Raw genomic sequence first — 55,116 nt, 5'->3', positions numbered from 1 at the left:
GTGCAAGCTTTTGCTTGCCGGCGACCGCCTTGATCGCGCCGATGAAGCAGGCAGAGTAGCCTGCGGCAAACAGCTGCTCGGGGTTGGTGCCCTGGCCGCTGGTACCGGGCGAGGACAGTTGCACGTCCAGGCGGCCATCATTGGTGCGCGATGCGCCGTCGCGGCCGCCGGTGGTGTGTGCGTGGGCGGTGTACAGAACTTTTTCGAGAGTAGCCATGGTGAACTCCTGGTCAACGGTGGGACAAAAAAACTGCTTCTTCAAGAAGCGGCGGGCAGCGGCGCGGCCAATCGGCTGCGCAGCTGTTGGATCTGTTGGGTCAAGGCCTGCAACTCCTGCAAACTGCATTGGCTGCGCTCCAGCACACAGGCGGGAACGGCGGCTGCTTGCTCGCGCAGTTGCCGGCCGGCATCGGTCAGGTGCACACGCACGCGGCGCTCATCGTCGCTGTCGCGCTGGCGCTGCAGCCAACCGGCAGTCTGCATGCGCTTGAGCAGCGGCGTCAACGTACCCGAATCCAGGTACAGGCGCTCGCCCAGCTCGGAGACCATGCAGCCATCGCCTTCCCACAGTACCAAGAGCACCAGGTACTGCGGGTAGGTCAAACCCAATGGTTCGAGCAGGGGCTTGTACAGCTTGGTCATTGCCAGTGAGCTGGAGTACAGCGCAAAACACAGCTGCTGGTCGAGCAGCAGCGCGTTGTGGGCAGTGGCAGGGTTGGCGTTAGGCATGATTTGAATTATAGTGCTCAATTAAATTGTGCGCAACTTAATTGGGGAAACACCTGCAGCCAACAGGGTGTTTGCCCAGGGCCGGTGCATGGCCCTGGCTTCGTCTGAAAGGCAGGCAACCCGCGCCGCAGAGGGCGGCTCGGTTGCGCCCCGTCCATTCAATATGCGGTCTGCACCACCTGGCCGCTGCTGTCCTTGAATTTGGCAGCCACCGCATCGGCAGCGGTGCGCAGCAGGATCAGGTCCATCGAGACGGCGACAAACTGTGCGCCCAGTGCCAGGCATTCGCGGGCGCGGGCTTCGTCCACCATCAGGATGCCGGGGGCCTTGCCGGCAGCGCGGATGCGGGTGATGGCGTCATTGATCGCGGCATTGACCACCGGGTGGCGCGGCTGGCCGGGGTAGCCCATGCTGGCCGACAGATCGGCCGGCCCGATGAAGATGCCGTCCACCCCATCGACGGCGGCGATGGCCTCGATCTGGTCCAGCGCCTGCGCGGTTTCCACCTGCACCAGCAGGCACAGCTCCTTGTCGGCATCGTCCACATACTGCATGTCGCGGCCAAAGTTGCTGGCGCGCATCGAGCCGCCCATGCCGCGAATGCCCTTGGGCGCATAGCGCATGGCCTGCACGGCGGCGCGGGCCTCGTCGGCGTTCTGCACAAAGGGGATCAGCAGCGTTTGGGCGCCAATGTCCAGGTAGCGCTTGATGAGGACCGGGTCATTCCAGGCCGGGCGCACGACGGCGCTGGTGGGACGGGGCTGCAGCGCAGCTTCTACCGCCTGCAGCTGCTGGAGTACCTGGGGCACATCGTTGGGCGAATGCTCGGTGTCGAGCATGATCCAGTCATAGCCGCTGCCGGCCAGCAGCTCGGTGATATAGGGCGAAGGAAAGGCCGACCACAGGCCGATCTGTGCCTGGCCGGCGGCCATGGCTTTTTTGAAGAGGTTCGGAGTGGGCATGCTTGTCTCGGTGGTGGGGTGTTGTCTGTGTGGTGGGGTCAGGGCAGGAGGTGGATCTCGTCGTTGCTCAGCGGCCAGCGGCAGCTGCCTGCCAGGGTGTGCCATTCGCTGGCGCCCAGGTCCAGCGCCTGCTGGTCTGCCATGGCCGTGACACTGCGGCAGATGGGCTTGAAATGCCTGGCGGCCACCGTGTCGCGCCCGTAGCGCTGGTAGTAGCGCTTCAAGTGCAGATCGGCAGCCGGCACCCGGGCGGCGACATAGGCCAGGTAGTCGCGGTAGAGCGCATCGACCGGCGCATCTTCGAGCTGCTGCTTCCAGATGCGAAAGCCGGCCAGGCAGGCCACCAGGGCCAGCACCAGCGCGGCCACAGGCAGGGCCTTTTTCCAGATCGGGGTGCTGCGTGGCGCGGGCATGGGGCAGGGGTCGCTGGGCAGCGCAGGCGCCCGCGCTCAGGCGTAGCTGTAGACGCCCTTGCCGGTCTTGCGGCCCAGCTGGCCGGCGGCGACCATTTCCTTGAGCAGCGGGCAGGGGCGGTATTTGCTGTCGCCAAAGTCTTTCAGGTAGACCTCCATCACGGCCAGGCAGACATCCAGACCAATCATGTCGGCCAGCGCCAGCGGGCCAATCGGGTGGCTGCAGCCCAGCTTCATGCCGTCATCAATGTCCTGGGCAGAGGCAATGCCTTCGGCCAGCACATAGAAGGCCTCGTTGATCATCGGCACCAGAATACGGTTGACGACAAAGCCGGGCGAGTTCTTCACGCTGATCGGTGACTTGCCCAGGCTCTCGGCCAGTGCCTTGACGGCGTCATGCGTGGCGTCGCTGGTCTGCAGGCCACGGATCACTTCGACCAGCGCCATCATCGGCACCGGGTTGAAGAAGTGCATGCCGATGAACTTGTCGGCGCGCTTGGTGGCAGCAGCCAGCTGGGTGATCGAGATCGACGAGGTGTTCGATGCCAGCAGCACGGACGGGTCGAGCAGCGCATCGACCTGCTGCAGGATCTTGAGCTTGAGCTCGTAGTTCTCGGTGGCCGCCTCGATCACCAGCTGGGCCTTCTGCAGGTCTTCATAGCGGGTGCTGCCCTGGATGCGGCCCAGTGCGGCGGCCTTGTCGGCTTCGCTGATCTTTTCCTTCTTGATCAGGCGGTCCAGGCTGCTGCCCACCGTCGCCAAGCCCTTTTGCACGGCGGCGTCCGAAATGTCCACCATCACCACATTCAGCCCGGCCACTGCGCAGGTCTGCGCAATGCCGTTGCCCATGGTGCCTGCACCAATTACGCCTACGGTCTGGATCGTCATCTGTCTTCCTTGGGTCCTGTTGCTGGGAGAGGGGCTGGCCTGCATCCGCCCTGCAGCGCCTATCGGCAAGCCCGGTGGCAAGATCATAGCGGCAGGTGTTGCACTGCGGCACAAACTGGGCGACAGAGCAGCGGCCTGGCGAGCGGTCTGCGTCGTTGGAGCGCTTGCCAATAGCGAACTATTGGCTGCGCACTCCGCAGCTAGGCGCCCCCTAGCATCCCATCTCGCCAGGCCACTGCTCAAGGTTCCTGAAGACACTCTAAAATCCCGTCCATCGCTGCGCCGCAGCCCCTTTGTAGACACGACCTGATATGACCACCTTCGGCACCCCGCTCACCAAGAACGCAACCAAAGTCATGCTGCTGGGCAGCGGCGAGCTGGGCAAGGAAGTGCTGATTGCCTTGCAGCGCCTGGGCGTGGAGACGGTGGCGGTGGACCGCTATGACCATGCGCCCGGCCAGCAGGTGGCGCACCATGCCCGCACGATCACGATGAGCGACCCGGCCCAGCTGACGGCGCTGATCGAGGCAGAAAAGCCCGACATGGTGGTGCCCGAGATCGAAGCCATTGCGACGCCCGCGCTGCAGGCGCTGGAGGCCGCAGGCACCGTGCGCGTGGTGCCCACCGCCCGCGCCACCCGTTTGACGATGGACCGCGAAGGCATCCGCCGCCTGGCGGCCGAGACCCTGGGCCTGCCCACCAGCCCCTACCAGTTCTGCGACAGCCTGGCCGAGCTGCAGGCGGCCATCGATGGCGGCATTGGCTACCCCTGCGTGGTCAAGCCGGTGATGAGCAGCTCGGGCAAGGGCCAGAGCAAGATCGACGGCCCGGCCGATGTGGAAAAGGCCTGGAACTATGCGATGGAAGGCGGCCGGGTGCAGGGCGGCCGCATCATCGTCGAAGGCTTTATCGATTTTGACTACGAAATCACCCTGCTGACGGTGCGCGCCAAGAATGCCGCCGGCCAGATCGAAACCCATTTCTGCGAGCCCATCGGCCATGTGCAGGTGCAGGGCGACTATGTGGAGAGCTGGCAGCCGGCCCGCATGGCGCCCGGCGCGCTGACCCTGGCGCAGGACATTGCCCGCGCCATCACCAGCGACCTGGGCACCGGCCTGAACGGCGAGCCCGCCGGCCTGGGCCTGTTTGGCGTGGAGCTGTTCGTCAAGGGCGACCAGGTCTGGTTCAGCGAAGTGAGCCCCCGCCCGCATGACACCGGCATGGTGACCATGATCACCCAGTGGCAAAACGAGTTCGAGCTGCATGCCCGCGCCATTCTGGGCCTGCCGGTGGACACCAGCCTCAAGGCCGCTGGCGCCAGCGCCGTGATCTACGGTGGTGTCGATGCCCAGGGCATTGTGTTTGATGGTGTCGATGCCGCCCTGCAGATCCCCGGCACCGAAGTCCGCCTGTTTGGCAAGCCCGAGAGCTTTAGCCGCCGCCGCATGGGCGTGGCACTGGCCCGCGCGGCCGATACCGATGCCGCACGCGACAACGCCAAAAAGGCGGCGGCGCTGGTCAAGCCCCGCGTGGCGGCGTAAGCGGCTGGGGCGCAGCGCTCCCTAGACGGCGCCATGGTAAAAGCTGCTGGCTGCCCTTGCAGGGCGTCCAGCAGCTTTTGTTTGGGGCGTGCTTGGTGCGGTGGTTTTTAGTTGGACTGGCAGCTGTAGCTGTCAGCCACGTTCACATCCCCACTGCCCTTGTAGCGTGGCCACGTCGGGTACTCGCACAGCGGCCGGGTGCGGCCAGGCACACCCGCGGTGTCGCTGACCACCTGGGCACCAGGCGCGGTGCCAGCGGTCACCCATTGGTCCAGCGCCTTGAGCGAATCCCAGTTGGCATTGAAGGCGGTGCTGGCCGCATGGCCGTAACCGGGTACCTCGTAGTAACGGGCAAAGCTCTTGACGGCAGGGGCGCCCATGGTCTGCTCCAGGCGCTGCCAGTACTGCGCGGTGGCGCGGGTGCTGACGAGCACATCGGCCGTGCCATGCGCCATCAGCAGCTTGCCGCCGCGCTTGTTGAAGGCCGACAGGTCGGTGCTGTTGATGTCCTGCAGCTTGGTGAGCTGGTGGATGCGGTCGGTCCAGGCGCCAGGGTTTTGCGGATCGAGCGACAGCGCATCAAAGTTGGCATCGCGGGTCACAAAGTAGCGCACCCACTGGTCCCAGAACACTGCCCAGTACGGAGCGGTGAGCGGTGCAGGGCTGGCCGGGGCGGTGGTGTTCATCGCCAGCAGGTTGACGGTGGGCTGCAGCGGGCTGCTGCCTTCCTCACCCAGTTCCGAGCCCCAGACGTTGAAGCCGGGGTACTGCGTCTCGCCACTGCCCAGCGGGGTGCTGAAACGGATTTCGCTGTTATAGGTCTTGAGCGCGCTGATCATCGCATCGGACAGGCAGCCTTCCTGGCTGGCGCCACCGGCGCAGCGCAGCGGCTGGCCATTGAGCGTAGCGGTGGCCGGGTCAAACTGGCTGTTGCAGGCGGCAACATTGCTGACCACGCCGTCCTGCACGCCGTCGAGCGCATCGCACTTTTCCAGCGCCGCCTGGCGCAGCAGCTTGCGCTGGCCCAGGCTGGGGTAGGCGCCCGGCTGGGCAAAGGCGCGGCTGATGCGGCCAAACTGCAGATCCAGGCTGGCCGCATTCCAGGCGGGGTACCAGGCGACGACGCCATCCCAGTCGGACGGCCATTTCTGGGCCACGGCCAGTGCTTCGCGCCCGCCGGTGGAGCCGCCGATGAAGTAACGCTTGTCCGGCTTTCTGCCGTAAAAGCGCGTCACCAGCACCTCGGCCACGTCGCTGACTTTCTTCAGCGCAGCGCCGGAGAAGTTGGCGACCGCTTCGTCATTCGTGCCAAAGCTGCCATCGCGGCTGCCGGCTGCACCGGCCTGGTGGCCGGAGTCGCTGCCAAACACCGCATAGCCCTGGTTGAGCAGCGGGTAGGCGCCCTGGCTGGCGGGGGCGGCCGGGTAGGTGTAGAGGCTGGGCATCACGCCGTTGTAGCCGCCGCCGCCCACCATCACCACCTTGCCGTTCCAGTCCTTGGGCAGCAGCAGGCCCATCTTGATGGCCGGGGCGCCAGGGTCGACCGGCGCAATCGAGATATTGGCCCGGACCGATGCCGGCGGCTGCGCGCCGGTGGCGGCGCTTGGCGTTTCGGTCGAGGTCACCGTGGCGCCGCTGGTGGGCAGACCGATCTGGCTGGCTGCCACCTGCTGCTTGGCCAGCGCCAGGCTGGCCTCGTCAAAATTGAAGCTGTGCGAACCGCCGCTGCCGCAGGCGGACAGCGCAAGGACCGCGCTGGCGACGGCCGTCAGAGGGATAAGGCGCCGCAGGGGTGGGAGGATGGTTGTGGTCACTGTGTCTCCTGGTTGTTATGGTGCGGGCGCAAAGGCTTCTTCACGGCCCGCCGACCATTGTGGAAGTGAGGCGCACAGTTATCCACAGGGTTTGCAGTTAGGTAGTTCCCCATAAGTAAAAAAGCCAGCACGCTGGTGCTGGCATTGGAGTAAGGGAGCGGTGCAAAGCGCCGCTGGGGAGCGCAACTTATTGGAAGGCCACCTCGGCAAAGCTGCGCAGCTTGCGGCTGTGCAGCCGGTCCACACCGCCTTCGCGCAGGATGTTGACCGCCCGCATGCCGATGCGCAGATGCTGGTCCACCCGCTCGCGGTAGAAGTGGTTGGCCATGCCCGGCAGCTTGATCTCGCCGTGCAGCGGCTTGTCGCTGACGCACAGCAAGGTGCCGTAGGGCACGCGGAAGCGGAAGCCATTGGCGGCAATGGTGGCGCTCTCCATGTCCAGCGCCACGGCCCGGCTCTGGCTGAAGCGGCGCTGGGGCGTGTTGTCGGGCAGCAGTTCCCAGTTGCGGTTGTCGGTGCTGGCCACGGTGCCTGTGCGCATGAAGCGCTTGAGGTCGTCCTCGGGCACCTGGGTCACATCGGCCACCGCCTGCTGCAGCGCGACCTGGATCTCGGCCAGCGCAGGGATGGGCACCCACAGCGGCAGCTCTTCGTCCAGCACATGGTCCTCGCGCACATAGGCATGGGCCAGCACATAGTCGCCCAGCTGCTGGCTGTTGCGCAGGCCGGCGCAGTGGCCCAGCATCATCCAGGCGTGGGGGCGCAGCACGGCGATGTGGTCGGTGATGGTCTTGGCATTGGCCGGGCCCACACCGATGTTGACCATCGTGGTGCCCGACTGGTCGGCGCGCACCAGGTGGTAGGCGGGCATCTGCGGCAGGCGCGGCGGCGGGCTGCCCAGCGCATCCACGGCCTCGGGCGCCAGGCCCTGGCGGCGGGTGACGACATTGCCCGGCTCGATAAAGGCGATGTATTCGCTGTCGGGGTTGGCCATTTCGGCGCGGCCCAGGCGGATGAACTCGTCGATATAGAACTGGTAGTTGGTGAACAGCACAAAGTTCTGGAACCACTCGGGCAGGGTGCCGGTGTAGTGGCGCAGGCGCTGGAGCGAGTAATCCATGCGCGGCGCGGTGAACAGCGACAGCGGCTGCGGCTCGCCCGGCTTGGGCTCCCAGGTGCCGTTGGCGATGCCGTCGTCCATCGCATGCAGGTCGGGCAGGTCGAAGACGTCGCGCATCAGCATGCGGCGCTCGGCACTCAGCTGGCCTTCAATGTGGTCGTTGTCGGCAAACGAGAAATGGATCGGAATCGGCTGGCTGCTGGTGCCCACTTCCAGCTCCACATTGTGGTTCTCGATCAGCAGCCGGAACTGCTCGGCATAGTAGTTGGCAAACAGGTCGGGGCGGGTCAGCGTGGTTTCGTAGTGGCCGGGGCCCTCGACAAAGCCATAAGCGAGCTTGCTGTCGGCCCGCGCCACGGTGCGCGTGTGCAGGCGCACAAAGGGGTAGCAGGCGCGGTACGGGGCCGCCGGGGTCTCGCCCGCCACAAAGCGTTGCATGGCCTGGCGCAGGAATCCGATCTGTTCGGCATAGATGGCCTGCACCTGCGCCAGCGCGGATTGAGCCGTGCGGTGGCTGGTCGGTGCGGTAAAGGCAGGTTTGGTATAGGTCATGCACCATTGTGCCTCTGCTTTGGGGCGGCGGCATGACAAATCGCCTGCCTGCAGCGCTGTGGACGACGGCGGATTTCAGGGCTTCCCGCCCGGTGGTTGGCGGCCCCTGGCCCGGGCGCGGGATAATCGCGGCATGAACGCAACCAACACCCCCGCCAACGCAGCGGACGCCGCCTCCTTTAGCCAACTGCCGCTGGGCCAGACCATGCAGGCCAATCTGCAGCAGCTGGGCTATACGCAGATGACGGCAATCCAGGCGGCCAGCCTGCCCTTTGCGCTGCAAGGCAAGGATGTCATTGCCCAGGCCAGCACCGGCAGCGGCAAGACGGCCGCCTTTGGCCTGGCCCTGCTCGCCCGCCTGAACCCGCGCTGGTTTGCGGTGCAATCGCTGGTGCTCTGCCCCACCCGTGAGCTGGCCGACCAGGTCGCCACCGAAATCCGCCGGCTGGCGCGCGCCGAAGAGAACATCAAGGTCGTCACCGTCTACGGCGGTGTGCCTTCGCGCAACCAGATCGCCAGCCTGGAGAACGGCGCCCACATCATCGTCGGCACCCCGGGCCGGGTGATGGATCTGATGGAGCGCAACGTGATCGACCTGGCCGCCCTCAACACGCTGGTGCTCGACGAGGCCGATCGCATGCTCGACATGGGCTTTTATGGCGATATCGTCACCGTTGCCAGCCAGTGCCCGGCCGAGCGACAGACCCTGCTGTTCTCGGCCACCTACCCCGAGGGCATTGCCCAACTGGCCGAGCGCTTCATGCGCGATCCGCAGACCGTCAAGGTCGCCTCGCAGCACAGCGCGCACAAGATTGAGCAGCGCTGGTATGAGGTCAAGGAATCCGAGCGCCTGCATGCCGTATCGCAGCTGCTGGCGCATTTCCGGCCCGAGTCGTCCATCGCCTTTTGCAACACCAAGCAGCAGTGCCGTGACCTGGTCGAGGTGCTGCAGGCCCAGGGCGTGAGCGCATTGGCGTTGTTTGGCGAGCTGGAGCAGCGCGAGCGTGACGAAGTGCTGGTGCAGTTTGCCAACCGCAGCTGCAGCGTGCTGGTGGCCACCGATGTGGCCGCGCGCGGGCTGGACATCGCCAACCTGGCTGCCGTCATCAATGTGGACACCACGCCCGATCCGGAAGTCCATATCCACCGCATTGGCCGCACCGGCCGGGGCGATGCCGAAGGCCTGGCGCTGAGCCTGGCCAGCATGGACGAGATGGGCTCGGTCGGCAAGATCGAAGTGCTGCAGGGGCGCGAGTCGCAATGGCATCCACTGAGCGAGCTGACCCCCGCCTCCAGCCAGCCCATGGTGCCGGCGATGCGCACGATCCAGATCATTGGCGGGCGCAAGGAAAAGATCCGTGCCGGTGACGTGCTGGGCGCCATGACGCGCGACTTTGGCTATGCCAAGGAGCAGATCGGCAAGATCAATGTGAACGACTTCTCGACCTATGTGGCCGTCAGCCGCGACATCGCCCACCAGGCGGTGGACCGCCTCAACAGCGGCCGGGTCAAGGGCAAGACCGTCAAGGCCCGCCTGCTGTAAACCAGGCCACACCCCGCCGCCATGAAACCCGCCTTATCCGCCGCAGCCCACAGCCGCCGGACCACGCCCGAGAACCTGCTGCGCATCTCGGTGGTGGTGGCCATTGCCACCATTGCCCTCAAGACCAGTGCCTGGGCCGTCAGCGGCTCGGTGGGCTTGTTGTCCGATGCGCTGGAATCGCTGGTCAACCTGGTGGGCGCCCTGTTTGCGCTGGGCATGGTGACCATCGCCAAACGCCCGGCCGACGAGGGCCACCCCTATGGCCACACCAAGGCGGAGTACTTCTCGGCCGGCTTTGAGGGCCTGCTGATCTTTGGCGCGGCCATGGCCATCGTCTGGGCCTCGGTGGACCGCCTGCTCCACCCCCAGCCTCTGGAGCAGCTGGGCTGGGGCATTGCGCTGTCGATGCTCAGCACGGCGCTCAACGGTGGGCTGGCCTGGGTCATGCTGCGCGCCGCACGCGAACACCAGTCCATGGCGCTGGAAGGCGATGGCCGCCACCTGATGACCGATGTCTGGACCTCGGCCGGTGTGGTCGGCGGCTTGCTGCTGGCGATGCTGACCGGCTGGCATTGGCTGGATGCGGTGCTGGGCATTGCGGTGGCCTTGCATATCTTCAAAGAGGGCGGTCAGCTGGTCTGGCGCTCGTCGCAGGGCTTGATGGACGAATCCATCGACGCGGAGACCCTTGCCAAGATCGAGCGCTGCGTGCGCGCCTTCGAGGCGCAAACCGGCGGCGCCGTGCACTGCGACAAGCTCAGCACCCGCCGCGCCGGCGCGCTGCACTTTATCGACATGCACCTGCACATGCCCGGCGGCTGGAGCCTGGCCCACGCCACCCAGCTGCGCATGCAGCTCGAAGCCGCGCTGCTGCAGGAGCTGCCGCAGGCACGCATCAGCATGGAAGTGCTGCCGCTGGGCGTGCAAACCCAGACCGAGGCTGTGCAGCGCCATGGCGATGCACCCAGCCCCTGAACCCTGAACACCGGCTGCAGCGTTTGCGCCTGCCGCCTTTCCGGAAACAAGAATCTCCCATGATCAGCGTATTGCAACGGGTGCGCGAAGCGCGTGTCGAAGTGGATGGCCAGGTGATCGGCCAGATCGGCCATGGGCTGCTGGCCCTGGTCTGTGCCGAGCGCGGCGACAGCCAGGCAGACGCCGACAAGTGGCTGGCCAAGATGCTCAAGCTGCGCATCTTCCAGGACGAAGCTGGCAAGATGAACAAGAGCGTCGTCGATGTGGCCGGTGGCCTGCTGATCGTGAGCCAGTTCACGTTGGCGGCAGACACCAGCGGCGGCAACCGCCCCAGCTTTACCCAGGCCGCGCCCCCGGCCGATGGCGAGCGCCTGTACGACTACGTGGTGGCGCAGGCCCGTGCGCTGCACCCCGAGGTGGCGACCGGCCGTTTTGGCGCGGACATGAAGGTCTACCTGATGAACGACGGCCCGGTGACGATCCCGCTGCGCATCACGCCGGCCGCTGTGGCGGCGGGGGGTTGAAGCCCATCCTCAGCCAGGGCATCTGGCGCCAGCCAAGAGGCAGCTAGACTCAGTCCCTTTGCCACCAAGAGGACGAAAGACACGATGACCGAGATGGAAAAAGCCGCTGCCGGCCTGCTGTACGACGCCAACTACGACCCCAGCGTGCTGCAGCTGCGCGATGCCGCCAAGGAAAAGCTGTTTGCCTTCCAGCAGATTGGCGCCCACCGGCGTTCCGAGCGCGAAGCGGTCTTGCGCGGCCTGCTGGGCAAGCTGGGCCGCAACCCCGTGTTCGATGGCCCGTTTCTCTGTGACTACGGCTTCAACATCGAGATCGGCGACCACTTCTACACCAATGTGAACCTGGTCATCCTCGATGCCGCCAAGGTCCGCATCGGCAACAACGTCTTCATCGCGCCCAATGTCGGGCTCTACACCTCCGGGCATCCGCTGGATGTTGAGCGGCGCAACCAGGGCCTGGAGTTTGCCCTGCCCATCACGATCGGCGACAACGTCTGGATTGGCGCCGGCGTGCAGGTGCTGCCTGGCGTCCGCATCGGTGCGGGCAGCGTGATTGCGGCCGGCGCCATCGTCACCAAGGATGTGCCCGAAGGGGTGGTCAGCGCGGGCAATCCGGCGCGGGTGCTGCGTGCTATTACGGACAAGGACAGCCAAGCTTACAGCTGAGGTTTTGCCGTGGCTTGATGCCTGCTGCAGGGCTGCTTTTCTGAAAGGGGAGCAGCCTTTTTGTTGGGCGCTGGCTGTGTCAGCAATACCTGAATGGCCGGCAGCCTGAGCGCTGCAGTGGGCGCCAAAGCTGCCAGCAACAGCGGCTTCACGATTATCTGTGGTGGTTGCACGGGGGCTTGATCCCGATGCAGGCTGCCAAGTATGCCGCAGACCTTGTCAGTCACCAACGCCGTCTATAAGAGGTTCTTCGGTCACGTCAGCGTTTGGGGGCGGTTGTTGGTTTTTACATTTTTCGTAATTTTTAAAAGGCGGTAGTTGCTGCATGGTTGCTGTCATTTTGTAAGGTGATGACTAAAGCGAGCTTTGTAAAACACGGGGTGCTGTGTTTTTGAAGTGGGTAATGACTCAGCTGGCTTTTATTTATTCAATCGTTTAATGATCTAAGCTGCTTGGAGTATTTTTCATTTGAAATGAATGTCTGCATAGTAGTTGGCAGCCTTGGGAAATACTGGTGATGGAAGTGGAAAGGGTAATCGAATATTGGCAATCCGGTCTTTTGACTTCCGCCCCAGGTATTTGCCAGGTCTGCATGCGGGCTACCGTGCAAGGTAGCAAATTCATTTTCAAAGGAGTTATCGATGAAAAGTGGCATATTTCTAAGCAGGCTGCTGTTGTCTGCCTTCTTGCTCGGTGGTTCTGTATCACAGGCGGTGGCGCAAAAGATTCTGTTGCTTACCACCAATGCGGCTAGTACATCTGAAGAGTTAGCAGAGGTGGACGCTGCTTATGACAACCTGCAAAACGAGTTTGCATCGGTACTGGCGAATCCCGAAGAAATCACGAGGCTGTCAGTGCTAGGCCATCCCGACGCTATTTCAGCGGAGACCTTCAACACGCCAACGGGCCCCTACGATATGGTGATTGTTGCAAACGCCAATAGAATCATCGATCCATCCAACTGGCAGGTGCTGGAGCAAGCCTTGGCCAATCGTTGGGCGGAAGCCATGGTTTTCTTTGTCGATGGATGTTGTGATGAAGTCAGCCTCGAAGGCAATATAGATGTAATGATAGGCGCCTTGAATACCGGAACAATGTCGGAATTTTCGAGAGGAATCTCCGAAGTTGGAAGTGAGATTTCCTTGAATCCTGACTCGCCCTATGCCCTTGCGTTTGAGAGCGTAGGGATTCAGCAAGGTGGCCGCTTTACCTTAATCGACTCGGTTCCTCAGCTAAATGTACTGTACAGCGGCACAATGAGTATCCCTCAAGTCGCTCAATTAGGGTCGAGCAACATGGTCTATGGCCTCACGATTCCTAAAGCGCAGTCCAATGGTGGCCTAGGTGCCTGTGTGTTTGTGATGATGGATACCTTCTTCTTTTTCGAGAATGTTTGGGCTCAATACCAAGGCAAGATCGCCCCCGCATTCCTCGACGCAGCCACTTCGGCAACCGGTGCTTGCGGTGTGCCCGAAGTCAGCGCCAGTTTTGACAAGTCTGACCTCCACTTGGGGACGGGCGACAACGGCGCGACCTTGACCATCAGCTTGCTCAACGTCACACCCCATGACTTCAACAACCTGACCCTGGCCAACAATCTGCCTACACCATTGGTTGTCGCTGGGGGCGCCATCAGCAACACCTGTATAAAAGGCAGCCTTGGCGCTGGCGAGGGTGGCAACGTCATCGATTACACCGGCTTTACCGTGCCTCCCGGTGGCTGCGCTATCACCGTACCAGTAACCTGGCCCAATACTGATGCGGGTGTTCAGGCATGCCGCAGCAGCCCTTCGGTCACCAACACCATCACACCAGGCAGCGATTTTCTCTCGCCGACCGGACAGACCAATACGCCCGCTACCGCATCGCTGGTCTGCCACGCTCCGGATGAGCTCATCGTCAAGCAGCCAGAGCGAGTACCTGCGCTGGACAGCAGCAAGCTGGCGCTGATGGGGGCGGCATTGACGCTGCTGGGGATGTGGGCACTGCGCCGCAGGCAGCGCAGTTGATGGGGCTGGGGTTGGTCTTCTTTCAGCGAATACTGCGCAGCGCGCGTTGGCAGATGCGTTCGGTGCTGGGCAATGGCGCATCGCCCAGCCACTGGTTGCAGAGCTGGCGCACCCAGTCGGGCTGGTCCTTGGCCGCATCGTTGAGCCAGTTGGCGACGGAATCCTGCACATAGACAGAGGGGTCGGCACGCAGCGCCTGCAGCAGTGGCAGGGCCTGCGCAGGTGCTTTTTTGAGCGCGCTGATGTGCGCGCACCAGACGCCGCGCGGGCGCAGCGCCTCGCAGGCAAAGCGGCGCAGTTTGTCGGACGGCCATGCCGTCCACGGCATCAGCTGCGCGATGGCTTGGTCCAGATCGCTGGTCAGATGCGGGCGCAAGGCCATCCAGGCCCATTCGCGCACGCCAAAATGCCCGTCGTCCGCCAGGCTTTGGATGGCAGCCAGGCGTGCGGGCAGTGCCAGCCCCGGCTGGGCACCGACCATGAAGCAGGCCCAGCCGCGCACCGTGTCTGCCGGGTGGCTGCGGCACCGCGCGATGCCATCGGCGCCCAGCGCATGCAGCAGCAACTCCGCCATGCGGCCCATGCGTTTGAGAATGCCCAGCGCGCAAGCGGCATCTGCCTGCTGCAAGGTCTGGGCAGAGAGGCCTGGAAAGACTGTGCGCAGCAGCTGCGCCTGGTCCAGCGCCGTGCATTCAGCCAGGGTGGCCGTGGCGATCTCGCCGTTGGACAGCGCTTGCAGCACATCGGAGGGGATATCAGCGGCGCGGCTCGCGCCTTTGCGTCGGCTGCTCATGGCGCTGGCGGGCCCAGGTTGCGGGCCACCTTGTCCAGCAGCTGGGCCAGCTGCTGGCGCTCGCTGGCCGACAGACCAGCATACAACCCTGCGATCCAGTGGCTGTGCTGCGCAAACACCTGTTGCGCCACCTGCTGGCCTTTGCCGGTAAGCCGTATGCGCAGCGCGCGGCGGTCGCCGGCCTCGGCATGGCGGGCCGCCAGGCCTTCGCGCTCCAGGCCATCGAGCAGGCCGGTGACGGTGGCCCGGGTCACGCCCGCACGCTCGGCCAGGGTGTTGGGGGCCAGTCCATCGGGCGCAGCGTCGAGCAGGAACAGCAGCACAAAGCGCCCTTCCGACAAGCCGTGGGGCGCCAGCAGGCGGGCGCAGTCGCGGTCAATGCCTGCTGCCAGTGTGAGCGTCTGGAAGCAGAGGCGAATTCCTTCCACATCGGGCATGCCGCGCCGCTGGGCTTCGTCCAGCAGGGCGTTGTACTTTTGGCTGAGTTGCATGGTGGTGGCTAATAGTAAGGTGGCTAATTATATGCACAGGTCTGGATCGCCCATCCGCTGCGCGTGCCTGTACGGGCATGTCTGCCGCCGTCTGCACGCGGCATTGCTGCGGCTGGGCGGATGCCGATGCCAGGCCCGTCCACGATAAAGAAATTTTCGATTGTGGGATTTTGCTATTTCTGTTTCTTTGTCACCGGAATGGGCTATGGCGCTGACAGGCCCGGTGAGAAAGTTTGCAGAAACAGGGGGCGAAAATAATGGGATCCCTGGGGATTATTTTGCCCGGCGGGATTTAGCGTGGCGTTGGTTGCTGCTTATTTATTGGTGTGGTTAATAATAAAATTTGGATTAAATATTTTTCTTTGCGGCTTGGCGGGCGCATAGTGGGCTCTCGCAAGCAAAGCCGAAAATTATCGGCGATTTGGTACCGAGTCAGATGTGTCGGTCCGCGCATAGTGACAAATTTGTCCTTGTTTTTCTGTCTCGAAACATTTACCGGCCATGCGCATGCCAGTGAATGGTTCCAAACGTGGTTATCAAATATCCGTCCCTAGATCTTGAGGTGGCATACGCACGTCAGCATAAGGTCAGGGAATAGGCAGACCTTCTCAAGGAGAAAGCCATGAAAAGCCCACTGTTTTTTGCCAAACTGCCGGCCGCGGCCATTTTTCTGTTCACAGGCATGCAGCCGGCAGCTGCGCAGCGGGTGCCGGATGGGTCCGCAGCGCATTCTTTGCCCTATGCACTGCCGTGTTTGGAGCAAGGGCGCGGGAGATCAGCAGTTTCATCCTCGGTGGTGCTGGCCGTGGTTGATTGCAAAATACGCCCGGCGCTGCGTTTAAGCAGGTCTCCCATCCCTGCTGGTATGCGCTGGATGCAGGGGCGCGTTGCATATGGACCTGTATCCGGGCTCCCGGATGTGGCGGTGCTTCCCACCGGCATCGTTCCAACCACCCCGTGGAGCCACCGCGCCACCGGTTTTACAGGTACCAGCGACCAGGGCTTGCGTGGCGTCTTGCCCGGCTCAAGCGCCAGAGCAGCGCCAGCTGACGGGGACCCGCCCAGCAGGCGGCCACCCTACACCGTCAAACTGGTGCTGATGGGCGCAGCGCTTGCCTTACTGGTGTTAGGGGTGGGACACACAACAGCGCGGCGCTGGTAGCGCCCGCCGCCGTCAATGCAGCGCTGCCACCGGCAGGATCAGCCCAAATGTCGTTTCCCCGCCCTGCGACTGCGCAAAGACCGAGCCGCCATGCATCGTTGCGATGGCTTTGACAATGGCCAGGCCCAGGCCGTGGTTGCGCTCCGGGTTGTGGCGCGAGGCATCGGCGCGGTAGAAGCGGTCAAACAGGTGGCGCAGGTGTTCGGGTGCGATGTCGGGCCCGGTGTTGGAGACGGTGATGACCGCATGGGCATGCTCATGCTGCCAGCGCGTGCGTATGTCGATGCGGATGGCCGAGCCCGCCAGCGCATAGCGGGTGGCATTGCTCAGCAGGTTGGACAGCGCGCGGCGCACCAGCGGCGCATCGACCTGGGCCTGGGCATCGCCGCTCACCGCCAGCTGCAGGTCGGCATCCAGCGCAACCGCCTCGTAGAACTCGACCACATCCTGGGCCACGGCGGCCAGACTGACAACACCGGTCTCGCGCGCGCCGACGCCCTGGTCGGCGCGCGACAGAAACAGCATGTCGCCCACCATCGCGGCCATGCGGCCCAGGTCCTCCAGGTGCGATGCCAGGACCTCCCGCAACTCGTCGACCGAGCGCGGTTTGCGCAAGACCACCTCGGTGCTGGAGATCAATGTGGCCAGCGGGGTGTTGAGCTCATGGGCCACATCGGCGTTGAAGGCTTCGAGCTGGCGGTAGGCGTCGGCCAGGCGATCCAGCAAGGCATTGAACTGCGTGACGATGGGCTGCAACTCCTGGGGCAGACTGCTGCCGTCCAGCCGGCGCTCGAAATCGCGCGCCGACAGCAGGCTGATCTGCGAGACCAGCGACTCGATGGGCTGCAGGCTGCGCTGCACCAGCAGGCCGCCAAACAGCGCCAGCAGCAACGAGCCTGCGACCATCGCGGCAAACAAGGTCCCGCCCAGGCCATGCAGCAAGGCTTGGTCAGGGCGCAGGTCCATCACCAAGGTGGCGGTGGCCGCGCGCGCCGGGTGGTACTGGGGTGCGGTGATGGTGACCGCAAAATTGCGGCGCAGCGTGTGGTGGCTGCTCCAGTCTGCCGGGATGCTGTCAAACAGCACATGGCCTTGGTTGTCCACGACGCGTATCGCGTAGTCGCCGTGACCGGCAAGAAAATCGGTGAGCAGGTGGTCCAGCGCCTTGTCGCGGTGGGCCGTGCTGTCATCGCGCAGCACATGCATCAGCGATTGCTGTTTTTGGTCGAGCATCTCCTTTTGGCGGGCCGTCAACGTGTTGTCGAACACCAGAAACACGACCAGGCTGACAGCGCCCAGGCCCAGCATGGACAGCAAGGCCATCCAGCGCGAGAGCCGGCGCCCCAGGTGCGGTATGGCGGGCGCTGGGCTCATGGCGGGGCCCGGCTCTCCAGCACATAGCCCATGCCGCGCACCGTGTGGATCAGCGGCGAGGCAAACGGCTGGTCGACCTTCATGCGCAGGCGCCGCACCGCGACTTCGACCACATTGGTCTCGCTGTCAAAGTTCATGTCCCAGACCTGCGAGGCCAGCTCGGTGCGCGAGAGCACCTCGCCCTGGCGGCGCAGCAGCATGGCCAGCAGGTTGAATTCCTTGGCCGTCAGATCGAGCCGCACGCCGGCGCGCACGGCCTTGCGGCGGATCAGGTCCAGCTCCAGATCGGCCTGGCGCAGCACGGTGGGCTCAGGCGACGCGGGGTGGGCCTGCGCGCGGCGCAGCAGCACCTGGATGCGGGCCACCAGCTCGGAAAACGCAAAGGGCTTGATCAGGTAGTCATCGGCCCCGCTTTGCAAGCCGCGTACCCGGTCCTGCACATCGCTGCGGGCCGTCAGCATCAGCACCGGGGTGGATTTGGACTGGCGCAGCGCCGCCAGCACCGCAAAGCCATCGATGCCGGGGAGCATGCCATCGAGCACGATCAGGTCGTAGTTCAGCTCCATCGCCAGATGCAGGCCATCGATGCCGTTGGTGGCGACATCGACGGTGTAGCTCTCCTCGGCCAGACCTTTGCGAAGGTACTCGCCGAGCTTGGCTTCGTCTTCAATCAGCAGCAGTCTCATGGCCGCCATTGTCCCTGATGGCGCACGCGGGCGCGGATTACAAATTTGTCATCTTCCTGTCGGCCTGGTGTTCGTCGCCGCTTTCTACAGTCGCTGGCATCGCATACGGATACCGCCTGCACCGGGGGCCTGCGGTGTCTGCCGCTCCCTTGCGCCGGGCGCTGCCAGCGCCTGGCTGTGCGCGGCCCGCCACCACAGGAGAAGCCGCTATGACCACCCCGCAGCCAGCCCCCACCCGGGCCGGCACCCCTCCCCCCCGCCCGGCATGGCCCGCATGGCTGCTGAGCGCAGCGCTGGCCAGCGGCTGGCTGCCGCCCGCCCATGCCCAGGCCGATGCACAAAGCCAGGCAGGCGTGGCGGCGCAGACCACCCCGGCGATCACGCTGGCTGCCGCCTGGGACAAGGCGCTGGCCGCCAACCCGGGCTTGCAGGCGGCCCGCCATGGCGCCGCTGCCGCCGACGGTCTGGTGATGCAAAGCCAGGCGCGACCCAACCCGGAGCTGGCGGTCAACATCGAAGACACCCGGCCCGAGACCCGAACCAATACCGTGCAGATCAACCAGCGGATCGAGCTGGGTGGCAAGCGCGAGGCACGCATGCAGCTGGCAGACAGCGAGAAGGCGGCGGCAGAGGCGGGTGTAACGGCCGCACGGGCGGCCTTGCGCTACCAGCTGCTCATCAACTTCAACGAACTGCTGCTGGCCCAGCAGCGGGTGGATTTTGCGAGCCAGACCCATGCGCTGGCAACGCAGGCGCTGGACGCCGCCAACAAGCGGGTGCAGGCGGGCAAGGTGCCACCGCTGGAAGCCAGCCGTGCCCAGGTGGCGCAGGCCAATGCCGCGATGGAGCTGGAGCAGGCCCATGCCTTGACGCGCGTGGCGCAGCACAACCTGGCCGCGCTCTGGGGCGGGCGCGGCGCCGAGCTGGGCCTGGCCAGCGGCGATTTTTTGACCACCACGGCGGCGCCGACCGCCGAGCAGCTGGACCAACGGCTGGACGAGGCACCCGCGATGGTGCTGGCCCAGCGCGCGCTGGCGCAAAGCCAGGCCGCATCGGCGGTAGAGCGCAGCAAGCGCGTGCAGGACCCGACGGTGAGCCTGGGCGTCAAGCGCGCCCGCGATGTCGGGCGCAACCAGGTGTTTGTCGGCGTCAGCATCCCGTTGCCGCTGTTTGACCGCAATGCCGGCAACCAGCTGCAGGCCCTGCGCAAGGTGGACCAGGCCGAGCAGCAGCTGCAGGACCAGCGCCTGCAACTGCAGGCCCAGGTGTTTGCCGCCCGCCAGCAGTGGATCAGCAGCAACCAGCAGGTGGCGCTGCTGCAAAGCCAGGTGATTCCCACCGCGCAGTCGGCCTATGAGCTGGCCGTGCGCGGTTTTTCGCTGGGCAAATTCAGCTTTCTGGACGTGCTGGACGCCCAGCGCAGCCTGTTTGACAGCCGGCGCCAGTTGCTGGACCAGCTGATGGCATCGCACCGCGCCCGTGCGGAGATTGAACGCATCTTTGGCACGCCAGCGCTGGCGGCCGCTCCAGGAGTCTGAACCCATGTCCGAGAAAACCAGATTCGATAGCTCGCTGACCTCGTCCAAACAGTGGATTGCAGCGGCGCTGATTGCGGCCGTTGGTGTGGCCGGTGGCGCCTATTTGTTGCGGGGCTCCGGCAGCGCAGCCGCAGCACCGGCATCAGGCCATGCCGATGCGCCATCCCACAAAGATGGCGAGCACCATGGCGAGGCCGCTGCCAAGACGGGTGCCAAAGCAGGTGCCCAAGCCGATGCGCACCAGGAGGCTGACCAGCATGGCGATGGAGAACACCACGATGAGAAAGCCGAGGCCGGCAGCAAGGATGCGCATGGCGCTGCGGCCGGCAGCCATGCCGAAGGCGAAGAAGCGGGCGAGGGCCTGGTCAAGCTGAGTGCCACGCAGGCCAAGGCGGCCGGTGTGGTGGTGGACCAGGCAGGGCCGGCGTTGATCAGGAAGCAGGTGCTGCTGCCCGGTGAGATCCGCTTTGACGAAGACCGCACGGCCCATGTGGTGCCCAGGGTGGCGGGGGTGGTGGCATCCGTCCATGCCCAGCTGGGCGAGCAGGTGGCCAAGGGGCAGCTGCTGGCGGTGATCCAGAGCCCGGCGGTGTCTGACCAGCGCAGCGAACTGCAAACGGCGCAGCGGCGCCTGGCCTTTGCCAAGCGCAACCACGAGCGCGAAAAGCAGCTGTGGCAGGAGCGCATCTCTGCCGAGCAGGATTACGAGGCGGCCCAGCAAGCGCTGCAGGAGGCCGAGATTGCGGTGGCCAATGCCGCGCAAAAGCTGTCCGCGATTGGCGCGGGCACGGGCGGATCGAGCCGCTATGAGCTGCGCGCGCCGCTGGCCGGCATGGTCGTCGAGAAGCACCTGACCGTGGGCGAATCGGTGACCGACAGCACGGCCTCGTTCACCGTCTCGGACCTGCGCTCGGTCTGGGCGGAGATCAGCGTGGCCGCGCCGCAGCTGCCCGATGTGCGCATGGGCGCGCCGGTGGTCGTGCGCGCCACGGCCTTTGACTCCCAGGCCGAAGGCCGGATTGCCTATGTGGGTGCGTTGATCGGCGCGCAAACCCGCACGGCGCCGGCGCGCGTGGCGCTGGCCAACCCGCAGGGGGTGTGGCGGCCGGGCCTGTTTGTCGAGGTGCAGGTGCTGGCGGGCGAGTCGCCGGTCGCCGTGGCGGTGGACGCCAAGGCCATCCAGCGGCCGGACGGCAAGGAGAGCGTGGTGTTTGTGCCGGCCGAGGGCGGCTACCAGGCGCAGGTGGTGCAGCTGGGCGCGACGGACGGCAAGACCACCGAGGTGACATCGGGCCTGAAGGCGGGGCAGCGCTATGTCAAGGAGGGCTCCTTCCTGCTGCGGGCCGAGCTGGGCAAGGCATCCGCCGAGCACGCGCATTGATCGGGAGTCCGCATGTTTGAGCGCATCATCCGTTTTTCCATCGAGCAGCGCTGGCTGGTCATCCTGGCGGTTTTCGCCATGGCTGCACTGGGCGTTTTCAGCTACCAGCGCCTGTCCATCGATGCGGTGCCTGACATCACCAATGTGCAGGTGCAGATCAACACCCAGGCGCCGGGCTATTCGCCGCTGGAGACCGAGCAACGCATCACCTACCCCATCGAGACCGTGATGGCCGGCCTGCCGCACCTGGAGCAGACGCGTTCGCTGTCGCGCTATGGGCTGTCGCAGGTCACGGTGATCTTCAAGGATGGCACCGACATCTACTTTGCGCGCCAGCTGGTCAATGAGCGCATTCAGGAGGCGCGTGAGAAATTGCCGCCCGGGATTGCACCGAGCATCGGCCCCATCTCCACCGGCCTGGGCGAAATCTACCTGTGGACGGTGGAGGCCGAGGAGGGCGCCAGGAAGGCCGATGGCAGCCTCTACACGCCGATGGACCTGCGCGAGATCCAGGACTGGGTCATCAAACCGCAGCTGCGCAATGTGCCCGGTGTGACCGAGATCAACTCGATCGGCGGCTTTGCCAAGGAGTACCTGGTGGCACCCCGGCCGGACAAGCTCGCGTCCTATGGCATCTCGATGGACAAGCTGGTGGCGGCACTACAGAGCAACAACACCAATGTGGGCGCCGGCTATATCGAGCGCGAAGGCGAGCAGTACCTGATCCGAGCGCCTGGCCAGGTCCAGGGCATTGCCGATATCCAGGAGGTGATCGTGGGCAGCACCCAGGGCCAGCCGGTGCGCGTGCGCGACCTGGCTGAGGTGAGCCTGGGCCGCGAGCTGCGCACGGGCGCCGCCACCGACAACGGCCGCGAGGTGGTGCTGGGCACTGTGTTCATGCTGATCGGGGAGAACAGCCGCATCGTCTCCAAGGCGGTGGATGCGCGCATGGAATCGATCCGCAAGACCCTGCCCGAGGGGGTGAAGATCGTGACCGTCTACGACCGCACCACCTTGGTGGAAAAAGCCATTGCCACGGTGAAGAAAAACCTGGTCGAGGGCGCGGCGCTGGTGGTGGTGGTGCTGTTTCTGTTCCTGGGCAATATCCGCGCTGCGCTGATCACGGCGCTCATCATTCCGCTGTCGATGCTGTTCACCTTCTCCGGCATGGTGAAGTTCGGCATCAGCGCCAACCTGATGAGCCTGGGCGCGCTGGATTTCGGCATCATCATCGACGGGGCGGTGGTGATTGTGGAGAACTGCGTGCGGCGCCTGGCGCATGCGCAGGAGCGCAAGGGCAGCCCGCTGTCGCGCAGCGAGCGCTTCCATGAGGTGTTTGCCGCTGCCAAGGAAGCGCGCCGGCCGCTGCTGTTCGGGCAACTGATCATCATGGTGGTCTACCTGCCGATCTTTGCGCTGACGGGGGTGGAGGGCAAGATGTTCCACCCGATGGCGCTGACCGTGGTGCTGGCGCTGGCGGGCGCGATGCTGCTGTCCATCACCTTCATCCCGGCGGCGATTGCGCTGTTCATCGGGGCGAAGGTGGGAGAGAAGGAAAACCGCCTGATGGCCTGGGCGCGCAAGGCCTACGAGCCCTTGCTGGCGCGGGTGATGCGCATGCCGGTGGTGGTGCTGACGGCAGCCGTCGTCTCGGTGGCCCTGAGCCTGCTGCTGGCATCGCGCCTGGGCAGCGAGTTTGCACCGAATCTGAACGAGGGCGACTTTGCGATCCAGGCGCTGCGGGTGCCGGGCACGAGCCTGACGCAATCGCTGGAGATGCAGATGCAGATCGAGCGCGCGCTCAAGGACCAGGTGCCCGAGATCGAGCGTGTGTTTGCCCGCACCGGCACGGCCGAGATCGCCTCGGACCCGATGCCGCCCAATATCTCGGATGGCTACATCATGCTCAAGCCGCGTGCGCAGTGGCCTGATCCGCAGCGCAGCCGCGAGGACCTGCTCGCCCAGATGCAAGAGGTGGTCGAAGCGATACCGGGAAGCAACTACGAGTTCTCGCAACCGATCCAGCTGCGCTTCAACGAGCTGATATCGGGCGTGCGCAGCGATGTGGCGGTGAAGGTGTTTGGCGATGACATGCAGGTGCTGGAGCGCACTGCCCAATCGATTGCCGCAATGCTGCAGAAGGTGCCCGGCGCCTCCGAGGTGAAGGTGGAGCAGACCACCGGCCTGCCGATGCTGACGGTGCAGGTGGACCGCGAGAAGGCATCGCGCTATGGCCTGAACATGGGCGATGTGCAGCAGACCATTGCCACGGCGGTGGGCGGCCAGGAGGCTGGCACGGTGTTTGAAGGTGACCGGCGCTTTGACATCCAGGTGCGCCTGCCCGAGGCGCTGCGCAGCGACCTCGCCGCGCTGGAGCGCCTGCCCATTGCGCTGCCGCAGCAGGAGGGCAGCCGGCTGGGTTTTGTGCCCTTGTCGGCGGTGGCCAGCTTTGCGCTGTCGCCCGGTCCTAACCAGGTCAGCCGGGAGGATGGCAAGCGCCGCATTGTCGTGAGCGCCAATGTGCGCGGCCGCGATATCGGCTCCTTTGTTGAACAAGCGCAGCAGGGCCTGGGCGCGATGGCCCTGCCCAGCGGCTACTGGACGCGCTGGGGCGGCACCTTCGAGAACCTGCAGTCCGCCCAGCAGCGGCTGCAGATTGTCGTGCCCGTCGCGCTGCTGCTGGTGTTCACGTTGCTGTTTGCGATGTTCAACAACGTGCGCGATGGCCTGATCGTCTTTACCGGCATTCCGTTTGCGCTGACCGGCGGCATTCTGGCGCTGTGGATGCGCGGTATTCCGCTGTCCATCTCGGCGGCGATTGGCTTTATTGCGTTGTCCGGCGTGGCCGTGTTGAACGGTTTGGTGATGATCTCGTCGATCCGCGCGCTGCGCGAGGGTGGGCTGGCCGTTCCCGATGCCGTGCACACCGGGGCGCTGTCGCGCCTGCGGCCGGTGCTGATGACGGCCCTGGTCGCATCGCTGGGCTTTGTGCCGATGGCCATTGCAACCGGCACGGGTGCTGAGGTGCAGCGGCCGCTGGCCACCGTCGTGATTGGCGGCATCCTGTCGTCAACCGTGCTGACCTTGCTGGTGCTGCCCTTGCTGTACCGCCTGGTACACCGGCGCGATCCGTCGGAGGACGAGTTGGACGATAAGGAAGGCGTTCACAAGCCCGCTGCGCACCCGGCCTGAGCCGCTCAGCGCACTAATTTCACAGCCATGGCCATGGCTTTGTTTTGTCTGCCGTTTACGCAGTCCGCGCATTGCAGCAATGTCATCTGGCTGTGGGGCTTTGGTCAGCGTGTTTTTTCAACAATGGAGCCATCTCGCATGCAGCCGCAGCGAGCGTATTTCCACCCTCATGAAAGGCAATGCAACCATGCAAAAAGCACCTACCTCCACCCTGTTGTCCCTGGCTTTCGCAGCCCTGTCGCTGGGCATGCTGAACAGCGCATCGGCCAGCGCGACCTTGCACTCGGCACCGACGGAAAAGAGCTACGAGCTCTACCCCGAGCATGCGCAGCCGGGCAAGAGCCGCGCGCAGGTGCAGGCGGAGACGGTAGAGGCGCTGCAAAAGCGCGGACCCAACGCCTTGCGCAGCAGCAACTACCCGCCTGCACCTGTTGCTTCCGGTCCTGGCAAGACGCGCCAGCAGGTGATGGACGAGTACAGCAGCGAGACGCCGGCCGAGAGAAAGGCCCGCCTGCAAATGTTCCGTGGCTGAACACCGCGTGGCTCTGGAAGGTGGCGCAGTGCGCCACCTTTTTTTGCGCCCACGGGCCTAAACAGCGAACCCGTGCCTAGCGCACATGCAGATGCTGTTTGACCGCCGGCGCCGCTGGCGTCTCGGCCAGGCCGGCGAGGATGCCGCAGTGCTCCACGTCCTGGGTGCCCCGGCAGCGGTCACGCAGCGCGATCAGCTGGGCCTCCAGCCCGCGCAGCTCCTGGATGCGCAGGGCGACGTGACCGATATGGGCTTCAAGCAGCTTGTCGACGGTTTCGGCGCAGTCCTGGGCGGGTTCATCTTTGTAGCGCAGCAGTTCGCGCACTTCGTCCAGCGACATCTGCAGGCCCCGGCAGTTGCGGATGAACTGCAGGCGCTCCAGGTGTTGCTCTTCGTAGACGCGGTAGTTGCTGGCGGTGCGCGTGGGCTGCGGCAGCAGGCCTTCGCGTTCGTAGTAGCGGATGGTTTCCACGGGCGTTGCCGAGGCCGTGGCCAGTTCACCGATTTTCATGTCATTGCCCTCATGTCCATACGGAGTCTAGCGATTTAGGCTTGACATTGTAGTTACTACAGGGTTTTTAATCGAAGCAACAGGGAACACGCTCTATGACCCAAACGAATTCCAACCCCGTCACTGCCCATTCCGACACCGCGCAACGCCATTCCGATGGCCATGCTGCAGCATCCTGCTGCGCTGGCAAAGACCACCAGGCCGCCGCAGTGGCCGCCAACGGGCATGGCCACAGCCATGACGAAGACAACGATCACGATCACGATCACGATCACAGCCATGGTCACGACCATGCGCATTCGCATTCCCATGCCCCTGCAGCAACGGCTGCAGCGCATGCGCATACCGATTGCTGCACCCCTGATCTGGGCGCTGCCGCCCCGGCCAGCTCGGCGTTGAAGGCCGATGACGGTGCCTTGCTGCTGCGCATTCCCGCGATGGACTGCCCGGTCGAAGAGGGGCAGATTCGCCAGATCCTCGAAGGCGCGGCGGGCGTCAAGCTGCTGCAGTTTGACCTGCCTGCCCGCACGTTGCGGGTCGAGGCCGACCCGCAGCAATGGGCCGCAGTGACGGAGAAGATCCAGTCCGCAGGCTTTAGCACCGAGACGCTGTCGGCGCCCCCCGCCGCTGCCGATGTGCAGAAGGCGCAGCGTGTGGAGCTCTACCGCCTGATTGCGGCCTTGGTGGTGGCGGCCACCGCCGAGCTGCTGCACCTGCTGACCCCCGAGAGCTCGGTCTGGCGCATGGTCGGCATGGCCGTCGCCGCGCTGGCGATTGCGCTGTCGGGCCTGGGCGTGTTCAAAAAAGGCCTGTCGGCGTTGCTGCGCGGCCAGCTGGGCATCAATGCACTGATGAGCGTGGCGGTGATCGGCGCCTTTGTGATCGGCCAGTGGCCCGAGGCGGCCATGGTGATGGCGCTGTACTCGCTGGCCGAGTTGATCGAGGCGCGCTCGGTGGACCGCGCGCGCAATGCGATTGCCCAGCTGCTGGCGCTGTCGCCGCCGCAGATCGAGGCCCGGCAGGCCGATGGCAGCTGGCAGATCCAGGACGCCAAGACGGTGGCCGTCGGGACCTTGGCGCGGGTCAAGCCCGGTGAGCGTTTTGCGCTCGATGGCGTGGTGACCAGCGGCCAAAGCGCGGTGGACCAGTCCTCCGTCACCGGCGAGAGCATTCCGGTGGACAAGGCGCCGGGCGACCCGGTGTTTGCCGGCACCATCAACCAAAGCGGCTCGCTGGAGTTCGAGGTCAGCAAACGCTCGGCCGACACGGTGCTGGCCCGCATCATCCATGCGGTGGAGCAGGCCCAGGGCCAGCGTGCGCCCACCCAGCGTTTTGTGGACAGCTTTGCCCGCATCTACACCCCCACCGTCTTTGTGCTGGCGGTCGCCGTCGCGGTGCTGCCCCCGCTGATGCTGGGCTGGCCGTGGCTGACGGCGATCTACAAGGCCCTGGTGCTGCTGGTCATCGCCTGCCCTTGCGCGCTGGTGATCTCCACGCCGGTGACCGTTGTCAGCGGCCTGTCGGCAGCGGCCCGCCGAGGCATTCTGGTCAAGGGCGGCGCCTATCTGGAAGAGGCGCGCAAGCTGCGCGTCGTGGCGCTGGACAAGACCGGCACCATCACCGCCGGCACCCCTCGGCTGGTGCAGACCCGCATGCTGTCGACCAGCACCGATGCCCGGCAGATAGAGCGCATTGCCAAGAGCCTGGCCGCGCGCTCGGACCATCCCGTCTCCAAGGCGGTCGCCGCCGGTATCGATGGCGAGGCGCTGGAGGTAGATAACTTTGCCGCCGAGCTGGGCCGGGGCGTCAAGGGCGATATCGCCGGGCAGAGCTATGTGCTGGGCAACCACCGCTGGATCCACGAGCGCGGCCAGTGCTCTGCCGAGGTGGAGGCGCTGATGCTGGCGATGGAAGAGCAGGGGCAGACCGTCTCGGTGCTGGCCAGCGCGCAAGGCGTGCTGGGGCTGTTCGCGGTGGCCGACACCACCAAGGAATCGAGCAAGCAGGCCATTGCCGAGCTGAAGGCCCTGGGCATCCGCACGGTGATGCTGACCGGCGACAACGAAGCCACCGCCCGCGCCATTGCCGCGCAGGTGGGCATCGACGAGGTCAAGGCCAATCTGCTGCCCGAGGACAAGCTCCAGGTCATCAACGGCCTGGTGGCCCAGCAGCCGGCCGGCATGGTGGGCGATGGCGTCAACGATTCCCCCAGCCTGGCCGCCGCCTCGATCGGCTTCTCGATGGGCGGCGCCGGCACCGACATCGCCAAGGAAGCCGCCGACATCCTCATCATGAACGACGACCTGCGCCGCGTGCCGGAAACCGTGCAACTGTCCCAACGCACCTACGCCATCCTGTGGCAGAACATCATCTTCGCGCTGGGCATCAAAGTGGTGTTCTTCGCGCTGGCGGTGTTTGGCAATGCCTCGATGTGGATGGCGGTGTTTGCCGATATGGGGGCGAGCTTGCTGGTGGTGTTCAATGGGCTGCGGTTGCTGCGGGGTGGGGGCAAGGCATAGGCACGCAGAGGCGTTTGCAAGCTTTTGATCCCGCTGCAGCGGCCTCCCGCAGCCTAGGCTTAAACGCCGGTTAAGCTCAAGAACACCTATGCGTCACTTACTTTTTCTCATCTATCTTCTTTTACCCATTGCAGCCATGGCAGGCAACTTCTTTCCCCCTGAATACAAGAGCTTTCCTTTTCAAGAGGGTGATCTTCTCGTCAGCAAGCGAGCCGATGGAAAGTTCGCTGTTAACAAGATTCTCAAGGTCGATCGGTTTGATTTCAAGAAGGGATCGGCGATCAACATCCAAGGCCAGCCTTTTGTTGCTACCGAAGATGACCATCTGTTGGTCATTGGTGCTGCATATGGTGAGGCTGAGTTCATCTCCTTCGAAGAAGCGAGCGCGGCTGCAAAGCTGGGGAAGTGGACGCTGAAGATGGGCCATGTGCCTAATCGCGCACCTGGGGCTGCTGAGGGACAAAAACGGGTTTCTCATAGTCCCGTTTCTGCCTCCGAACTGACCGGCTACCAGCAGTGGAGGCAAGCGTTCGAAAAAGGAGAGGCAGGTATCTTCTGAACTGATTTTTTAATCCTGGGTTAGTGATATATGGAGACAGACGATGGCCTTTGAGTTCATGTGCGCGTCATGCGGTGAGATGCACCAAGGTATGCCTGCTTTCGGCGCAGAGGCCCCACTGAGCTATTACGATGTTCCGAGCAGTGAACGTTCTACACGCTGCACGCTTTCTTCGGATACCTGCACGGTGAATGGCAAGTACTTTTTTGTTCGTGGGTGCATTGAGATCCCTGTCGATGGCGAGATCGAGCCGTTTTCCTGGGGTGTCTGGGTGTCGCTCAGTGAGGAGAGCTACAAAAAATGGCTGGAATTCGAGTTCAGTGACAAGCGCTCGCATATCGGGCCGTTCTTCGGGTGGCTCAATGCGGAGCTAATGCCCTATCCTGAAACGATGAACCTCAAGACCAAACTGCATCTGCGCGACCAGGGGATTCGGCCATTTATAGAGCTTGAGCCCACCGACCACCCACTCGCTGTCGAGCAACGGCAAGGCATATCCGTGGCCCGCGTCGCAGAAATTTATGCAATGCTGATGCACGAGCGACCTGCATGAACTGGCAACGCTGACGGCCACATACCTGTCCATAAACCACTTGGCTGGAATCGCCAAGTGGAGAATGGGCAGTCATGGAGGCGCTGACCGCCATGAGCAGGTGGATCCCCTTGTGTTAATACGCACCCATATAGTCGCGCTTGCCAACCTCCACACCGTTGTGGCGCAGGATCGCATAGGCAGTGGTCACATGGAAGAAGAACTGTGGCAGCCCATAGTGCAGGAGATACGCAGTGGCGGTCAGCTTCTTTTCCTTGGGCGTGCCCGCGCGCAATACGATGTCGCGGCTTTCGCTGAGGTCAAATTGCGCGGCTGGGAAGGATTCGAGATGGGCCAGCGCCTTGGCGATCAGGGCTTGCAGGTCGGCGAAGCTGGTCTCCGTGTCGGGCCAGGATGGCACTTCGGCACCAGCCAGGCGGGAGGCGATGCCCTTGGAGAAGTCCGAGGCGATCTGCACCTGGCGGACGAGCGGAAACATGTCGGGAAACAGCCGTGCCTGCAGCAGGGCGTTGGGATCGATGTTGCGTTGCGTCGCATGGTCTTCGGCCTTCTTGAGCACCTCTGACAGGGCTCGCAACATCTGCTGCATGACGGGAATGGAGGCGGTGTACAGCGGGCTGGTCATAGAAGGTTCACTTTTTTAGAAATGGCTCGATGGCCGTGGTGGGGCTGGCAGAGATTCTGCCTAGCTCGGAAGGCTACCAGCAAACGAATCCAACAGCGCGCATGGTGCCGTTTTGGGCTTGCTGGCCGCCGGTTGCATCCATGAAAATGCCGACGAATATCTATGATCTATGACCAGGTGGAGGACAACTGCATGAACCAGGCCCAGATGGCCCTATCAATGCTGCCAAACCCATTCAGCCAATGCTGCGCAACCCCTGGCCTGCGCCAGATGGAGAACCGATGAAAAAATTCTTGCCGCTCTGCGCCCTGGCGTTGCCATTCGCTCTCACCGGCCAGGCCATCGCCGGTGCCAATACCGCACAACTGAATTGCAGTGGCAGCCATGCCGGCCAGACGATAAGCCTGGTGGGCGCTATTCCAGCCTCCATCGTGGATGTTGATCTGCAACTTTCCTACGGTGCGCAAACCCTGGGCTTGGCGTCGCCGCAGGCGGAGGCCACTGAGCGCACGGATTTTCGCCGTGGCATCTTCAAGTTGGATGTGGCCCTAGCTGGTGCCAACAGGCTGCAGCTCCAGGCCCAGCCCAAGAGCATCAAGTACAAGGGCAGCATGGGTGGCGGCAAACTCAAAGCCAGCTTTGTGGCCACCATCCAAGAGGCTCCGGAGCCCTTTAAGGCCGCGCTGAAAGGGGCTGAGTTGCGGTGCAGCTATGCCTATGACATTTAAGCAGAAGGCCCGGTTGCGGGCTGCTTGAGATGACAGAGGCACTGATCGACTCCAAACCGCATCTATACCAGCTGCCCGTATACCCGGACCGGTGACGGAAGCCGGGCACCACAAGGACGCCATGACAGATCCCATCGACCTACTCACCCACAACCAAGCCGCCTGGAACCGCCAAGCCGCGCAAGGCTGCGCCTGGTCGGCTCCAGTCAGCGCTGAAGAGATTGCAACCGCCCGCGCGGGCGACTGGAGCGCCGCACGCCTCACGCCCGGGCCATTGCCCACCGGATGGTTGGAGCAGGTGCGCGGTCGGCGCATTCTGTGCCTGGCAGCGGGAGGCGGGCAGCAAGCCCCCATCCTGGCGGCAGCGGGCGCGGATGTGACGGTGTTCGATTTCTCCGAAGGGCAGCTGGACCAGGACCGCAAGGTCGCCGCCAGAGAGGGCCTGGACCTGCGCTGTGTGCAGGGCGATATGCGTGACCTCTCCGTCTTTGATGACGCGAGCTTTGACGTCATCTTCCACCCCATCTCCAACCTCTATATCCCCGATGTGCGCCCGGTCTGGCGCGAATGCGCGCGCGTGCTGGCGCCGCAAGGCGAGCTGCTATCGAGCTTTTGGAACCCGGTGGTCTTTGTGGCCGACCGCGACCCGGCCTTGACGGCCCAAGGTCTCGTGCGCCCCAACCGCCGGCTGCCTTATTCCGATCTCGCGCACTTGTCTGCAGATGAGCTGGCCGCCAAACGCGAACGCGGTGAAGCCCTGGTGTTTGGCCATACGCTGGCAGACCAGATTGGCGGCCAGCTGCATGCGGGCTTGGTGCTTACTGGCTTCCATGAGGACTGGCAGCCCCATCCGCGCTTTGTGGTCGAGAATGTGATGCCGACGTTTGTGGCGACCCGGGCGTTGAAGATTGCCTGAGAGCCTTGAATCTGGGTTGAGACATTTAATTGAGCGTGCAGGTTAGCGCATGGGCTTGCCGCCGGTGAAAGCCGCTGGCCATCAAGACCAACGGCTTTCTGTCGCCATCAAGCCTTGAACGTCAGCCAAGGCTTCAAGCGAACGCTGGCGCGGATCAAACCTGCCTGCTCCTGGGCCTGCAAAACGGGCCCCACTGGTTTGTAGGCGCTGGGTGCTTCCTCGATGAGCCGCTCCTCACGCAAGGTGATGCATTGCCAGACCGTGTCGACCAGGGGCTGCTTCATGCGGCGGGTATCCTGGCGGCGCACCTGGCGACCAGCGCCATGGCTGCAGGAGAGCAGCCAGTCTTCGTGGCCCAGGCCTTTTACCAGGTAGGAGTGGTCGCCCATCGATCCGGGGATCAAGGCCCACTGGCCGTCATGCGCGGGCGTGGAGCCTTTGCGGTGCACATTGAATTCGCCTTCTTGCAGAACCACGTTGTGTGGCACATCCACAATCACCGCCGATGCATCTGGCGCTGCAATGTCGGCCAATTGCTGGCGCACGATTTCGCCCACGGCCATGCGGTTGAACCAGGCGTAGCGGGCGGCCACGCCCATGGCCTTCATGTACTCGGCAGCCAGATGGCCGCTCAAGCCATAGAGCCCATGGCTGGGGTGTTTGAGGCCTTGGGGCCACGCTTGCTTGGCCAGGTCCATCCAGCGGCGGCCCACATAGAAGCCGACATCGCGCGAGCCGGTATGGATCATCACGGTGATATCGCCTTTTTTAAGGCCTGCTTCGTAAGCGGCATGCCGGTCGAAGATCTCGTCGACAACATTGAACTCCAGAAAATGGTTGCCTCCGCCCAGCTCCGCTGCAGAGGGCGGACGCACGATTTCGCGGCTTTGCATCAAGGCCTCAGGCCCATAGCATGCATCGCCCTGGAAGCTGTCGAGCCCCACGCAGGCTGCCAGCTCGCGCTGAAGTTGATCGCGATCGGCGGCGCGCCACAGGCCCAGCTCGGGCAGTTGCTCCAGAAAGCTGGCCGGGCCATCGTCAAACAGCGCCTTGAAGCCGGCACTGCGCACCGGCACATCGCGGCCATTCTCCAGAATGGCTCGCTTGAGCTTGGCAATGATGTTGGTCTTGTGTGCCTCGGCCTGGGCCAGGTTGAGTCCCGTGCGCATGATCCGGATGCCACAGTTGATGTCGGTGCCTATCGCGGCGGGTATGACAAAGTCCCGCGATGTGGCGACCACGGCGCCAACCGGCGCAATGCTGCCCGGGTGGAAGTCGGGCGTTGCACAGGCCTTGCAGACAGCGCCTTGGCCCTGCGGATCGGCCACGGAGGCAAACTCAAGCAGCTGGGTCACTGCCTTTTGCTCCAGGGGCAAAGTGGCGGGCAGCAGGATCGATGCCGCTGCATGCGCGTTGTGGATGTTGTAGATACCGTCTCGGAACGAGACATGGATGCCCTGGCGAGACAGGGCTTTTTGGAGTCGGGGAAAGTTCGACATGATGCTGAAAACAGGTACGCAAACAAACACCCTCCGTGTGACGGAGGGTCTACGCACCTTCTGGCAGCAGCACCAAGAAGGATGAGGTGGCCGAGTATAGGCCACCTGGGTTTCCATGCGAAGGCCCATTTGTTGGGCGAGGCATTTGCGCAACGCGGTGTGCAGGGTTGCGCGTCATGCGCAGTAACGAAATCGCTCAGGCTGGCCGTGCATCCCATGCTGGTGTGTAAGCTGTCCAGTTCATTAAATGGGCATCACTAGCAGCTCGGTAGCTCGATGGCTTCAACAGATGTCGAACATGGCAAAGGCAGTACAGCACAATGGGCAAATTCGGATTGGCACCGGCTGTTGAAACTATGGTTCGAGAGGAGTTGGTATGCATGGCGTTGATGAGACGCTCCGATTGGAGACCAAGAACGCAGTGGTTAACACTGCCCGCGACCTTGCCCATCGCAGGACCCCATTCATCGAGGGGATTCGTCTGTTGGCTGCGCTGAGGTTCAGTGATTCACGCCTTGAAAACGATCCTGACTTTATGCTTTTCGTTGCGATAGCGAGCGAAACGGATCACCATCCTTCGCCAGAAGTTCGTAAGCATTGCTCCCAAGCTTGGCTTGAGAAGTGCGACAGCGAGGCATTGGCGCTGCACGAGGAGCATGTGAGACTTGTGCGCTTGGCATGTGACCGGCTCATTGAACGGTTTTCATAAGTGCTGCACCGTATTGGCAGAAAGGATCGCGCTACCGATGGCAGTTTGGCAATTCGACCTCCTATTCATACCTCGCGATGGCCACTTGCCGGTCAGGGCGCAAGAATGCTTTGATGCGTCAACATTTTCAAGTCACGAAGCGTCTGTTGCACAGGTTTGGTTATTGGATCGCCTCGGTGAGCCGGATGAAATGATGGACGACTGGTTTGTTTACGGAAGCACAGCAGGAAATAGAGTCGACGTGGTTCTTGATGAGGCGTCGGAAGGGGGGATCAGTGCTCGTATTGATGCGAGGTCCCGAGACTCCGAGTTCGTCAATAGGATTTGCGATCTCTGCAAGTTACTGGAGGCAAAACTTTTCTCCGTTGAACTTTGGAGGTTGGTGGAAGCCAGTCCTTCGGCCATTGAATCGGCATTCAGGTGTTCCCGCGCTGCAGCATATATACAAGATCCCGAGCGCTTTCTTCGGGATGCGGTGCGTCCAGGACTGACGCCACCCTGAGGGCTGAGGGGCATCCAATATGCCTGGCAGCGCGCTCTAGAGTGAGCAAATTTGCGCAGATGCTTGCAATGGTTCTTGAGACTGAATCTCTCAGGTATCAGGTGGCACCTGTCTCACATCACCTCAAACCCCATATCGCTTCAACACCAACGAAGCATTCACCCCCCCAAACCCAAACCCATTGAGCATCGCATGCTCGATCGCATGCGCCCGCGCACTGTCGCGAATCAGATCCAGACCGTCGGCTAAAGGGTCCGGGTTGTCCAGATTGAGCACAGGTGGCGCCATCTGGTCGCGCAACGCCAAGACGGTAAAGATGGCAGCCGCCCCGCCGGCGGCGCCCAGCATATGGCCCAGGGCCGATTTGGTGGCGGTGATGGAGGAGCCCGCGCCGGCACCAAACACCTGGCGGATGGCGGCCAGCTCGCCGCGATCACCGACCGGGGTGGAGGTGGCATGCGCATTGAGGTGCTGGATATCGCCCGGCTGCAGCTGCGCCTGGCGCAAGGCGGCGCGCATGGAGCGGGCGGCGCCGGATCCGTCCTCAGGGCCGGAGGTGACATGGTAGGCATCGGCCGAGGTGCCATAGCCCACCACTTCAGCCAGTGGTGTGGCGCCGCGCGCCAGCGCATGGTCCAAGGCCTCCAGCACCAGAAGGCCTGCGCCTTCGGCCATCACAAAACCTTCGCGCGCCATGTCAAAAGGCCGGGACACCTGGCCGGGATGGTCTTCGCCGCCGGTGGCGACGGCCTTGGCGGCGGCAAAGCTGCCCAGTGCCACGCGGTCAATCGTGGCCTCGCTGCCGCCGCACAGTGCCATGTCCGCCTCATGGTTGCGGATCAAGCGTGCTGCATCGCCAATCGCCTGGATGCTGGCGGCACAGGCGGTGACTGGTGCGCCCAGCGGGCCCTTGAGCTGGTGGCGGATGGAGACCTGCCCGGCGGCCAGGTTGGCCAGAAAGGCCGGCACGGTGAAAGGCGAGAGGCGCTGCGGCCCTTTGCCATCAGTGGTGCGTACCGCGTCGGTGATGGTGCTGAAGCCGCCCACGCCGGAGCCGATGACGGTGGCAGCACGCTCCAGCTGCTCGGCGCTGGCTGGGCCCCACTGCGCATGCGCCAGTGCCTGGTCTGCAGCGCCCAGCGCAAAGGCGATGAAGCGGTCCATGCGGCGCAGCTCTTTGGCGGCGATGATGGCCTCGGCGCTCCAGCCGGCCTGCGGGTCTTCTTGCAAGCTGGGTACGCGGCCTGCGACCGTGACGCCAGTGCCTTCACCGACCTCGGCGGCCAGCGCACGCACGCCAGATTGGCCCGCCAGCAAGCGCTGCCAGGCCAGCTCTACATGGCAACCCAGCGGTGACACCAGGCCCAGCCCGGTGATGACGACACGACGATCCATATGGCAGCTTTCGCGGATGGGCGCCATCGTGCTAAAACGGGTGCCCATCCTTATTGATGATGGTCGTCATCATAAATGAGTTTTGATGATGGGTATCATCTAACGCATGAAAGTCAGCAAAGCACAAGCCGCCGAAAACCGCGAAGGCATCGTGGATGCCGCTGCGCGCCTCTACCGGGAAAAAGGCCTGGAGGGCGTGGGTGTGGCCGAGATCACGCGCGATGCAGGCCTGACGCACGGCGGGCTCTACCGCCACTTTGCGTCCAAGGATGCCCTCGCCAGAGAGGCCTGCCTGCGCGCCTTTGACTGGACCATCACGCCGCTCGAAGGGCTGGATGCCGCTGCTGCCGATGATGCGCCCGCCGCCCGGCTGCGCGCCTTGGTGCATGGCTACCTGTCGGCCAACCACCGCGACCACCCGGGCGAAGGCTGCCCCGCCGCCGCCTTGGCCACCGATGCGGCCCGCGCCGGCCCGGAGATGTCCGAAGTCTTTGCGCAAGGGGTGGAGCGCAACATCCAGCGCTTTATGGAAGTCGTGCCGGGCGATAACGCCAGCAAGCGCGCCCAGACCATCGTGACGCTCAGCAGCATGGTGGGTGCCCTGGTGCTGGCCCGCGCTACGGCGGCGGGCAACCCGGCGTTGTCTGAGGAGATCTTGGCTACTTTGCGGGCGCAGTTGGCGCCGCAGGTTGGCGAATGACAGGTTTCAAGACGGCGTTGGGCTCTGAAAGTAAATGGCGTCGATGGCCACCACTCCATCCGCAAAAGAGGATTGCAACGGGTTTTAAATCCACGATTTTCATCCTTAAATCGACAATTTGGAGTTAAGGACGGAAATGGTGGATTTAGTGTTCAATGCGCCACCTCACTCCGGCGCGCCAAACGCCCCTTCGCGCGACAGCCCATAGCCGGCAATGAAGAACTCGTAGCGCAGCCCCGTAGCCACATCCGTCGCAGTCTCGATGCCGATGGTCTCCAGTGCACCCTCCAGGATCTGCGCCTGCTTCAAGGGCTTGGCATCGATCTGCTGGGCGACGATATAGCTCCCATCCGCTGCCCGAAAAACCACATCGCCCTTGGGCGTCACTGCCTCAATCACATTCTGCATAGCTGGCTCCAAATCCATCGTGGCCGGGCCCCATGGCCCGCTGCCGTGTTGGTCACTGTACGCATGCGGCAGCCGCTGCGGTAGAGGGCGGCAGCTTGCAGAACTCATAATCCAGATTTACGAATGGGTTTGGCGATACATTCACATTCATGACGAATCTGCGCGCTATCGACATCTTTGTCAAAGCCCTGGAAGGGGGCTCCATCGCGTCGGCTGCACGCCAGCTGGGTATCTCTCCGGCGGCGGCCAGCCAGAACATTGCGCGTCTGGAGCGCGAGCTGGGCACGCGGCTGATCACGCGTACCACGCGCTCGATGGCCTTGACTGAAGCGGGCGAGCGCTACCTGGCCCGGGTGGCACCGGTGCTGGATGAACTGGCGCGGGCGCAGGCCGATGTGTCGCTGGTGCATGGGGTCGTGCAAGGGCGGCTGCGCGTGGCCTGTATGGCCGCCTTTGGCCGCCATGTGCTGGCGCCCTTGCTGCCGGCTTTTCAGGCGCGCCATCCGCAGCTGGAGCTGGAATTGCTGGTGACCGACCGCGATGTCGATGTGCTCAAGGAGGATGTGGACGTCAGCATCCGCTACCGCGATGTGCTGGAGCCCGGCATGTCGGTGCGGCCACTCGCGGCCATGCCGCGCTTTCTGTACGCCTCGCCCGCGTATCTGGAACAGCATGGCCGCCCGCAGGTGGCCGAGGATCTGCTGCAGCATGCCTGTTTGCTGTACCGACGCGAGCGGGACGGGCGCTTTATGCGCTGGCCCTTTGTGCGCGATGGCCGCCGGATCGACCCTGGCCTGCGCATTGCCGCCATTGGCACCGATATCGATGCGCTGGTGGAGCTGGCAGTTGCCGGTGGCGGCATCGTTTGGGCCGGCAGCTTTATCACCCAGCGCCATGTGCAGCAAGGGCGGCTGGTGCCGCTGGTGCTGCAGCCCACGCGCAAGGGCCGCAAAGCAGCACCGGGCCCGCTGCAGCTGGAAGATGTGACCCTGGACTTTTTTGCCTGCTTCCGCGACCGACAGTATGTGCCGGCCAAGGTGCGCAGCTTTGTGGACTATTTGCTGGAGGTGCTGCCGGGGCATCCGGCGTTGGCGCAGGCGGCAGCCAGCGAAGTGCCCTAACGATGCGCGCTGGGCTGGGGCCTGCCTGCCTTATCAAGCACCGCCGTACTTCAAATGGATCAGCGGATAAGGTCGCCCCTGTCCATCCACCGCCGAACGCCCGGTGCGCCGAAAGCCCATCTTTTCGTAAAAGCCGACCGCCTGCGCATTCTGCTCGTTGACATCGGTGCTCATCTCCGCATGCAGTGACAGCCCATGGCGCACCAGCGCAGCGCCCAGGCCTTGGCCTCGGGCGGCGGGGTCAACGAACAAGGCTTCCATGTGTCCGTTGTCGATGAGCATGAAGGCGAGTGGCTGGTCCTGGGCATCAACGGCCAGCCAGAGTGGCGCCTGGGGCAGGAAGCTGCTGACCAGCGCATCGAGGGCTGCGCGGTCCTGTGGCAGCAGAAAGTGGTGGGTGGCGTCTACGGCCTGGCGCCAGATCTCGACGGCGCGTGGGCCATCTTCGGGGCGGGAGGGACGGATAGTGATCATCGTGGAATTATGCACAGGCCTGCTGTGCTGGGGCCCAGAGGCGCGCATGGCGCGGGTACGAATGGGCATTGCACAGCCCACGGCTGGCATCGGCACCCAATAACAATTAAGCTCCACCGTTATGGAGTTTTTAGCAGAACAGTGGGGCTGACGATGGCGCGCAACGGGACCCTTATTCAGCAGGTGATGGCACATGTGCGTGCCGGTATGGCCTCGCGCAGCTACTTGCCGGGCACGCGGCTGCCATCGGTGCGTCAGCAGGCGGGGCTGCTGGGCATGTCGGTATCGACGGTGGTGGAGGCCTATGAGCGGCTGGCGGCCGAGGGCCTGGTCGTTGCGCGGCCGGGGGCTGGCTTTTATGTCAATGGGCCGGTGGCGCCGCTGGCGCTGCTGGAACTGGGTCCCAAGCTGGACCGGGTGGTTGATCCGCTCTGGGTCTCGCGCCAATCGCTGGAGAGTGCGCAGACCACCTTGCGCCCGGGCTGCGGCTGGCTGCCGCCGGACTGGATGTTTGAAGAAGGCATTCGGCGGGCGTTGCGTGCGCAGGCTCGGGGGCCGCTGGCGGAGCTGACCGAATATGCCACGCCGCTGGGCAGCCCGGGGCTGCGCCAGCTGCTGGCCAGGCGCATGGCGGCCACGGGCATTGAGGTGTCGCCCGAGCAGGTGATGCTGACCGAGTCGGGCACGCAGGCCATCGACCTGGTGTGCCGCTTCCTGCTCAAGCCTGGCGACACGGTGCTGGTCGATGACCCCTGCTATTTCAACTTCCATGCGCTGCTCAAGGCGCACCAGGTGAAGGCAGTGGGCGTGCCCTACACGCCGCAGGGCCCTGACGTGCAGCTGTTCGACAAGGCCCTGCAGGAACACCAGCCCCGGCTCTACATCACCAATGCCGGCATCCACAACCCCACGGGTGCCGCGCTGTCGCCGCTGGTGGCACACCGGCTTCTCAAGCTGGTGGAACACTCGGACCTGGTGATTGTGGAAGACGATATCTTTGCCGACTTTGAGAACCAGCATGCGCCCCGGCTGGCGGCGTTTGACGGGCTGGCCCGGGTGATCCAGATCGGCAGCTTTTCCAAGACCATTTCGGCATCGGTGCGCTGCGGCTACCTGGCGGCGCGGCCCGAATGGATCGAGGGCCTGGTCGATCTGAAGCTGGCCACCACCTTTGGCGCCGGGCGGCTGGCGCAGGACATCATCCTGAAAACCCTGACCGACAGCGGCTACCGCAAGCACATGGACTTGGTGCGCCAGCGCCTGGCCGAGAACATGGAGAAGGTGGCACAGCGGCTGCGCAAGCTGCGCGTGGAGCCGGCCTTGGTGCCGCAGGCCGGCATGTTTCTGTGGTGCCGTCTGCCGCAAGGCGCCGATGCAGCGGCAGTGGCGCGCGCTTGCCTGAAGGACGGCGTGGTGCTGGCCCCTGGCAACTCGTTTAGCCAGTCGCAGTCGGCGGGGGATTATCTGCGCTTCAACGTATCGCAGTGCGCAGATGAGCGGGTGTTTGCGGTGCTGGCCCGGGCCTTGAGCCAGGCCACGGCGGGCCGCTGACGGCTGGATGTTTGGACATCCACCCAGAACTGTATTGCTTTTTACCGATAACAGTTTCTTTAAACTGTACTGCACTGTGTCTGGTGTGCAGTGCTGGCCCCATGGTGTACTGCTGGCTCGATCAAGGAGTCTTGCATGGAGAAAAGTACGGCCGGCTGGGTCAATGGCCTGGTGGGGGTGGCGATTTTTGCCGGTTCGCTGCCGGCCACGCGGGTGGCGGTGGCGGATTTGAACCCCAGTTTTTTGACCTGTGCCCGCGCCGTGGTGGCAGCGCTGCTGGGTGGTGGGTTTTTGCTGGCCCAGCGTGCGCGCCGGCCTGCGGCAGCCGATGTGCCGTCGCTCGCGATTGCGGCCTTGGGCGTGGTGGTGGGATTTCCGCTGCTGACGGCCTTGGCACTGCAGCACATGACCTCTGCCCATTCGATTGTCTTTGTCGGCTTGCTGCCGCTGTCCACCGCGATTTTTGCGGTGCTGCGCGGGGGGGAACGGCCCAGGGGCCTGTTCTGGGTGTTCTCGCTCGCGGGGGCGGCGGTGGTGGCGGGCTATGCAGCCCTGGGAGGTGGGCAGGGCTCGCTCATCGGCGATCTGCTGATGCTGGGCGCCGTGCTGGTCTGCGGCATGGGCTATGCCGAGGGCGCGCGCCTTTCGCGCAAGCTGGGCGGCTGGCAGGTCATCAGCTGGGCCTTGATTTTGTCGCTGCCGCTGATGCTGCCGTTGGCGCTGTGGCTGGCCCCTGCCAGCCTGGCGCATGTGCGCAGCGCCACCTGGCTCAGCTTTGTCTATGTGGCCGTGTTCAGCCAGCTGATCGGCTTTGTGTTCTGGTACCGGGGCCTGGCACAAGGGGGCATTGCGGCGGTGGGCCAGCTGCAGCTGCTGCAGCCTTTTATGGGTTTGGCGCTGGCTGCTGTGCTGCTGCAGGAGCAGGTCAGCGGGTCGATGCTGGTCGTGACCCTGGTGGCCGTGGTCTGCGTGGCAGGGGCCAAGAAATACGCCTGATCCAGCCGCCGCACAGCGTTTAACAGCAGGTGGCCCCACGCGTTGTCTGCATCCGATACCAAGCGGGCATGTTCCGGATGCTCGGCTCCGGTTTTGCGAAGTTATCTGGCGTTCGGCAATGCGGAAAGCGGCTATTCTTTCGGCTTTCCAAAATAAGAGACGAGGTTTGCTATGAAGACCGTATTCCGCCACACCGCCATCGCCTTGGGCATTGCCTTGGCAGCCGCCGGCGCCCAGGCCCAGCTGCTGCAAAAGCCGGCGCTGGATGCGATTGCCGCCGAAGCGGTGAAGACGCCGGCGACCTTTGCACAGTTTCTGCAGAACGCCGCCAAGCAGGACAAGCGTGTAGCGCCAGCGGTGCAGCGCTACACGCAAGGCGAGCAGCTGCAAGGCGATGACCTGGCCAATGTGGCCCGTCTGCTGGGCCTCTACACCCGCCTGACGCAAGAGCACCAGGTGCTCAGCAGCATCACCCAGATGGTGGCGCTGCCAACGGTGCGCGACCCCAAGGTGCCGCCGCACGAAAGCCCGGCCATCATCGACTTTGGCCGCATGGTGGAAAAGATGGCCCAGGACTTTGGCCTGCAGTACCGCAATGTGGACAACCGCATTTTTGAAGTGACCTTGCCCGGCAAAGGCACCGAAGAGTTCGGCATCCTGACCCATGCCGATGTGGTGCCGGTGGTGCCGGCCGAATGGGTGGTGGATGGCCAGCAGCTCGACCCCTTCAAGGTCACCCGCGTGGGCGACAAGCTCTACGGGCGCGGCACCATCGACGACAAGGGCTCGATCGCCACGGTGCTGTATGCGATGAAGGCCGTCAAGCAATCGCAGCTGCCTTTGCAGCGCAGCATCCGCCTGATGATCGAAACCACCGAAGAGACCGGTGGTGATGCGATGAAGTACTACCGTGACAAGACCAAGCTGCCCGACTACAACATCGTGCTCGACAGCAAGTACCCGGCCGTGGTGGCTGAAAAAGGCACGGGCGCCATCAAGGCCAGCTTTGCCGATGTGAAGACCGACCCGCAGCAACCGGCCATCACCGCGATGGCGGGCGCCGCATCGGCCAATGCGATTGCCCAGACCGCCACGGCAACGATCGAGGCTGGCAATGCCGCTGCGCTGGCCGCCGTGGCCCAGAAGCTGCAGGCTGCCAAGGATGGCTTTGTGGCCAGCAACCAGCAGTTTGGCAAGTTCAGCGTGGACCTGGTGAGCAGCGCCAACAAGATCGATATCAAGGTGACCGGCAGCTCCGCCCACGGCTCGCGACCCGAAGAAGGCGTGAATCCCGTGCCGCGCCTGGCCTTGCTGCTGCAATCGGCGCTGATGCCCGCCCAGGGCCAGCCTCTGGTGCAACAGAACCAGTACAGCGAAGCGGTGCGCTACATCAATGGCGTGTTTGGCATGGACTACTTTGGCAAGGGCCTGAATGTCGCCTACGCCGACGACTTCATGGGCCCACTGACGATTTCGCCCAACCTGATCAAGCCTGGCAATGGCCAGCTGGAAGTGACCGCCAATGCCCGCATGCCGCGCGGCAAATCGCCCGAGCAACTGAAGGCCGAAGTGGAAAAGGGCATTGCCAACTGGAGCGCTGCCACCCAGGTGCCCGTCAAGATCGACTACACCCAAGGCAACTGGATGGCCCGCGACCCCAAGGGTGCCTGGCTCTCGACCCTGTTGAACATCTTTGGCGACACCACCGGCCTGGATGCCAAGCCCGTGCCCACCGCCGGCAGCACCACCGCCAAGCTGATGCCCAATGCCATCAACTTTGGCCCTGCGATGCCCGGCAAAAAGTACACCGCGCACAATGCGCTGGAGTACAAGGAAGTGCCGGATCTGCAGGCCGATATGCAGATGTTCACTGAGATGCTAGTGCGCATCGGCAATCTGCAGCAGATGCAATAAGCACGAGGCTGTGGCCCAAGCAAAAGGCCTGCTCCCGTTACGGGGGGCAGGCCTTTTTTACGGCGTTGACATCAGAGGATCAGTCCGATCAGCCGGCCTTTGAAGCGCGAAAATTTTCTGCAAACGCCAGCGCATCCACACGCACCTGCGCGGCTGTTTTGCCGGGCTTGAACAGTGCCGAGCCAATGCCAAAGCCTGCCGCGCCCGCTTGCAGCCAGGGGGCCATGTTGTCTGGCGCAATGCCGCCGACGGGGTAGATGTTGCTGCCCTTGGGCAGCACGGCCAGCAGGGCCTTGATGACGGCGGGCGATGCCAGCTCGGCCGGGAAGATCTTGAGGCCATGCGCGCCATGCTCCAGCGCCATGAAGGCCTCGGTCGGGGTGAAGACGCCAGGCAGGCTGATCAGGCCGAGCTTGACGGCCTCGTCGATCACGGCCGGGTTGCAATTGGGCGAGATGATGAGCTGGCCGCCAGCGGCATGCACATCGCGCACCTGCTGGGGCGTCAGCACCGTGCCTGCGCCCACCAGCACATGGGGATAGGCCTCGCGCATCGCGGCAATGCTCTCGAGCGGATCGGGGGAGTTCAGCGGCACTTCCCACAGGCCAAAACCGGCCGATTGCAAGGCGGCACCCACGGGCACAGCCTCGCCGGGGGTGAGGCCGCGCAGGATGGCGATCAGCGGCAGCTTGGCCTGCAGGGCCTGGAATGTTTGAATCAGGTTCATGGCTGGGGTGGCAGTGACTGCGGTGTGGAGAGGGTCGTCTGGGTCAGGTGGTCGTAAATCGCTTGGTGGCCGGCCCAGGTGGCCTCATCACCAAAAGCGACCGCTTCGCAGCCCACATGGCGCAGCGCCAGGCTGTAGCGCTGCACCAGGGTGCTGGAGCCGATGACGGCGACGCGGCTGCCCGCAGCCGTCGGCATGGTGCGCAGCTCCTGGCCAATCAGCAGGCCCGAGAGGTAGCTGGCCGACTGGGCCGGATCGAGCGCGCCAAACAGTGACAGCGCACGCGTGCCAAACAGCAGGTGGCTCAAGGTGTCGGGGCACTGCGCCCGCTCCAGGCCCTGGATGAAGGCGGTCTCGTCCAGCGCAGCGCCGCTGTCCAGGGTCTTGCCCAGGATGGAGTGCTGGGCCAGCAGCGCAAACAGCTCGCCGGTCATGAAGGTCTTGAAGCCGGTGATCGTGCCGTTCTGCGCCTGCACCCATTTGCTGTGTGTGCCCGGCAGCAGCAGCAGGCCGTCGCGGCTGCCCATCAACCGCAGCGCGCCGATAACCTGGATTTCCTCGCCGCGCATCACATCGGGCACGCCATGCACGGGATCGACCTGGCTCTGCGCCAGGCTGCTCATGCCCGGCACGATGGCCGTCGGTACGCGCTGCGGAACATCGAGCCAGAGCAGCTGCTGGCACAGCGCGGAAAAATCGGCCGGGCAGGGGCAGTAAGGCGCCTCCTGCCAGCCCTGGCGGCTGCCCACCATGCCCGACAGCAGGCACAGCTGCGGGTCCTCGGCCAGCCAGTCGCCAAAGTGCTGTGCAAACGCATCGGCAAAGCCGCCAGGCGCCACTTGCAGAATGCCTTGGGGCAGCGCGCGCCGCTCGCTGATGTGGCCCTGCGCATCGATGCGCACGCCCCGCAGCGAGGTGGTGCCCCAGTCGATGGCAATCATGCGGGGGCGCAGGTCGCCCGGCGCGCGGGCAGTAAAGGATGGGGGCTTGGGCATGGGCGGTGAAAAAGGGGCCAAAAAAAGCGCAGACGTGGTCTGCGCGGGCCATTGTAGAAGCGCCTGCAGCGGGCCGCTGTCGCGCCTGCTGCGCGCGCTCATTCCGCCTTAGCGCGTATGTTTTACAGCGGCTTGTAGGCCGTCACGTCGATCTCGACCTTGGCGTCGATCATCAGGCGCGATTCCACGGTCGAGCGGGCCGGGCGGTGGTCGCCAAAGCACTCCATGTAGACGCGGTTGAAGCTGCCGAAATCACGCGGATCGTCGAGCCAGACGTTGACCTTGGCGACATCGGCCAAGGTGCAGCCGCCCAGCGCCAAGGCCTCTTCCAGGCGCTTGAACACGGCGCGGGTCTGCGCCTCGATACCGCCGGGCACGACCTGGCCCTGGTCATCGGTGGGCACGGTGCCCGAGACAAAAACAAAGTCGCCTGCGCGCACGGCGGGCGAGAGCGGACGGGCCAGACGGTCCGATGCGAGAGGGGCTTGGCCTAGGGTAATTACTGTCATGGGGTGGGTCTCCTGTATGTAAAGATATTACATCAACAACCGATAAACCTGTCAATAAATCGATTTGAAGGCGGTTTTTAGCGGTTGTGGTGTAAAAAAATTTCTTCACCCCTTCGATGAAAGCCTGCCCCATGAACGCCCTTGCCTTGCGTGTCCGCACGTCCCGTCGCCAACTGCTTGCCGCAGCCCTGTTGGCTGCCGGCTGCGCAGGCCTGCCAGCGGGCAGCGCCTGGGCCCAGGCAGCCCACAAGGGCGGTGCCGCCAATCTGGCGATGATTGGCGAGCCCCAGAGTCTGGATCCGATGGTCAGCTCCACCGACCTGGTGGGCACCATCATGCAGCATGTCTACGAGCCGCTCTTCACCTTTGATGCGCAGTGGAACCTCCAGCCCATGCTGGCCCAGGCCATGCCCGTGATTTCTGCCGATGGCCTGACCTACACCATCACGTTGCGCAAGGGCGTCAAGTTCCACAACGGCAAGGAGATGGTGGCCGATGATGTGGTCGCCTCGCTGCAGCGCTGGATGGACGTGTCGGCACGTGGCAAGGCCGTGGGCCAGGAGATTGCCAGCATGACCGCCAAGAACCCGCAGACGGTGGAGATCAAGCTCAAGGCGGTGTATGCACCGCTGCTGGCCCACCTGGCGATGCCCAGCGGCATGGCCGGCATCATGCCCAAGGAAGCGGTGGCACCGGTGCTCAAGGATTTCATCGGCACGGGCCCTTACCAACTCAAGGAACGCAAGCCCGACCAGTTCACCGTGCTGCCACGTTTTGACCAGTACGCCGCGCGCAGCGAGCCCGCCAGTGGCTACGCCGGCAAGCGCGAGGCCCAGCTCGATGAGCTGCGCTTTGTGCCGGTGCCCAATGCGACGACGCGGGTCGAGGGTGTGCTCTCGGGCCAGTTCCAGTACGCCGACCTGCTGCAGGTCGAATCGGTAGGCCGCCTGGAAAAGGCTGCGCCCAACGTGGTGCCGATCGTCACGCAGAACTTTGGCTTCCCCTATATCGTCTTCAACACCAAGGAAGGGGTGCTGGCCAAGAAGGAGCTGCGCCAGGCGGTGCAGACCGCAATGGGCCCGGCCGAGATGCTGCAGGCCGGTTTTGGCGACAAGCGCTTCTTCGCCGCCGAGCCCAACTTCTTTGCCAAGGGCACGCCGTACTACTCGGATGCCGGTGCCAAGCAGTACAACCAGAAGAACCCGCAGCTGGCCAAGGACCAGGCCGCCAAGGCCGGCTACAAGTCCGAGCCGATCCGCATCATGGCCAGCCGCCAGTATGAGTTCCACTACAACATGGCGCTGGTGATGGCCGAGCACTTGAAGCGCGCCGGCTTCAAGACCGAGCTGCAGGTGGTGGACTGGGCCACCCTGGTACAGCGCCGCAACGATGCCAAGCTCTGGGATGTCTACATGACCCACTCGGGCCTGTTCCCTGAGCCGATGCTGTCGCCCCCCCAGATGGGCAGCGGCGCGCCGGGCTGGTGGGAGACCGAGACCAAGAAGGCCGCGCTTGCCGCTTTCAATGGCGAGCCCGATGTGGCCAAGCGCGGCCCGCTCTGGGGCAAGGTGCAGGCGCTGGTCTATGACGAGGTGCCCTTTGTCGAAGTGGGCAAGTTCAACGCGCTGTCGGCACGCTCGTCCAAGCTGCAGGGCTACCAGCCCATGCCCTGGCCTTTCTTCTGGAACACCTCGCTGAGCCAGTAAGCCCCAGCGACTCTCGAGTTCAGCCATGCTGCATTTTTTAGTCAAGCGCCTGGGCGGCGCTGTGGTGGTGCTCGCCCTGGTGGCCGTGCTGGTGTTCCTGCTCACGCGTCTGGCGTCGGGCGATCCGGTAGCGCTGCTGCTGGGTGACCAGGCCACCGCCGCCGATATTGCTGCCGCGCGCGTGCAGTACGGGCTGGACAAGCCCCTCACGACCCAATTTGTGCTCTGGATTGGCCAGGTGCTGCAAGGCAACCTGGGCCAGTCTCTCTTCTTGCAGATGCCGGTCACGCAGGCACTGCTCGAGCGCGCCGAGCCCACGATGTTTCTGGCGCTGTTCGCCGTGTCGATTGCCGCGTTGATCGGTGTGCCCTGTGGTATGGCCGCAGCCGTGTGGCGTGGCAGCTGGATCGACCAGGTGCTCAGCAGCATTGCGATGCTGGGCGCGAGCATCCCCAGCTTCTGGTTCGGCCTGATCCTGATCCAGGTGTTTGCCGTGCACCTGGGCTGGTTCCCGGCCTCGGGCTATGGCGATCCGGACGCCAGCTTTGGCGACCGCCTGCAGCATCTGCTGCTGCCGGCGCTGGTGCTGGGCGTGCTCAACTCGGCGCTGATCATCCGCTTCACCCGCGCCTCGGTGCTCGACATTCTGGGCGAGGACTATGTGCGCACCGCCCGGGCCAAGGGCCTGGGTGAGTCGGTGGTGCTGGTCAAGCATGTGCTGCGCAATGCGCTGGTGCCGGTCGTCACCGTGCTGGGCCTGACCCTGGCCTTGATGATTGGCGGCACGGTGGTGACCGAGACCGTGTTCAATCTGCCCGGCGTGGGCAACCTGGTGGTGCGGGCCGTGCTGCGGCGCGATTACCCGGTCATCCAGGGCACCTTGCTCGTCATTGCCGCCATCTACGTTTTCATCAACCTCGCGATCGACCTGCTCTACACGGTGGTGGATCCCCGCATTCGTCTGGAGGGCCAATGATGAACGCCTCCCCAACGGCATTGCCGCTGCCCGCGCGCGGCGGCTGGGCCCAGTCCCCCTGGTTCAAGACCTTGCGCCGGCTGTTTGCGCGCAAGGTGGTGCTGGCGAGTGCCTTGGTGCTGCTGCTGATTGCCGCCACCGCGTTGCTCTACCCGCTGCTGACCGACTCCGACCCCAATGACATGAATATCAGCATGCGCCTGCATGCGCCTTCGTGGGCGCACTGGGCCGGCAACGATGAGCTGGGCCGCGATGTGATGGCGCGCATCATCTACGGCGCGCGCTACTCGCTGATGATTGGCCTGTTCACCGCGCTGGGCGCCGTGGTGCTGGGCACCTTGCTGGGCATGCTGGCCGGCTACTTCCGCCGCCTCGATGCACCGCTGATGCGCCTGGTCGACGCGATGATGGCCTTCCCCGACATCCTGCTGGGCATTGCGCTGGTGTCGATCCTGGGTGCCTCGCTGTGGAATGTGATTCTGGCGCTGACCATCGTCTACACGCCGCGTGTGGCCCGCGTGGTGCGCGCCTCCACGCTGGTGCTGCGCGAGCTGCTGTTTGTCGATGCCGCCAAGGCGCTGGGCGTGCGCACGCCGCTGATTCTGTGGCGCCACATCCTCCCCAACCTGCTGTCGCCGGTGCTGGTACAGGTCACCTTCATCTTTGCCTATGCCATCCTGGCCGAGGCGGGCCTGTCCTTTCTGGGCGTGGGCGTGCCGCCTGACATCCCCACCTGGGGCACGATGATTGCCGGCAGCCTGGAATATGCCGACAAGGCGTTCTGGACCATTCTGACCCCCGGCGTGGCCATTGTGCTGACGGCGCTGTCGCTGCAGCTGCTGGGCGACGGTGTGCGCGATCTGCTCGACCCCAAGCTGAAGAACAAATCATGATGAACACCGCCACCCCTGCAGCGGCCGCCAGCCTGGCCGCGCCACGCCTGGCCGCGCCCCGCCTGGATGTGCGCTCGCTGTCGACCTCGTTCGCCACCGAAGGCGGGCGCATCCAGAGCGTCTCCGATGTGAGCTTTCAGATTCTGCCGGGCCAGACCCTGGCCCTTGTGGGCGAGTCGGGTTCGGGCAAGTCGGTCACCAGCCTGTCGCTGATGGGCCTGCATGCCAAGACCTCGCAAGCCCAGGTGCGGGGCCAGGCCCGGTTTGTGCAGCGCGATGGCCGCACGGTGGATCTGCTGTCGCTGGATGCCAAGTCCCTGCGTGCGCTGCGCGGCAATGAGCTGGCGATGGTGTTCCAGGAGCCCATGACCAGCCTGAACCCGGTGCTGACTGTGGGCGAGCAGATTGCCGAATCGGTGCGCCTGCACAAGGGCCTGGGCAAGGCGGCGGCCTTGGCCCATGCCCAGCGCATGCTGGAGCTGGTGGAGATACCGGCTGCCGCCCAGCGCGTGCATGAGTACCCGCACCAGCTGTCTGGCGGCATGCGCCAGCGGGTGATGATTGCGCTGGCCATGGCCTGCGACCCGAGCCTGCTGATTGCCGACGAGCCCACCACCGCGCTGGATGTGACCATCCAGGCGCAGATCCTGGCCCTGATGGGCCGGCTGCAAAAGGAGACGGGCATGAGCATTCTGTTTGTGACCCACAACCTGGGCGTGGTGGCGCAGTACGCCGATGCGATTGCGGTGATGTATGCCGGCCGCATTGTCGAGACCGCCAGCGTGCATGCGCTGTTTGCCGCGCCCCAGCACCCCTATACCCAGGGCCTGCTGGGCTGCCTTCCCGGCATGGCGCGCCAGCGCGAGCTGGCCGAGGCCGCCGCGCTGCGCGCCGGTGGCAAGCCGGCCTTTGTGGGGCGGCGCCGCCTGGATGCCATCCCCGGCCAGGTCTCCAGCCCCTTGAGCCCGCCGCCCGGCTGCGCCTTTGCGCCGCGCTGCAGCAAGCGCCTGAACGCCTGCGAGCAGGCCATGCCCGGCCTGGAGACATGGCGCACCGGCAACGATGCCCAGCCCAGCGAGCGCCAGGTGCGCTGCATTCGCGCAGGAGAAGCCGCATGAGCATGACCGACACCCTGGAACGCCCGGCCGAGGTGGCCACGGCAGCGCCCGCAGCGGCTGAGCCGCTGGTGCGCATCCAGCATTTGAGCAAGCAGTTTGGCAGCGGCGCCCACCCGGTGCGCGCGGTGCAGGATGTTTCCTTCGACATTTACCCCGGTGAGACCCTGGGCCTGGTCGGCGAGTCCGGCTCCGGCAAAAGCACCATCGGCCGGCTGCTGACGCGGCTGATCGAGCCGACCGACGGCGAGCTGCATTTTCGCAAGCAGGGCGGCGAGACCGTGGACCTGGCGCACCTGGGCCCCAGCGCGATGCGGCCACTGCGTGCCGATATCCAGATCATCTTTCAGGATCCCTATGCCAGCCTGAACCCGCGCATGCGCATCCGCGATGTGCTGGGCGAGGCGCTGTCCACCCACGGGCTGGCGCCCGGTGCGGCGCGCCAGCAGCGCATTGCCGAGCTGCTGGACCAGGTGGGCCTCAGACCCGAACATGCCGAGAGCTTTCCGCATGAGTTCTCCGGCGGCCAGCGCCAGCGCATCGGCATTGCCCGGGCGTTGGCGGTGGAGCCGCGCTTTATCGTGGCCGATGAGCCGCTGTCCGCGCTGGATGTGTCCATCCAGGCGCAGGTGGTCAATTTGCTGGGCGACCTCAAAGATCGCCTTGGATTGACGCTGCTCTTCATCTCGCACGATTTGGATGTGGTGGAATACCTCTGCGATCGCGTGGTGGTCCTGTATCTGGGCCGTGTGGTGGAAGTGGCACCGACCGAGGCCTTGTATGCCCGGCCGCGCCACCCCTATACCCAGGCCTTGCTGGCAGCCGCACCGATTCCGGACCCGGCCCAGCGGCGCAGCATTCCGCTGCTGTCGGGTGACCTGCCCAGCCCCAAGAACCCACCGAGTGGTTGCGTCTTTCGTACCCGTTGCCCGCAGGCCGAGGCGCGTTGCGCCCAGGCTGATATGCAGCTGCGCCCCGTGGCCGAAGGCCATCTGCAGGCCTGCTGGAAAGTCCAAGATTGAGAGAGTGAACCATGCAACCCGATTTTTTGATTGACGCGCGCAGCAAGAGCTACCCGCTGGCTGCTGATCCCACCCAAGCCTCTGCATTGGCCGCACGCGGCTGGAATGTGCTGCGCGATGACCTGCCTTATCCGCTGGCCGTCATCCGCCAGTCGGCCCTGGCCCACAACGCCCGCTGGATGCAGGACTATGCGGCACGCCGCCAGATCCAGTTTGCGCCGCATGGCAAGACCACCATGTCGCCCCAGCTGTTTGACCTGCAGCTCAAAGGTGGCGCCTGGGGGCTGACCTTTGCGACCATCTTCCAGCTGGCCGTGGGGGTGGAGGCCGGTGCGCGCCGCGCCATCATTGCCAACCAGGTGGTGGCACCTGCCGATCTGGATGGGCTGGACGCCTTGCTGAGCCAGCACGCGGATCTGCGTGTCTGGTTCCTGGTGGACTCGATCAGCCAGCTGCGCTGCATCGAGGACTGGAGCCGCGCACGCAACAGCGCACGCCGCTTTGATGTGCTGATCGAGGTGGGCATTCCCGGCCAGCGCACCGGTGTGCGCAGCCAGGAGGACGCACTGGCGCTGGCCCAGGCCATCCATGCCAGCAGCAGTGCCCAGCTGGGCGGCATCGAATGCTATGAAGGGGGCCTGACCCAGTGCGACAGCGCCCATGACATCCCCGCCGTCGCCGAGCTGGTGCGCCGCGTGGTCGACATTGCCAAGGCCTGCGATGCCCAGGGCCTGCTGCCTGAGGAGGCACCGATCCTGAGCGCTGGCGGATCGGCCATTTTTGACCTGGTGGTGCCGTTGCTGCAGGGCGCGGGCCTGTCGCGTGCCTTTACCGGCGTGCTGCGCTCGGGCTGCTACATCACCCATGACCATGGCAACTACCGGCGCCTGCTCAAGCTGGTCGAGCAGCGCGAGGGCGTGACCGACTCGCTGCAGGCCGCGCTGGAGGTCTGGGCCATGGTGCAGTCCGTGCCGGAGCCAGGCCTGGCCTTGCTGACCTGCGGCCGCCGCGATATCTCCTACGACCTGGAGATGCCATCGGTGCAGCGCCATGCGCCGCGCGGCAGCCAAACGGCGCAGCCCGCGCCTGCCGGCTGGACGATCTCGGCCCTGAACGACCAGCATGCCTACCTGCGCTTTGACCCGGCGCAGGGCGCACCGGCCGTGGGCGACCGCATTGCGCTGGGCATCTCCCACCCTTGCACCACGTTTGACAAGTGGCGCTGGATCCCGGTAGTGGACGATGCCTGGAACCTGGTCGATGCGATCGAGACAAGGTTCTGAAATGGCCAGTTCCAAAACAGCGCTGAGCCTGCAGTTGCTGCAACAGCAGCAGGCCGCGCTGCCGCTGGCCCAGCGCCAGGTCATCGATGTGATCCTGCGCGACCCGGGCGCCGCCGTGCTGGCCACCGTCGAGCAGCTGGCGCTGCAGGCGAATGTGTCCATGCCGACGATCGTGCGCATGTGCCGCCGCTTTGGCTATGCCTCGGTGCGCGAGTTCATGGTGGCACTGGCGCAGACCTTGGCGGTGTCGGGATCGCACCTGCACCGCAGCGTGCAGCAGGACGACTCCACCGCCGAGGTGGTCAGCAAGATCGTGCATGCCGCTGCCGGTGCGATTGCCAACCTGGGCCAGCGCCTGGATGCGGCGCTGATCGACGAGGTGGCCGGCAAGATGGCCAAGGCCTCGCGCATCGATTGCTACTCGGTCGGGGCGGCCTCGTCCTTCATGGCGCAGGAGCTGCAAAGCCGCTTGTTCCGCCTGGGTCTCACGTCCAACGCCATCTTCGATGCGCACCAGCAGCTGGTGTCGGCCTCGACCTTGGGCAAGAACGGCGTGGCCTTTGTGATATCGCATGTGGGGCGCATGCCCTACACCCTGGAGGCGGCGCAGTTTGCCAAGCAGCAGGGCGCCACCGTGGTGGCCCTGACCCAGCCGGACACGCCGCTGGCCGAGATGGCCGACCACGTACTGGCGGTGAATGTGCCCCAGGACGCGGTGATGCGCGTGGGCACCGAGGCCTACCTGGCCCACCTGGTGGTGATCGAAATCATGATGGTGCGCCTGGCGCAGATTCTGGGGCCGCGCGTGGTCACGGGCATGCAGCAGTACAAGCGGCTGCTGGAGACCCATGGCTTTGACAGCTATGAATACATGGGCTTTCAGCAGCCCGCGCAGCAGCGCAAAGGGGATGCACCCGCCCCCACCAAACAACAAGGCCCAACCGCCGGCTGATGGCAGCCGGCAGCAGTGCCTGGAGATACAACAATGGAACGCAGAGTGTGGTTGAGCAATGGCACGGTGGTGGATGGCACCGGCCTGTCGGAGTTTGTGGGTGATGTGTGGCTGCAGGGTGGGCGCATCATCGGCGTGTTTGCCCGCGATGGTGCGGCCGGCGCCGCACAGCAGGCAGCGCTGGCCGACTGGAAGGCGCAGGACCCGCTGCAGATCGACTGCACGGCCAAGGTGATTGCACCGGGCTTTATCGATGTACACACCCACGACGATGCGGCCGCGCTGAACAGCCCGGCCATGCTGCCCAAGCTCTCGCAAGGGGTGACCACGGTGATCGCGGGCAACTGCGGCATCTCGCTGGCACCGGTGGTGACGGCGCATCCGCCGGCACCGCTGTCGCTGCTGGGCGACCAGCAGTTCCGCTTTGGCAGCATGCAGGATTACGCAGCCGCCGTGGATGCGGCGCAACCCTCCATCAATATCGCCGCGCTGCTGGGCCACACCTCGCTGCGCATCAAACACATGGCCGATCTGAGCCGCCCGGCCAATGCGGCCGAGCGCGAGGCCATGGCCCAGGACATGCACGAGGCCATGCAGGCCGGCGCGCTGGGCCTGTCCAGCGGCATCTTCTACCGCGAGGCGTATGCGGCGGACATGCAGGAGCTGGTAGCGGTAGCCACCGTGGCCGCCCGGCATGGCGGCGTCTATGCCACCCATATCCGCGACGAGCTCGAAGGCATTCTGGAGGCCATGCTGGAGGCCGCTGGCACGGCCCGGCAGTCGGGCCTGCCGCTGGTGCTGTCGCACCACAAATGCGCGGGCTCGGCCAACTGGGGCCGCACGCTGCAGACCTTGCCGCTGGCCGACAAACTGGCGCAGCAGCAAGAGCTGTCGATGGACGTCTACCCCTACACCGCCGGCTCCACCGTACTGCGCGAGGACCTGGTCGATGGCGTGATCGATATCCTGATCACCCGCAGCGAGCCCCACCCCGAGGTGGGCGGCCGCTACCTGCGTGATATTGCGAAGGACTGGGGCATGAGCGAATACGACGCCTGCGTGCGCCTCAAGCCCGGCAATGCCTGCTACTTCCAGATGCGCGAAGACGATGTGGAGCGCGTCATCCGCCACCCGCTGGCCATGATCGGCTCGGACGGCCTGCCCAACGACGAGCGCCCACACCCCCGGCTCTGGGGCGCCTTCCCCCGCGTGCTGGCCATGTACTGGCGCGAAAAGGGCGTGCTGAGCCTCGCCCAGGCGGTGCACAAGATGACGGGCATGTCGGCCCAGCGCTTTCGCATGGCCGACCGCGGCCTGCTGGCCGCCGGCAAGGCCGCCGACGTGGTCGTGTTCGACCCCGCCCGCATCCAGGACCAGGCCACCTTTGAAAACCCCAAGCAGCGCAGCGTGGGCGTGGAAGCCGTCTGGGTCAATGGCGTGCTCAGCTACACCGAAGAGGCGGGCGCCTTGCCGGCGCGTGCTGGGCGTTTTGTGCGGCGGGCGGTGGCGGCTTAGGCGCCAGCCTGGGTCCCGTCCTGTGGCTGCCCCGCTGCCGCATAAAGCAGCCGGTAGTCACTCTGCACAAAGCCAAAGTCATAGCTGCGCGTCTGCAGATGCTGGGCTGTCACCGTGCTGCAGCCATCCCCCAAGGGCCCGAACAGCGGCAGGCCGCTGCCCAGCAGCACGGGAATGTGGGTGATGGTGATCTCGTCGAGCAGCTGCGCGTTGATAAAGGACTGGATCAGCTGGCCGCCATCCACATAGGCCGCGCGCACGCCGCTGGCGGCCAGATGGGTGCGGAGTGCCGGCAGACTGCCCTTCCACAGCTGTGCAGTAGCGGGCGCGCCAGCGGGCAGGGCGCTCCACTGGCGGGACACCACATAGACCGGCTTGTCATACGGCCAGGCGCCAAAGCCCAGCACCGTGTCAAAAGTTTTGCGCCCCATCAGGATCACATCCACACCGGCCATGTACTGCGCATAGCCGCAGTCTTCCCCTTCAGGCACGGTGGCATTGGCGGCATTGAGCCAGTCCAGGCTGCCATCGGTTTTGGCAATAAAACCGTCGAGGCTGGTGGCGATAAAGCTGCTGCATTGCATGGGGATGTCCTGGTGAAAATCATGGCTAAGCCTTGCATTCTAGGCAGGCTGCAGCAGGGCGCTGGGGCGAAATACCTGTTTTTTTAACAGTGGTCAATTTCCCCATTGAATGATTCGATTTGAATATCAATCCATCCACATAAAACATTAGACACGAATCATTGAGAGCGGCACCATGCAAGCTAGCCCATTGGGATCCTCTGCAAAACTCCCTGCCGTGGTCTGAACGCGGTCTCGGGCGATCCGCTGCGTTGTCTTCCTTGTCAATAGCTAC

The 55,116-nt window shown here is 64.4% G+C and carries 50 protein-coding genes (1 of these 50 only partly in view); 29 read left to right on the top strand and 21 right to left on the bottom strand.

Translation table 11 applies throughout. The annotated features are described in order from the left end of the window. The 5 genes from ACHWUQ_RS13205 to ACHWUQ_RS13185 form a co-directional block, all read right to left on the bottom strand. Positions 1-217, bottom strand: the 5' portion of a protein-coding gene (locus tag ACHWUQ_RS13205) for an organic hydroperoxide resistance protein (protein WP_239809676.1). Its footprint begins 203 nt before the window's first position; 217 of the gene's 420 nt are visible here — the first part of the coding sequence; the start codon lies at positions 215-217; the stop codon falls past the left edge of the window. A 41-nt stretch (positions 218-258) separates the two neighbouring features. Beyond that, complete coding sequence (locus ACHWUQ_RS13200; protein ID WP_239809675.1) at positions 259-729, bottom strand: MarR family winged helix-turn-helix transcriptional regulator; 471 nt, start codon at positions 727-729, stop codon at positions 259-261. A 158-nt stretch (positions 730-887) separates the two neighbouring features. Then, entirely contained in the window at positions 888-1,691 is an 804-nt protein-coding gene (locus ACHWUQ_RS13195) for an HpcH/HpaI aldolase/citrate lyase family protein (protein WP_312450624.1), read from the bottom strand. A 38-nt stretch (positions 1,692-1,729) separates the two neighbouring features. Further along, positions 1,730-2,104, bottom strand: a complete 375-nt coding sequence (locus ACHWUQ_RS13190; RefSeq protein WP_239809674.1) for a hypothetical protein — start codon at positions 2,102-2,104, stop codon at positions 1,730-1,732. 36 nt (positions 2,105-2,140) lie between these two features. Beyond that, positions 2,141-3,037 carry a 3-hydroxybutyryl-CoA dehydrogenase gene (locus ACHWUQ_RS13185; RefSeq protein WP_342395185.1) on the bottom strand — a complete coding sequence of 299 codons (897 nt, stop codon included), beginning with the start codon at positions 3,035-3,037 and terminating at the stop codon, positions 2,141-2,143. Positions 3,038-3,303: 266 nt separating this feature from the next. Between ACHWUQ_RS13185 and purT the strand changes: the two genes are divergently transcribed. Then, the gene (purT, locus tag ACHWUQ_RS13180; RefSeq protein WP_394681418.1) at positions 3,304-4,533 is read left to right on the top strand and encodes a formate-dependent phosphoribosylglycinamide formyltransferase; all 1,230 of its coding nucleotides are present in this window, start codon (positions 3,304-3,306) and stop codon (positions 4,531-4,533) included. A gap of 107 nt (positions 4,534-4,640) precedes the next feature. Here purT and ACHWUQ_RS13175 read toward each other — a convergent pair whose 3' ends face one another. Both ACHWUQ_RS13175 and ACHWUQ_RS13170 read right to left on the bottom strand, forming a co-directional pair. Continuing rightward, positions 4,641-6,347: a tannase/feruloyl esterase family alpha/beta hydrolase gene (locus tag ACHWUQ_RS13175; RefSeq protein WP_394681417.1), complete on the bottom strand. Its 1,707-nt coding sequence runs from the start codon at positions 6,345-6,347 to the stop codon at positions 4,641-4,643. A gap of 187 nt (positions 6,348-6,534) precedes the next feature. After that, a complete protein-coding gene (locus ACHWUQ_RS13170) occupies positions 6,535-8,019 on the bottom strand; it encodes an AMP nucleosidase (RefSeq protein ID WP_239809670.1) in 1,485 nt (494 codons plus the stop codon). Between the two features lie 133 nt (positions 8,020-8,152). On the opposite strand from ACHWUQ_RS13170, the gene dbpA reads away from it, so the two are divergent. The 5 genes from dbpA to ACHWUQ_RS13145 all read left to right on the top strand — a co-directional run bounded on the left by dbpA (position 8,153) and on the right by ACHWUQ_RS13145 (position 13,736). Continuing rightward, the gene (gene dbpA, locus ACHWUQ_RS13165; RefSeq protein ID WP_230770951.1) at positions 8,153-9,562 is read left to right on the top strand and encodes an ATP-dependent RNA helicase DbpA; all 1,410 of its coding nucleotides are present in this window, start codon (positions 8,153-8,155) and stop codon (positions 9,560-9,562) included. A gap of 21 nt (positions 9,563-9,583) precedes the next feature. After that, positions 9,584-10,537, top strand: coding sequence for a cation diffusion facilitator family transporter (locus ACHWUQ_RS13160; RefSeq protein WP_394681416.1), 954 nt, complete (start codon positions 9,584-9,586; stop codon positions 10,535-10,537). Positions 10,538-10,596: 59 nt separating this feature from the next. Continuing rightward, positions 10,597-11,061: a D-aminoacyl-tRNA deacylase gene (gene dtd, locus ACHWUQ_RS13155; protein ID WP_312835275.1), complete on the top strand. Its 465-nt coding sequence runs from the start codon at positions 10,597-10,599 to the stop codon at positions 11,059-11,061. Between the two features lie 84 nt (positions 11,062-11,145). Next, the gene (locus ACHWUQ_RS13150) at positions 11,146-11,727 is read left to right on the top strand and encodes a sugar O-acetyltransferase (RefSeq protein WP_394681415.1); all 582 of its coding nucleotides are present in this window, start codon (positions 11,146-11,148) and stop codon (positions 11,725-11,727) included. A 641-nt stretch (positions 11,728-12,368) separates the two neighbouring features. After that, positions 12,369-13,736: a hypothetical protein gene (locus ACHWUQ_RS13145; protein WP_394681414.1), complete on the top strand. Its 1,368-nt coding sequence runs from the start codon at positions 12,369-12,371 to the stop codon at positions 13,734-13,736. Between the two features lie 22 nt (positions 13,737-13,758). On the opposite strand, the gene ACHWUQ_RS13140 is transcribed toward ACHWUQ_RS13145, so the two are convergent. The 4 genes from ACHWUQ_RS13140 to ACHWUQ_RS13125 form a co-directional block, all read right to left on the bottom strand. After that, complete coding sequence (locus ACHWUQ_RS13140; protein WP_394681413.1) at positions 13,759-14,529, bottom strand: DNA alkylation repair protein; 771 nt, start codon at positions 14,527-14,529, stop codon at positions 13,759-13,761. Further along, entirely contained in the window at positions 14,526-15,020 is a 495-nt protein-coding gene (locus ACHWUQ_RS13135; protein WP_394681412.1) for a MarR family winged helix-turn-helix transcriptional regulator, read from the bottom strand. The genes ACHWUQ_RS13140 and ACHWUQ_RS13135 overlap by 4 nt, the downstream gene beginning before the upstream one ends. A 1,174-nt stretch (positions 15,021-16,194) precedes the next feature. Further along, a complete protein-coding gene (locus ACHWUQ_RS13130; protein ID WP_394681411.1) occupies positions 16,195-17,556 on the bottom strand; it encodes a heavy metal sensor histidine kinase in 1,362 nt (453 codons plus the stop codon). Continuing rightward, complete coding sequence (locus ACHWUQ_RS13125; protein WP_239809659.1) at positions 17,553-18,242, bottom strand: heavy metal response regulator transcription factor; 690 nt, start codon at positions 18,240-18,242, stop codon at positions 17,553-17,555. The genes ACHWUQ_RS13130 and ACHWUQ_RS13125 overlap by 4 nt, the downstream gene beginning before the upstream one ends. A gap of 209 nt (positions 18,243-18,451) precedes the next feature. On the opposite strand from ACHWUQ_RS13125, the gene ACHWUQ_RS13120 reads away from it, so the two are divergent. The 4 genes from ACHWUQ_RS13120 to ACHWUQ_RS13105 all read left to right on the top strand — a co-directional run bounded on the left by ACHWUQ_RS13120 (position 18,452) and on the right by ACHWUQ_RS13105 (position 24,885). Further along, entirely contained in the window at positions 18,452-19,780 is a 1,329-nt protein-coding gene (locus ACHWUQ_RS13120; protein ID WP_394681410.1) for a TolC family protein, read from the top strand. Between the two features lie 4 nt (positions 19,781-19,784). Then, entirely contained in the window at positions 19,785-21,161 is a 1,377-nt protein-coding gene (locus ACHWUQ_RS13115) for an efflux RND transporter periplasmic adaptor subunit (protein ID WP_394681409.1), read from the top strand. A gap of 12 nt (positions 21,162-21,173) precedes the next feature. Continuing rightward, complete coding sequence (locus ACHWUQ_RS13110; RefSeq protein WP_394681408.1) at positions 21,174-24,353, top strand: CusA/CzcA family heavy metal efflux RND transporter; 3,180 nt, start codon at positions 21,174-21,176, stop codon at positions 24,351-24,353. A 187-nt stretch (positions 24,354-24,540) separates the two neighbouring features. Further along, positions 24,541-24,885 carry a DUF4148 domain-containing protein gene (locus ACHWUQ_RS13105; protein WP_394681407.1) on the top strand — a complete coding sequence of 115 codons (345 nt, stop codon included), beginning with the start codon at positions 24,541-24,543 and terminating at the stop codon, positions 24,883-24,885. 76 nt (positions 24,886-24,961) lie between these two features. On the opposite strand, the gene cadR is transcribed toward ACHWUQ_RS13105, so the two are convergent. Next, on the bottom strand, positions 24,962-25,396 hold the full coding sequence (cadR, locus tag ACHWUQ_RS13100) for a Cd(II)/Pb(II)-responsive transcriptional regulator (RefSeq protein WP_021024867.1): 435 nt from the start codon (positions 25,394-25,396) through the stop codon (positions 24,962-24,964). Positions 25,397-25,491: 95 nt separating this feature from the next. Here cadR and ACHWUQ_RS13095 point away from each other — a divergent pair, with 95 nt between their 5' ends. The 3 genes from ACHWUQ_RS13095 (at position 25,492) to ACHWUQ_RS13085 (ending at position 29,027) form a co-directional block, all read left to right on the top strand. After that, entirely contained in the window at positions 25,492-27,915 is a 2,424-nt protein-coding gene (locus ACHWUQ_RS13095) for a heavy metal translocating P-type ATPase (RefSeq protein WP_394681406.1), read from the top strand. 88 nt (positions 27,916-28,003) lie between these two features. After that, the gene (locus ACHWUQ_RS13090) at positions 28,004-28,474 is read left to right on the top strand and encodes a hypothetical protein (protein WP_394681405.1); all 471 of its coding nucleotides are present in this window, start codon (positions 28,004-28,006) and stop codon (positions 28,472-28,474) included. A 43-nt stretch (positions 28,475-28,517) separates the two neighbouring features. Continuing rightward, on the top strand, positions 28,518-29,027 hold the full coding sequence (locus tag ACHWUQ_RS13085; protein ID WP_394681404.1) for a DUF2199 domain-containing protein: 510 nt from the start codon (positions 28,518-28,520) through the stop codon (positions 29,025-29,027). Between the two features lie 115 nt (positions 29,028-29,142). Here ACHWUQ_RS13085 and ACHWUQ_RS13080 read toward each other — a convergent pair whose 3' ends face one another. Beyond that, positions 29,143-29,652 carry a DUF1993 family protein gene (locus tag ACHWUQ_RS13080; RefSeq protein ID WP_394681403.1) on the bottom strand — a complete coding sequence of 170 codons (510 nt, stop codon included), beginning with the start codon at positions 29,650-29,652 and terminating at the stop codon, positions 29,143-29,145. 242 nt (positions 29,653-29,894) lie between these two features. On the opposite strand from ACHWUQ_RS13080, the gene ACHWUQ_RS13075 reads away from it, so the two are divergent. Both ACHWUQ_RS13075 and ACHWUQ_RS13070 read left to right on the top strand, forming a co-directional pair. After that, on the top strand, positions 29,895-30,380 hold the full coding sequence (locus ACHWUQ_RS13075; RefSeq protein ID WP_394681402.1) for a hypothetical protein: 486 nt from the start codon (positions 29,895-29,897) through the stop codon (positions 30,378-30,380). Positions 30,381-30,501: 121 nt separating this feature from the next. Continuing rightward, entirely contained in the window at positions 30,502-31,296 is a 795-nt protein-coding gene (locus tag ACHWUQ_RS13070; protein WP_394681401.1) for a class I SAM-dependent methyltransferase, read from the top strand. Between the two features lie 107 nt (positions 31,297-31,403). On the opposite strand, the gene ACHWUQ_RS13065 is transcribed toward ACHWUQ_RS13070, so the two are convergent. Beyond that, positions 31,404-32,795, bottom strand: a complete 1,392-nt coding sequence (locus ACHWUQ_RS13065) for an RtcB family protein (protein WP_394681400.1) — start codon at positions 32,793-32,795, stop codon at positions 31,404-31,406. Between the two features lie 376 nt (positions 32,796-33,171). Here ACHWUQ_RS13065 and ACHWUQ_RS13060 point away from each other — a divergent pair, with 376 nt between their 5' ends. Continuing rightward, positions 33,172-33,504: a hypothetical protein gene (locus ACHWUQ_RS13060; RefSeq protein WP_369459609.1), complete on the top strand. Its 333-nt coding sequence runs from the start codon at positions 33,172-33,174 to the stop codon at positions 33,502-33,504. Between the two features lie 625 nt (positions 33,505-34,129). Here the strand turns inward: ACHWUQ_RS13060 and ACHWUQ_RS13055 are convergent. Further along, positions 34,130-35,401 carry a beta-ketoacyl-[acyl-carrier-protein] synthase II gene (locus tag ACHWUQ_RS13055; protein ID WP_394681399.1) on the bottom strand — a complete coding sequence of 424 codons (1,272 nt, stop codon included), beginning with the start codon at positions 35,399-35,401 and terminating at the stop codon, positions 34,130-34,132. Between the two features lie 106 nt (positions 35,402-35,507). On the opposite strand from ACHWUQ_RS13055, the gene ACHWUQ_RS13050 reads away from it, so the two are divergent. After that, complete coding sequence (locus ACHWUQ_RS13050) at positions 35,508-36,101, top strand: TetR/AcrR family transcriptional regulator (RefSeq protein WP_394681398.1); 594 nt, start codon at positions 35,508-35,510, stop codon at positions 36,099-36,101. 165 nt (positions 36,102-36,266) lie between these two features. Here ACHWUQ_RS13050 and ACHWUQ_RS13045 read toward each other — a convergent pair whose 3' ends face one another. Continuing rightward, the gene (locus ACHWUQ_RS13045) at positions 36,267-36,509 is read right to left on the bottom strand and encodes a hypothetical protein (protein ID WP_133855114.1); all 243 of its coding nucleotides are present in this window, start codon (positions 36,507-36,509) and stop codon (positions 36,267-36,269) included. A gap of 149 nt (positions 36,510-36,658) precedes the next feature. Between ACHWUQ_RS13045 and ACHWUQ_RS13040 the strand changes: the two genes are divergently transcribed. After that, positions 36,659-37,630, top strand: coding sequence for a LysR family transcriptional regulator (locus tag ACHWUQ_RS13040; RefSeq protein ID WP_394681397.1), 972 nt, complete (start codon positions 36,659-36,661; stop codon positions 37,628-37,630). A gap of 33 nt (positions 37,631-37,663) precedes the next feature. Here the strand turns inward: ACHWUQ_RS13040 and ACHWUQ_RS13035 are convergent, their stop codons facing one another. Beyond that, entirely contained in the window at positions 37,664-38,104 is a 441-nt protein-coding gene (locus ACHWUQ_RS13035) for an acetyltransferase (RefSeq protein WP_394681396.1), read from the bottom strand. Between the two features lie 153 nt (positions 38,105-38,257). Between ACHWUQ_RS13035 and ACHWUQ_RS13030 the strand changes: the two genes are divergently transcribed. The 3 genes from ACHWUQ_RS13030 to ACHWUQ_RS13020 all read left to right on the top strand — a co-directional run bounded on the left by ACHWUQ_RS13030 (position 38,258) and on the right by ACHWUQ_RS13020 (position 42,565). Continuing rightward, on the top strand, positions 38,258-39,655 hold the full coding sequence (locus ACHWUQ_RS13030; protein ID WP_394681395.1) for a PLP-dependent aminotransferase family protein: 1,398 nt from the start codon (positions 38,258-38,260) through the stop codon (positions 39,653-39,655). A 135-nt stretch (positions 39,656-39,790) separates the two neighbouring features. After that, positions 39,791-40,651: a DMT family transporter gene (locus tag ACHWUQ_RS13025; RefSeq protein ID WP_394681394.1), complete on the top strand. Its 861-nt coding sequence runs from the start codon at positions 39,791-39,793 to the stop codon at positions 40,649-40,651. Positions 40,652-40,822: 171 nt separating this feature from the next. Beyond that, positions 40,823-42,565, top strand: coding sequence for a dipeptidase (locus ACHWUQ_RS13020; protein ID WP_394681393.1), 1,743 nt, complete (start codon positions 40,823-40,825; stop codon positions 42,563-42,565). Between the two features lie 88 nt (positions 42,566-42,653). On the opposite strand, the gene ACHWUQ_RS13015 is transcribed toward ACHWUQ_RS13020, so the two are convergent. The 3 genes from ACHWUQ_RS13015 to ACHWUQ_RS13005 form a co-directional block, all read right to left on the bottom strand. Continuing rightward, positions 42,654-43,292 carry a 2-dehydro-3-deoxy-6-phosphogalactonate aldolase gene (locus ACHWUQ_RS13015; protein WP_394681392.1) on the bottom strand — a complete coding sequence of 213 codons (639 nt, stop codon included), beginning with the start codon at positions 43,290-43,292 and terminating at the stop codon, positions 42,654-42,656. Beyond that, entirely contained in the window at positions 43,289-44,287 is a 999-nt protein-coding gene (locus ACHWUQ_RS13010) for a 2-dehydro-3-deoxygalactonokinase (RefSeq protein ID WP_394681391.1), read from the bottom strand. Before ACHWUQ_RS13010 ends, ACHWUQ_RS13015 begins: the two co-directional genes overlap by 4 nt. Before the next feature lie 122 nt (positions 44,288-44,409). Beyond that, positions 44,410-44,796, bottom strand: a complete 387-nt coding sequence (locus ACHWUQ_RS13005; RefSeq protein WP_133855106.1) for a RidA family protein — start codon at positions 44,794-44,796, stop codon at positions 44,410-44,412. A gap of 131 nt (positions 44,797-44,927) precedes the next feature. Between ACHWUQ_RS13005 and ACHWUQ_RS13000 the strand changes: the two genes are divergently transcribed. Genes ACHWUQ_RS13000 through ACHWUQ_RS12965 form a run of 8 tightly spaced genes read left to right on the top strand, consistent with a single transcriptional unit; the run spans position 44,928 to position 54,258 of the window. Continuing rightward, positions 44,928-46,502 carry an ABC transporter substrate-binding protein gene (locus ACHWUQ_RS13000; RefSeq protein WP_394681390.1) on the top strand — a complete coding sequence of 525 codons (1,575 nt, stop codon included), beginning with the start codon at positions 44,928-44,930 and terminating at the stop codon, positions 46,500-46,502. A gap of 25 nt (positions 46,503-46,527) precedes the next feature. Further along, positions 46,528-47,478: an ABC transporter permease gene (locus ACHWUQ_RS12995; RefSeq protein ID WP_133855104.1), complete on the top strand. Its 951-nt coding sequence runs from the start codon at positions 46,528-46,530 to the stop codon at positions 47,476-47,478. After that, entirely contained in the window at positions 47,478-48,371 is an 894-nt protein-coding gene (locus ACHWUQ_RS12990) for an ABC transporter permease (RefSeq protein WP_373450361.1), read from the top strand. The genes ACHWUQ_RS12995 and ACHWUQ_RS12990 overlap by 1 nt, the downstream gene beginning before the upstream one ends. Then, the gene (locus tag ACHWUQ_RS12985) at positions 48,371-49,489 is read left to right on the top strand and encodes an ABC transporter ATP-binding protein (protein WP_394681457.1); all 1,119 of its coding nucleotides are present in this window, start codon (positions 48,371-48,373) and stop codon (positions 49,487-49,489) included. Before ACHWUQ_RS12990 ends, ACHWUQ_RS12985 begins: the two co-directional genes overlap by 1 nt. A gap of 2 nt (positions 49,490-49,491) precedes the next feature. Beyond that, on the top strand, positions 49,492-50,508 hold the full coding sequence (locus ACHWUQ_RS12980) for an ABC transporter ATP-binding protein (RefSeq protein WP_394681456.1): 1,017 nt from the start codon (positions 49,492-49,494) through the stop codon (positions 50,506-50,508). A gap of 11 nt (positions 50,509-50,519) precedes the next feature. Continuing rightward, entirely contained in the window at positions 50,520-51,791 is a 1,272-nt protein-coding gene (locus ACHWUQ_RS12975) for an amino acid deaminase (RefSeq protein ID WP_394681389.1), read from the top strand. Between the two features lies 1 nt (position 51,792). After that, positions 51,793-52,743 carry a MurR/RpiR family transcriptional regulator gene (locus ACHWUQ_RS12970; RefSeq protein WP_312528269.1) on the top strand — a complete coding sequence of 317 codons (951 nt, stop codon included), beginning with the start codon at positions 51,793-51,795 and terminating at the stop codon, positions 52,741-52,743. Positions 52,744-52,776: 33 nt separating this feature from the next. Beyond that, entirely contained in the window at positions 52,777-54,258 is a 1,482-nt protein-coding gene (locus ACHWUQ_RS12965; RefSeq protein WP_394681388.1) for an amidohydrolase family protein, read from the top strand. Here ACHWUQ_RS12965 and ACHWUQ_RS12960 read toward each other — a convergent pair. Further along, on the bottom strand, positions 54,255-54,842 hold the full coding sequence (locus ACHWUQ_RS12960; RefSeq protein ID WP_394681387.1) for a dihydrofolate reductase family protein: 588 nt from the start codon (positions 54,840-54,842) through the stop codon (positions 54,255-54,257). The genes ACHWUQ_RS12965 and ACHWUQ_RS12960 overlap by 4 nt on opposite strands. Positions 54,843-55,116 lie beyond the last annotated feature (274 nt).

Source organism: uncultured Comamonas sp. (assembly GCF_964277875.1).
GTDB classification, from domain to species: Bacteria; Pseudomonadota; Gammaproteobacteria; order Burkholderiales; family Burkholderiaceae_C; genus Comamonas; species Comamonas sediminis.
This window is presented reverse-complemented; position numbering and strand designations above follow the sequence as displayed.

What these genes read in the sequence shown, in the direction of transcription:
- ACHWUQ_RS13090 (WP_394681405.1), top strand. Translation starts at nt 28,004, where the DNA reads ATGCGTCACTTACTTTTTCTCATCTATCTTCTTTTACCCATTGCAGCC.
- ACHWUQ_RS12985 (WP_394681457.1), top strand. Translation starts at nt 48,371, where the DNA reads ATGAACACCGCCACCCCTGCAGCGGCCGCCAGCCTGGCCGCGCCACGC.
- ACHWUQ_RS13030 (WP_394681395.1), top strand. Translation starts at nt 38,258, where the DNA reads ATGGCGCGCAACGGGACCCTTATTCAGCAGGTGATGGCACATGTGCGT.
- ACHWUQ_RS13000 (WP_394681390.1), top strand. Translation starts at nt 44,928, where the DNA reads ATGAACGCCCTTGCCTTGCGTGTCCGCACGTCCCGTCGCCAACTGCTT.
- ACHWUQ_RS13170 (WP_239809670.1), bottom strand. Translation starts at nt 8,019, where the DNA reads ATGACCTATACCAAACCTGCCTTTACCGCACCGACCAGCCACCGCACG.
- ACHWUQ_RS13045 (WP_133855114.1), bottom strand. Translation starts at nt 36,509, where the DNA reads ATGCAGAATGTGATTGAGGCAGTGACGCCCAAGGGCGATGTGGTTTTT.
- ACHWUQ_RS13065 (WP_394681400.1), bottom strand. Translation starts at nt 32,795, where the DNA reads ATGTCGAACTTTCCCCGACTCCAAAAAGCCCTGTCTCGCCAGGGCATC.
- ACHWUQ_RS13200 (WP_239809675.1), bottom strand. Translation starts at nt 729, where the DNA reads ATGCCTAACGCCAACCCTGCCACTGCCCACAACGCGCTGCTGCTCGAC.
- ACHWUQ_RS13095 (WP_394681406.1), top strand. Translation starts at nt 25,492, where the DNA reads ATGACCCAAACGAATTCCAACCCCGTCACTGCCCATTCCGACACCGCG.
- cadR (WP_021024867.1), bottom strand. Translation starts at nt 25,396, where the DNA reads ATGAAAATCGGTGAACTGGCCACGGCCTCGGCAACGCCCGTGGAAACC.
- ACHWUQ_RS13140 (WP_394681413.1), bottom strand. Translation starts at nt 14,529, where the DNA reads ATGAGCAGCCGACGCAAAGGCGCGAGCCGCGCCGCTGATATCCCCTCC.
- purT (WP_394681418.1), top strand. Translation starts at nt 3,304, where the DNA reads ATGACCACCTTCGGCACCCCGCTCACCAAGAACGCAACCAAAGTCATG.
- ACHWUQ_RS12990 (WP_373450361.1), top strand. Translation starts at nt 47,478, where the DNA reads ATGAACGCCTCCCCAACGGCATTGCCGCTGCCCGCGCGCGGCGGCTGG.
- ACHWUQ_RS13085 (WP_394681404.1), top strand. Translation starts at nt 28,518, where the DNA reads ATGGCCTTTGAGTTCATGTGCGCGTCATGCGGTGAGATGCACCAAGGT.
- ACHWUQ_RS13190 (WP_239809674.1), bottom strand. Translation starts at nt 2,104, where the DNA reads ATGCCCGCGCCACGCAGCACCCCGATCTGGAAAAAGGCCCTGCCTGTG.
- ACHWUQ_RS13160 (WP_394681416.1), top strand. Translation starts at nt 9,584, where the DNA reads ATGAAACCCGCCTTATCCGCCGCAGCCCACAGCCGCCGGACCACGCCC.
- ACHWUQ_RS12995 (WP_133855104.1), top strand. Translation starts at nt 46,528, where the DNA reads ATGCTGCATTTTTTAGTCAAGCGCCTGGGCGGCGCTGTGGTGGTGCTC.
- ACHWUQ_RS13035 (WP_394681396.1), bottom strand. Translation starts at nt 38,104, where the DNA reads ATGATCACTATCCGTCCCTCCCGCCCCGAAGATGGCCCACGCGCCGTC.
- ACHWUQ_RS13020 (WP_394681393.1), top strand. Translation starts at nt 40,823, where the DNA reads ATGAAGACCGTATTCCGCCACACCGCCATCGCCTTGGGCATTGCCTTG.
- ACHWUQ_RS13195 (WP_312450624.1), bottom strand. Translation starts at nt 1,691, where the DNA reads ATGCCCACTCCGAACCTCTTCAAAAAAGCCATGGCCGCCGGCCAGGCA.
- ACHWUQ_RS13115 (WP_394681409.1), top strand. Translation starts at nt 19,785, where the DNA reads ATGTCCGAGAAAACCAGATTCGATAGCTCGCTGACCTCGTCCAAACAG.
- ACHWUQ_RS12970 (WP_312528269.1), top strand. Translation starts at nt 51,793, where the DNA reads ATGGCCAGTTCCAAAACAGCGCTGAGCCTGCAGTTGCTGCAACAGCAG.
- ACHWUQ_RS13070 (WP_394681401.1), top strand. Translation starts at nt 30,502, where the DNA reads ATGACAGATCCCATCGACCTACTCACCCACAACCAAGCCGCCTGGAAC.
- ACHWUQ_RS13105 (WP_394681407.1), top strand. Translation starts at nt 24,541, where the DNA reads ATGCAAAAAGCACCTACCTCCACCCTGTTGTCCCTGGCTTTCGCAGCC.
- ACHWUQ_RS13125 (WP_239809659.1), bottom strand. Translation starts at nt 18,242, where the DNA reads ATGAGACTGCTGCTGATTGAAGACGAAGCCAAGCTCGGCGAGTACCTT.
- ACHWUQ_RS13055 (WP_394681399.1), bottom strand. Translation starts at nt 35,401, where the DNA reads ATGGATCGTCGTGTCGTCATCACCGGGCTGGGCCTGGTGTCACCGCTG.
- dbpA (WP_230770951.1), top strand. Translation starts at nt 8,153, where the DNA reads ATGAACGCAACCAACACCCCCGCCAACGCAGCGGACGCCGCCTCCTTT.
- ACHWUQ_RS13075 (WP_394681402.1), top strand. Translation starts at nt 29,895, where the DNA reads ATGCTGCGCAACCCCTGGCCTGCGCCAGATGGAGAACCGATGAAAAAA.
- ACHWUQ_RS13185 (WP_342395185.1), bottom strand. Translation starts at nt 3,037, where the DNA reads ATGCAGGCCAGCCCCTCTCCCAGCAACAGGACCCAAGGAAGACAGATG.
- ACHWUQ_RS13135 (WP_394681412.1), bottom strand. Translation starts at nt 15,020, where the DNA reads ATGCAACTCAGCCAAAAGTACAACGCCCTGCTGGACGAAGCCCAGCGG.
- ACHWUQ_RS13080 (WP_394681403.1), bottom strand. Translation starts at nt 29,652, where the DNA reads ATGACCAGCCCGCTGTACACCGCCTCCATTCCCGTCATGCAGCAGATG.
- dtd (WP_312835275.1), top strand. Translation starts at nt 10,597, where the DNA reads ATGATCAGCGTATTGCAACGGGTGCGCGAAGCGCGTGTCGAAGTGGAT.
- ACHWUQ_RS13060 (WP_369459609.1), top strand. Translation starts at nt 33,172, where the DNA reads ATGCATGGCGTTGATGAGACGCTCCGATTGGAGACCAAGAACGCAGTG.
- ACHWUQ_RS13005 (WP_133855106.1), bottom strand. Translation starts at nt 44,796, where the DNA reads ATGACAGTAATTACCCTAGGCCAAGCCCCTCTCGCATCGGACCGTCTG.
- ACHWUQ_RS13050 (WP_394681398.1), top strand. Translation starts at nt 35,508, where the DNA reads ATGAAAGTCAGCAAAGCACAAGCCGCCGAAAACCGCGAAGGCATCGTG.
- ACHWUQ_RS13025 (WP_394681394.1), top strand. Translation starts at nt 39,791, where the DNA reads ATGGAGAAAAGTACGGCCGGCTGGGTCAATGGCCTGGTGGGGGTGGCG.
- ACHWUQ_RS13110 (WP_394681408.1), top strand. Translation starts at nt 21,174, where the DNA reads ATGTTTGAGCGCATCATCCGTTTTTCCATCGAGCAGCGCTGGCTGGTC.
- ACHWUQ_RS12980 (WP_394681456.1), top strand. Translation starts at nt 49,492, where the DNA reads ATGACCGACACCCTGGAACGCCCGGCCGAGGTGGCCACGGCAGCGCCC.
- ACHWUQ_RS13010 (WP_394681391.1), bottom strand. Translation starts at nt 44,287, where the DNA reads ATGCCCAAGCCCCCATCCTTTACTGCCCGCGCGCCGGGCGACCTGCGC.
- ACHWUQ_RS12960 (WP_394681387.1), bottom strand. Translation starts at nt 54,842, where the DNA reads ATGCAATGCAGCAGCTTTATCGCCACCAGCCTCGACGGTTTTATTGCC.
- ACHWUQ_RS13150 (WP_394681415.1), top strand. Translation starts at nt 11,146, where the DNA reads ATGACCGAGATGGAAAAAGCCGCTGCCGGCCTGCTGTACGACGCCAAC.
- ACHWUQ_RS13015 (WP_394681392.1), bottom strand. Translation starts at nt 43,292, where the DNA reads ATGAACCTGATTCAAACATTCCAGGCCCTGCAGGCCAAGCTGCCGCTG.
- ACHWUQ_RS13120 (WP_394681410.1), top strand. Translation starts at nt 18,452, where the DNA reads ATGACCACCCCGCAGCCAGCCCCCACCCGGGCCGGCACCCCTCCCCCC.
- ACHWUQ_RS12965 (WP_394681388.1), top strand. Translation starts at nt 52,777, where the DNA reads ATGGAACGCAGAGTGTGGTTGAGCAATGGCACGGTGGTGGATGGCACC.
- ACHWUQ_RS13130 (WP_394681411.1), bottom strand. Translation starts at nt 17,556, where the DNA reads ATGAGCCCAGCGCCCGCCATACCGCACCTGGGGCGCCGGCTCTCGCGC.
- ACHWUQ_RS12975 (WP_394681389.1), top strand. Translation starts at nt 50,520, where the DNA reads ATGCAACCCGATTTTTTGATTGACGCGCGCAGCAAGAGCTACCCGCTG.
- ACHWUQ_RS13040 (WP_394681397.1), top strand. Translation starts at nt 36,659, where the DNA reads ATGACGAATCTGCGCGCTATCGACATCTTTGTCAAAGCCCTGGAAGGG.
- ACHWUQ_RS13145 (WP_394681414.1), top strand. Translation starts at nt 12,369, where the DNA reads ATGAAAAGTGGCATATTTCTAAGCAGGCTGCTGTTGTCTGCCTTCTTG.